A 43905-nucleotide genomic window follows, 5' to 3' on the forward strand; every position below is an offset into this window, starting at 1 on the left:
TTACCCTGCTCAAGCTAGAGGTTAGCTATCCTTACACCTTTAGGACTACCCAATTTAATTTGGTAGAAGATTTAGGCGTATATGAAGGGCAACTGGCGAAGCCACTGATCATCCCTGCTGCCTGTTTCCCAGCTTCAACCTTAACTCGACGCACTTGTGTAGAATCGCAGCGCAAACCGCCAAAACGCAGCAGACGCAAAGAGCAGCGCGATCGCCAACAAGCCTGCTGCTAGCGTCCAACCCCATTCTCCACGACCTAGAATCACTTCTGCGGGAACAGTCGTCAAAAACGCAACCGGAACGACAAACGTAAAGAAAAACCGATACGCCGTTGGGTATGCCACCATCGGGTAACGTCCCGCTTCCAGCAAGCCCCGCAGCACTTCCGTCACGTTGTAGATTTTGACGAACCAGATGCTCATCGCGCCCAGCATGAACCACAGGCTATAGAGAATGAGAAACCCAAAGCCGATCGGTACCAGGCTCAACACATAATCACGCGTGTGCAAGCCTAGCTTTGCCCCCGCATAGCCCACCACAAACAGTCCAAACACCATATCGGGCAGACCCCAGGGCGATAGTGTATGCGCCGAAAGCCAGAACTGTGAGCTAATCGGCTTTAGCAGCACAAAATCGAGTGTACCCTGCTGAATATGGCGCACAATGCGATTTAGATTAGGTGCCAGGAAGGTGCTAGAAAAGCCTTGCAGGATGGTAAACACGCCCAGCACAACCAGCGCTTGATCCCAACTCCAGTTTTGAAAGGAATACCCCGTTTGGTAAAACAGAAACAGGCCAAACAAACTGCCCGCCAGCCCACCCAGACTGCTGAGTGCCGCCAACAGAAAGTTCAGTCGATATTCCAGTTCTGCCGCGATCGCCGTTGCCCAAAATAATTGCAACACGTTCCAGTAGCGCTTCATTAGTCTTGCCTGCATACTTCTGATCAGGCTAGCAAGAAAGGGGCTGTCAATGGGCGATCGGATTGCGACTAACGAGAACCCATAACGAAGCTGTTTCTACCTCTAATTGACTCTGACCCGGAAGCGCACTAGCCCAAAGTTGCTGCCAGCCGTGTTGGGAATATCGCCCAGGTCAAAAATCAGTGTGCCATTTTGATTGTTGGCATCGGGGCAGGTATTGCCTGCGGGCAGCGGCGCGAGCGGAGCAAACACAGTGCCAGCAGTTAAGATTGCACCGTTGTTACGCCGTAGCTGAGCCGAATTTGCAATCAGCGATGTTCCTAGCGGGATGGGATCACAAATGCTGACCCCGATCGCAGTTCCCGTCCCATCCGACAGGTAGTAAACCGTATACTCTACATCATCGCCACTCTGAAGTTTCGTTATGTTGGGATCCAGGTTAATTTGACCGATCGGCGCACTGCCGGGTTGCAGTTGGGTAAAGCCGGCCGCATTGTCATCATTACCTGTGCCATCCACAAAGCTACTGAAATTCACGCCACTCAAGACTGACCCATTGCGCACAACGTTTGTAATCCGCTTGATCAACCGGAAGGCACCAGACCCAGTACTACCGGCTGGTGTCAGAGAAACAGACGTTGGAGTGTTGTTATTACCAGGATTGCCATCATTATCCGGGTCAGCATTCGCACCATCGTTCGACTGGTCACTCACAGGCGATCCGAGTTGATTGGTCGCCGTCGCCGTCGTTGTGTTATTAAATGGGCCGAGGCCATTTGCACCGGTTCCCGGCGTAATATTCACACTAAATGTGACAGTGGCGGTAGCTCCTGCCGCGAGTGTGTCAGTTCCCTGCAATAAATTCTGGTTACTGCTACCGTTGAAACCCGTATTTACCGATAGAGTTGCACTTTGAATGTTGGTGACAGAATTCAGCGTTGCCGCCGCAAACGTTTGCGCCAGATTATCCGTCAATTGCAGATTAAAGAGGTCAAGCTGGGGCGATTGACCTGCCTGCCCAAAGTTCCGCACAGTAATGGTGTAGGGAATCGTGTAAGTCCCGTCGGCGTTTTGGGTTGGGGTACCTGCTTGTTTTGAAACCCCCAATGGTGGGGTGTTAGGGACGCACTGCCGGATACTCAGCGCCGTGAAACCAAAGTCGTCCCCAAAGGTGTTGTTTGCCTCGTCCAAAATTTGCACAATGGCGCTTGTCTGAGCTGGCCCTGTCGTGAAGGCAAACTGGGTCGGAATCCAGGCTTGACGCGTATTCGCAATTGTAGGAAAGCCTGGAACAAGGGAGCCATCCCCAACCCCCAAGGTTGTTGTGGGTTGAATAAAAGTTGTGCCAGTTGCATCGGCGCTTACTTGGAGACGGATCTGGGGCGGCACCCCATTACTACCCGGTGCACCTGTATTGACCAGTAGGTTAAAGAAGAGACCCTTAAAGTTGTACGTTGTATTTGGCGTGAGATTGGTCACCGTTTGTCGCCACACGATCGGATTTGGGAATGCCGATTGAGGAACACCAGGTGTAGCTGCGCTGGCATTCGGGTTGGAATAAAGGTAGGTATTGATGGGGGCGTTGCCCACATTGGCCCGGAGAGCTTCGGCTGCTGTAACACCCCGACCATTTACCACGGCAGGCGTAGTGGGATCGGTAAGCGGGCCGTTTTGAATTGAAAGACCGCCGACATCATCGCTGGGGTATACTCCGTCTCCCCGGTAAGGCGTTGTACTGGTGAAACTAGCCGGATTGTTAGGAGCCAGTGGACCCACAGCGCCCGGGGAGATAGTGAAGGTGCTATTGGCCACGAGGTTCGTTGAAGGAGATTCAATCGTGCCAGCAGGGCAACCGCTTGCACCAAGCGATGTCTGAGCTTGGGCAGGCTGTGAGGGCATCAGGGTCTGGGAACCGAGGAGCAGGCTCACAGAGGAGAGGGAGAGAAAGCGTTTTAGAGGGCGGTTCATCAAACCTCACACAAAATCAGGGAAAACAATGCAAGCAAGATTGGCACGATCGCAGGTTGGCGCATGGTGGGTTGGGTCATGGTTCAATCTGTAGATCTTGTTCCTGGATGATGACCTCAATGTCTCTGGCATCCCGGTAGATAAACTCGGCACGGCGATCGCGGGCGTAATCCAGACGGGTATTGCCGCCCGCAATGGGTCGTCGTTCACCCAGTGATCGGATGGTCATTCGTTCTGGTGCAATGCCTCGACGTAGGAGGTAGTTACGTGCCGCGATCGCCCGTCGTTCGCCCAGGGCCAGGTTATACGCGTCCGTGGCGCGAGGATCGGTGTGGCCTTCAATGGTGACCAAAATGTAGGGATTCTCAACCAGCACTTGCGCAATGCGATCAAGCACTTTCGCTGTAGCAGGGATGATCGTAGACTTATCCAGCGCAAAGTGAATGTTTCTGGGCACCGTCAGACGAACGACTTTGGGGGGCGGTTCGGGTACAGGGGGCTGCTGTGCCACCGGAGTCGTGCAACGAGGTGGAGAGGTAAGAGGCTGGGGAGTAGGGGGAGCAGGGGAGACATAGGGAAGGAGCGATCGTACGACCGCAAGACGAGCGGGTTCGGAGGTGCCGTAGCGCGGATCAGTGGCGATCGCGCTGATTTGTTGCCCTGGAGCCACAGCGATCGACGTGCTGAAGTTGCCCTTTGCGTCCGTTTCAGTCGTAGCGATCGGCTCACTCAATGCCCCAATCCCATCCGCCTGACCCATCACCTGATACAGCTCAACTTTAGAGCCGGGATCTGCCTTGCCAGAGACTTGCACTGAGGGCTTCGCCGCTGCGGCATCTAGAATAAAAAACTCTTTGCTGGCAAACTGGGGCGCGTTAATGGCACCGTTTCCTGTTTCCTGACGACGATTGGGGGTATCTCGCGGCGGATTGACCCCATCACCCCGCTGATAGTCATACACACCTGTCCCCGCAGGAATCACCGGATCAGCATAGCCGTAAACACCCGTACCCTGCTGCGTCACCAGATCGATGCTCAGCCCTTCCAGGTTAGAAAACCGATTGGCCTCAATTTGGTTTTGGTGGCTAGGTGGGTAGGCTGCAACGACCACACCGGGTCCCGTTTGATAGCGAATCTGGTTGCCCGTCACTTGATGGTTGCTGCCCATCAGGTAAACCGCTGCTCGCCGCAATCGTCTGCCGTTGAAGATAATCTGGTTATCCTTAATCGCTACAGCCCCGCTGGGCTTAAAAAGATAGACCCCGCTGCCATCATTCGCGCAAATCAGATTGCCCGTCACCTGTGATTGATTGACAGCCCCTTCCAGCCGAATGGCATCCGGCATTCCAGCAACCCCGTTACCAATGATCACGTTCTCAGTAATTTGCAAGTTCTCAGCGTGAACTGAAGTAATAATGGCACTGCCATCATGATCCGCAATCCAGTTGCGACGAACGGTGGTGCCCATGCCACTAAACACAGATACGCCAAAGGCAGAACGAGGGGCGCTTTGCGCTCCAAGTTCTAAGTTTTGAGTTGAGAGTGTTGAGTTAGTGCCAACTCCCAGCTCCCGACTCCCGACTCCCGACTCCCGAATGGTCGGTGCGATTCCCAACCAATTGTTCTCAATCACCACATTCTGCGCGGGCACGTCGTCCTTGTAGTACGGCGCAAAGTTCGCAGGCGTGGGACGTTTGCTAATGTCGGGTGGGGGCAGCCGATGAGTGATGAAAATATCGGCAGGTGGCGTGGAGGCCGTTGCTTGATGGGTGGAGGTGAAACCGTAGAGGCTCAGGCCGCGAATGGTAATGCCATCTGCCGCAACGGTGAGTCCCCGAAAGACTTCTTTCCCATCAGCAGGCACGATCGCCACTACGGGCACAGGCATGGGCAGTTCGTTAATGGCAGATTTGTCCGCCTGATAGCCTGGTTGTGTCGTGCCGTCAATTACCAGTCCTGGACGCTGAAGGGCAGGGAGTACGTCTACTAACCGAATGGTGGTTTGACCCTGCGGCAGCTTAAAGGCAATCTGCGATCGCGCATCGCCTGTGAGTGTTTCAACCTGTGCCTGTTCGGTTGGCGAAAGCTTGTCTAGCGGTAGGGTGCCGTTGACGATCGCGATCGCCTCCCGCAGCGTCAAAAATTCATCCGCCTGCACCCCATCCTGATCGCTATTCACCGTCACCCGTACAGAGGAAGAAGCGGGTACAGTAGGCGTTTGTGCAAGTGACAGATGGGCACCAGACACCAGCAAAGCGGCAGCCATCACTGACACACCTGACACCCGACACCCGGCACCCAACACCCCATCCCCAACCTTTTGCTGCTTCATGCCATTCTGATGCTGCTTCATTTCCCTGCTCCTCCATCGGAAGTTGCTGCTGGAGCCACAGACGCGTCTGCTACGGGCTTCACAACTGACTCCTGCTGCTGCGGTGGGGCTGCATTGCGTTTGAAGCCAAAGATGTCAGAGAGTTGGTCAAGCTTCAGGCTCAGACCGACAAAGAAGCCACCGCGATCGCGATCGCCAAAGTCTCGATCCTGAGCATCACCAAAGCTGTAGCCCGCTGCGACTCGTAAATTTGGCGTGACGTAGTAGCCAATTTCAGCCACAAACCCCACCTCTTGATACCCGCTATCAGGTTGCCCAATCCAACGGACTTCACCCGCCACATCCCACCGATAGCCCAGGCGGTAGCTAGTACGCAACTGTGCCAGGGTAATGGAGTTAGTGCCCAACAGATCTTTGGCGAGATAGGATTTGGTGCTCCGTAGCGCAAACTTGCCATAAAACTCCCAGCGATAGTTGGGCGCATAGATAGCTTCCAGCGCAAACAGATTGACCGTAGAGCCTGTCCCGCTGTTGAACAGAAGCGTATCTGGGATGTAGGACGGGTTCTGACGGTATTCGTAGCGGAACAGAGCGTTAAACTTATCGCTGCTGGGGTCGCGGTAGGCCAGACCTACCTTGAGGTTAATTGTGTCGCCCAGACCCGATCCGGTCAGCAGTTGATTCGCAAAATTGCCCTGCTCATAGCGTCCCAAAGCGGTTAAGGCAGGCGACAGTTTTCCAGCCGCGCCCGCAGAGATAACCGTGTTGTTCCCAGCTTTGGAAGTGCGGTACTCATAGCGTCCCGTCGCTTTGAAGTTGGGGTTGTCTAAATATTCCAACCCAATGCTGTAGCTGTCGCCACCCGTGATGCCCAGCGACGCGGCACTTTGACCTACAGCGACGGGCTGAGCAAATTGCTGGCCTGCGGTGGTATAGGCAAAAATATCCCCAAAGATACGCTCATAGCCGATCGTGGCTCGTAGTCCGGGAGCCAGCTTCAGACGGTGGTTCAGCCCGATCGCGCCCTGATTGGTCAAGCCGTTTGCGCCTGTCAGGATCGAGTAGCGCCCGGTAAAGGACGTGTTTTCCGTGAGGCGCTGATCGACGATCGTATCCAGACTCGTAACTGAGTTGGTGCGGTAGATGCTCGTTTCATCCCGAAACTGCTGGGCCAGTCGTAGCGTCACACCCTGCATCACCGCCCAATCCAGCGCTACCGTTGTGCGATTGGGGTAGAGCGGGTCGGGGGTGCCCACATTGGTTTCGTTTTGGGCACGAAACAGCAGCGTTTGCGTGATTGGCACATTTAACCGGGAGACAAACTGACTGCTGCCCTGATCCAGCAAATTTGGATCGATGCGATCGGTGCGGGTGCGATTGACAAAATCAAACCCTACTTCCGCAATGCCCAACTTTTGCAGCACGCCAAAGCGCACCGTCGTCACGCTGTTATCCACCCGCGTGCCGGGAACCGGGTCTTTGCTGGGATTAAACAGGTCGGTCAACCCGTTCGTCGTCACCGAGGTCAACCCCGTAACGGCAGTCGCAATGCCAAAGTTCACTTCACGATCGAACTGAAGCAACAGGCTGGTTGAGCGAGACACCTTCGCCGCTACTTCGGCACCATAGTTGGTTTGCCCCGGTGTAAAGCTAAATGTGGCATCGTTCGCAAAGTTTTCTTCGACCGATCGGTAGTAGGCACGCGCCAGAATACCTGGTGCCAACTTGCCGTTCAGTTCCAGCCGATAGGCATTGCCGCGAATCGTGTTGCGAAAGATGGAATCGTTGGTTGATCGCGCGTATTCCGCAATGAGCTTGGCATCCTTACCCAACGGAATCAGAGCATCTAGGCCAAACAGCGCAAAGGTGCGATCGCCCTGGTTTTCGTTCAGGTAGCTAGCGGCAAACCAGCTTTCCGCACCCGGTGTACGGGCAAGGTTGTACTGCACCCGCCCTGAGTAGAGGCTGGTGTCTTTGCTCGTCCCTTCATATTGGTACGTGACCACAATCCGGCGGATGAGCGTACGCCCAAACAGGTCAAACTCAGTAGTTTGAACGGGGCGACGAAACAACAGGGAACCGCGATCGTAATCAAATTCGTAGTCTTGCCCTTGAAAGAGTTGCTTGCGCTCAACAAGAGTACCGGGGCGACCCAGTTCCTCGGTTTCCAAAAACACCAGTTCACTGCCCGACTTCACCAACCGCCGCGACAGGTAGTAGTAGCCGCTGGTGCCATTCGGCGTAAAGGAATCACGCTGGAAGCCCTCCAGATTGTTGGCGTAGAAGCCCGTAATCTGAAAATTGCCCAGGTTGTAGTTGGCCTTAAAGCCGTGCAGTTGGCGGTTCGTTGCTGTGTAGTATTGCGATGCCGTAGCCAACTCTGGGGTGCTGTAATCGCCCCACATGAAGAAGTCCGATCCGGCTCCAGGCACCTTTGACGTGCGCTCCAGTTTCAGGTAGACGCTATCGATCGAAGGGGTCAGGTAGTCCGTTGTGGAGCTATCGCCGTAGACCGGATAAACCTGATCGCACTCCTGGGTATTGCGAAATAGATTCGTGGTGCCATCGCAGGTCTGGTTTAGCGGACGCTGGCTATTGAAGGCACCCGTAAAAAGCCATTCGCCCAGCCGACCCGTTGCAAAGGCAGCAGCTCCAAAGTCAAAGCGGGGCGACCCATCGTTGATGCGATCGAGGCTCAGAAAATCTCGAAAGCTGCCGTAATAGTCCGTGCCAGGTGCGCCAAGTCGAAAGTTGACCGACCCCGACATAATGAACGGGCGCAGATTGGTGATGAACTCAACCTGGGTGTATGCCTCTAAGACTGGAAGTTGGGGCGAAATCCCTGCCAGTGGTGCCAGTGGTGCAGGAGTGAGCACAGGTTCAGAGCGCGATCGCCCATCGTTGGCTCGTTGAATCGGCGGCAGCGGACGGTTAGCGGACGAGTCATCAGCCTGAGATGGCTTAGCCTCCCGTAGATCAACAGCCGCCCGGATGCGCACTTTCTGCGGTGCCAGGTTGGCCTGAAGCTGGGCCTTGAATTTGCCACCCTGCGCGAGCACCTGAAAACCGGGACGTTCGGTATCTTGATCCACGCCAATAAACTTACCCGCGCTGGCGGTCAGAGTAACCACTGCATCCTGAGAAAGGATTTGACCCGCTTCATCGGTAATCTGCCCTTCCACCGTGACGGACGATCGCCCATCAGCGGGAACACGCGGATCACTGGTGGGCAAAAACTCCAGACGCGCGGTTGCTTCCTTCGCCGTTACCGTCACACTAACCGGGGAACCCCCTTCCGGCAGCACGGTCAGCGTATTCTCACCCGGCCGCAGAGGAATGTTGTACCAGACCTGCGTCACCAAATTGTCAGCGGTTGGCTGTGTCTGCGTTTGAATGGCGGGGTCGATCGGCTTCTGGTTTAGCGTGACCTGCACCTTCGTTGCGGCAGGGTATTGCACAATCAAGCTGGTTGATCGCTCACCCGTGGTTCCCGCTTGCGGTGCCAGAATACGGACTCCGGTTTCCGTGGGAGCAGCATCCGTTGGAGTAGGCACAGCCGGAACAGGGCTTGGCGCAAGAGATGGCGTTTGAGCCACCAAATGCTGCTTGGGAGCCTCACTTTTAGCGTGTTCATCTGCCTTGCGGTTTGCGACAGACTCAACCGACGAGCGCACTGGGGTGCGGCCTAATTCACGAGTGTGGGCAGGCGCAATCGCGGTCAGCGCACCCAGCAGCGATGTTAACAAGGTGAAGCTCAGGGTTACATGTCGCATCCTACCGTCCCCCTTCCTTAAAGCTAGGTGTCACGGCAAAGTTCATTCGTACAGTAGAGCCTGGAGCCAACCGCACCAGACGAGATGGACTATTTGCCTCAATCCGATACAGGTTAGGAGCGACGATATAACCCGGCAGGCTCGTCAAATCTAGCGTGCCAGTGCGGGTACCCGAAATCACGTAAGCCAGCGAAAACAGACCAGCCGCATCCGTCGTCACGCGGTTGCCGTCATCCATGAAAATGACCGCGTTTGGCACCCCTGGTTCTCCGGGCTGCTGTTCACCATCAAAGTTTTTATCCACAAACACGCGCCCAATAATGGTGCCGCAATCGGCCAGAATACCAGGGCGAATTTGCAGCCTGTAGCTAGCCGTGTTGCTCTGAACAGGCGTTGTAGCCGTCTGCCCCTGCGCTACTGCCAGGTTTCTACCCGTCCCTCGAATGGCGTCGGGAGTCAGGAGAGCCGCATACACGAGCGTTAGCGTCTGCTGTGGCGTGAGGGTGGGGTAGGTAAAGGTGATGGTGCGCCCGCTCACGGTCGGCGTTGCAAGCGCCACCTGGGTCGAATTTCCACCCGTTCCGATCGCCGCACGGGCTGAGTTCGCAACATACTGCAAACCCAGGGGCAACGTATCTGTAACCCGCAATGGGGCGACCGTTGTTGCGCCCGTATTCTTGATTTGCAAGCGGTAGACAACTGTATCGCCTGGCTCAGCCGCCGCGCGATCGGCTGTTTTAACAATCTCTAGGCTTGACTGACTTTGTGCAGCCGTAAACGTCGTCGCGTTAGAATTCGTAGACCGATCGGGGCCACCCGGCCTGTCTTTAAACCTGGCCGCAGCAGTGTTTGAAATTACTACGTCATCAGCAACAACAGGCAAAGTCGAAGAGATCACCCCTCCTAACAATGCCCAAGCTGCTAAGACGTGGAGATACCCCAGTCTTGGCAGTTTCTTCAAAAACCCACTCCTCACGCTCATCCGAAAGTGCAGTTCAGCATAACTACTGAACTGGAGAATACAAGCAAACTCGTAGATGCGAACCCCTGAATCAATCTACAGCAGGATGGCTCAAACGCGGTAGAAAAGCCGAAAATTGGCTACCAATCTGCATCCTGGAAATATCGGAGTGCATAAACCAACGTCTTGAGAAGCAACTAAGACTTTTCCCAAGTCAGTGATTTTACCGAATTCAGTTATAATTATCCAGGAAAACATAAATCCCGCAAAAAGTTTACAATTCTTTTCATTTCGCAAGCAATCTTAATCATTTCTTTCGCTAAGTTTATGCATAAACTTAGCGAACTTACGTTCAAAAGACATCCTCTGACCAAAAGCCTCTTTCAGCTTGCAAGCTAAAGCATGCCACGCCGACCCAGCACAGCTTTTCCAGCCATCAAGTCAGACCTGGTAATAACCGCGCTACGTCGGTGCAATGGCCGCTTTCAAGCTTTGGCAAAATGTTTCGATCGCCTGTAATCCTTGCGTCGGCGCACCATCTGCCAGACGTTTCACAAACGCACTTCCGACGATCGCCGCATCTGCGCCCCACTCCATGACCTGATGGGCATGTTCTGGTTGCGAAATGCCAAACCCAACGCCAATCGGTTTGTCCGTCACGTTGCGTAACTCCAGCAGCAAATCTTTTACCCGCGCCTGTACCTGTGCTCTAACCCCCGTTACGCCTGTCGTACTCACTAAATAAATAAAGCCCTGCGACTGCTCCGCGATCGCCATCAGCCGTTCTTTAGGGCTCGTTGGGGCAATCAGCAGCGTCACCTCAATGCCATGTGCCGTTGCAGGGCCGAGTAACGTTGCGGCTTCTTCCAGAGGCAGGTCGGGCACCACCAGCCCACGGACACCAGCGGCTGCGATTTGCTGCAAATAGGCATCAATGCCCCGATTTAAGATGGGGTTGTAGTACGTAAACAAAACAATCGGCGCTTGGATCGTTGGACTCACCGATCGCACCACCTCTAGCACCCGATCCAACCGTGTCCCTCGTTGCAAAGCTCGTGTCGCGGCGGCTTGAATGACAGGCCCATCGGCTAACGGATCTGAATAGGGCACTCCCAGTTCGATAATGTCAGCCCCACTGCGATCGAGTACCCGCAATGCCTCCGCCGTCGTCTCTAAATCTGGATCACCTGCCGTAATAAACGGAATCAACGCACAGCGAGCATGGTCACGCAGAGTTTCAAAGCATTGCGAAATCGAAGTCATTGAAAAGTGGTTGTTAGTTAGTGGTTGGTTGTTAGAAGGCAGGAATCGGGAGGCAGTAGGAGAGAGGGAGTCGGAATGCGGAAGGAGCTAGGGAAGCAGGGGAAGACAAATTTAACTCAAAACTTCTCCGCTGACCGCTGATAGCTGACCACTCTTCAACTTAAACCTCAGAACTAAAAACTTTTAACTTAAAACTCCCCACTCCCTTCTCCCTTCTCTTCCCTCTCCCCCTTCTCCGCCGCAATCTCAGCCTGGAGCTTCGCCAACTCTTCAGGAGTCAGCTCTTCTAGCCGTTTTTGCAATACCGCTTCTTCATAGTCCTTAAGCTGCTGGTTGTAGGTCATGGTTTGAGTAACCGCACGCAAAGCATACGTCGCAATCCAACCCAACAGGCCACCCACCAGAGCAACCTGCGTCCAGATGCCTGCCGTTACGCTGTCTAGACCTGTCTCCTGTAGCAGTAGATAGGCAATGCCACCTGAAGCAAACACGCCAAAACCAATTCCGAGGACATCAATCCGTCGCATCTAGAAGCTAAGGAAAAAAGGATAAAAATGTAGCAATGACTGATCGCTTAGCTTGCAATCTCACGTCGTTTGGGTCTGAAATTGAGGAAAGGAGCTAGCAGAAGCAGCCCTGGGAAAAACATAAAAACCAGGAAGTACATGAACGCTCGCTCAAACGAGCTTGCTACATACCAGCGAGTGTTCAAATAAAAGTATAGTGCAGCCGGAACGACTAATAAGAAAGCACCCGCCAAAACCAGGTATAGAAGCGCAACTGTAATATCCATAGACAGAAATCGCAGGGGATGGAGCAGTTGCCAACATTCTACCGCTTGCCTGCCGCCAACGTCATTTTTGAGCATCAGGATTTTTCTGTACCGTTTCAGCACGCGCGATCGACTATCTTGCCTTTTGCCTTCTGTCCTCTGCCTTCCTGCTCCAGCCTTCATAGCTCCAAGTTCGGCATGATATTAGGCGTGCGCTTTCAACCGAGTGAGCAAATTCTGTACGGCCTTACCAGCAATAATGTCGTTGGGATTAAACGGATTAAACGGCTTGCCCTCTGCGATCGCAGCATCCATACCACCTTGAGCCTCTGTAGGTGGAGCAGTGGGTAAAGCAGTGGGCGGCGAAGGCAAACTCTGTCCGGGGGGTGGAGACGGCAAACCCTGCTCAGGGGCAGGGGCCGATCGCGACGAGTCAAACCGTGCTCTGCGACCATCGGGCAATACCATTTCTTGCGGCGCTCCTGCCTGTCGTCGAGCATCGTCACGCTCTTGCCACGCCGTTTCTACCGCTTTAATTTGGTCAGATGTCAGCAGGTGACGCAGCGATGTCAGAATTTCTTTAGCAGCGGCAGGCGGCAAATCCTTGCGGGCAGACAGGTCTTTGAGCAAGGCTGTCAGCGCTTTTGATTGGGATGCAGAGAAGGTCAATTTGCCCGCTGCTGCCAGTTTGTCCATCAAGGTAGTGTGTGCAATGAGGCGAATCACCGGATCATACGCCGCGATCGCAGCCTCTCGCTGGCGATTCATCTGGGGCGTGGGTGGTGCGGGCAACACAATATCCTTGTCAGTTGCAGGCCGAAGAGACGACTGGCGTTGCGCGAGAACTGGCAGGGATATCATCACGGCAAACCCAGCGCAAACAACAAACTGGAGCTTCATCATTTCACTCATTTGCAGAGATCCGCCTTTTGTAGAATCAGGTAGCCATCACCACAAGCCGTTAGCGACCCTACTAAACCGTACCGAACGGTCTGGAGAAAGACTATCCTACCAATGTCCTCATTTCAGGCGGACAGTAAGGACATTGGTCGGACTTTCACATTCTCTTGAAATCGCCTGGATGCTTAACAGAAAGACTTAGAGCGATCGTGTTTTCGGTACATCGTTGATCGCTTAGTTGCATAAAAGCCCCCATTGATGTTGGAATAAACAAATGGAGGTGTGATGCCAACAAGGGGGCATGGCGGAATGGTAGACGCAACGGACTTAGATAACTGAGCCTTGATGGAGAAATCGATCAAGTGACCGCTCTCAAACTCAGGGAAACCTAAATTAGGGATGAGGGATGAGGGATGAGGGATGAGGGATAGCGTTTAGCATGAAGTCTAAACGAGTTTGCCCCACACCCCACACCCTAAACCCCACACCCTATCCCAACACGGCAATCCTGAGCCAAGCCGACGAAATGATAGCGCTGAGTCCAAGGTTCTGTGCTTTGAGCTGCTTCTTTCACTCAAAACTCAAAACTCAAAACTCAAAACTTCTTGTCTCGGAAGGTGCAGAGACTCGACGGGAGCTACCCTAACGTGTAGTCGAGGGTAAAGGGAGAGTCCAATTCTCAAAACCAGTAGATAAATCTTGCTGGCAGCAGCGAAAGTTGCAAGAGGATGAAAATCCGTTGACTGCAAGGTCGTGAGGGTTCAAGTCCCTCTGCCCCCATTTAGATCGATACCAGGTTTCGCTAAGGAACCTGGTTTTTTCATTTTTACAGCAACCAGCAGACGGAAGGCTGGCGATCGTTCCCACGATGAAGGCTTGATTAAGCATTGGGAAACTGAGATTCGCGCTTTTGAAAAGGGCACTCAACAAGCACTGAAACGATTGAGGCAGTAATTATGCAGATTCGCGATCGCGCACTTCCGATGGCTAGCGCTACGCTAAACACGTTAATGATGGAGCTAGTAGTCTGTCAACTTTAATTTGTGAGTTTCTGAGACCATAACAGTAATTCCTGACAGAACTCCGATTTCTCTTTGTCAGTCGTTTTTATCCACTGGTGAGGTTGAAGAACACTTACACCCCAGCCTCCCAATCCTCAACCTGCAATCCATCTACCCGTCCAAACTCTCACGTGTTGTGGGTGATTAGGGTGAGATTATTTGCCAGAGCGATCGCGGCAATGAGCAAATCATAAGCTCCAATCGGTGTTCCGTTAGTTTCTAACTGTGCCCGGATTACCCCAAACGTTGTAGCCACAAGATCGTCAAAAGGCAGCGAGACAAATTGCGCCAAGAATGTGTGCTGTAAAGTAAGGTTGTGTTCTGGATCAGCACTTTTCATGGCACCAAAGCAAAGTTCCGCTTTGACGATCGAACACACAGCGATCTCTTGATTCGGAATCGCCTCAAGCCTCTGCTTCAAACTCAAATTTCTGCCTTTTAGGTAGATGATGCAGGCATTGGTATCAAGCAAATAGTTCATTCCAGAGGTTCACGTTCAGGTTGAAAGTGTCTGAAGAATGAGTCATCCTGAATGCAGCCGTAAAACTGTGAAAGATCTACCGCTTTAACATCTTTGGGCAAGCTAGCTTGATAGACAATAATCACCTAAATCTCTGTATCCCTTATTTCAGGTAGATGAACCTGCAAAAGACCATCACTGCCGATATGAGATTTTAGTGTGATGCTGTGCATAGTTATCCCTCAGTTCCTACAGATTGATATCCTCACCCAATTCTTGCAAAATTCTCTGCAATACTGACGGTAGTGTAAAGTTGCCATCGGCATTCGGCTCAAAGTCGATCGCCTGCGTCACAGCATCCAGATTGAGCGCACCGTAAAGATGGGGAAATAATTCGCCATTTACTGCTTCATAGCGAATTTCAGACTGAACACGATCGCTCTCAATGCACAACAGAACCAGTCCCGCCTGACCACGAAAAAACCGATTTGCGGTCGCTACCACTTGTGCGGGAGTCGAACAATGGATAAAGCCTTCTATTTCTAGCGAACCAGCGAGATACACGCCGTACTGCTGTGCTTTCTGCCAGTGTGATCGGCTTGTAATGTGCAAGATCAAAGCCATTGCTTCATCCAGTGATAAACATTGATGCTGGCTCCTGAGTTCTGACGCTTGATCTCTCACTCCAACTCAGCCCTAGCACCCACCATTCTGCATCAGCGTCGTTCTAACGGTAGGGCCGCTTGAGGGAAGGACTGGTCATTTATGGGGCGGTGAGTGGTGAAAACACCTTCGTGCATCAAAACGCTAAGCAAAACAGTGATGGCAGCGGCTCGGAGTAGTTTGTTTAGCATCTTACCCTCCAGCGATGGCAGCGATCGCGTTGTTCTAGCAGAAGTTTAATCGGGTTGAGGCGACCTTACCTCCTCTAGCTGGTTCACCCAACTGGAGGAACCCACGCCAGCACCATCTGTCCTGCGGTTGAAGGCCGTTATTCTGGGTTTGGAGGCCGGGATTAAAATGCCGTTCGATCGACACACACCACTACCCGTTGTTCGGAGGGGTAAAGGTAGCGGGTCAGAGCTTGAGCATCCATGCTTTAGTCCAGTGGTTGCACGGAGTGATCAGTGACGTGGGCAACCAAAGCCTATTGGGGATCAAGGATTGAATCTGGCAGAACGAGGGTAAAGGCTGTTTGGTTAGCGGCACTCTCGACGTGAAGATCCATGCCCATTTGGGCAGCTAACTTCTGCACCAGGGTCAGCCCTAGCCCAGTGCCACCTTGTTTCCAGCGATCGCTGCCCACCACCCGATAAAACTTATCAAAAATATGGCTCAATTCGTCGGGTGTCAGTTCAATGCCCGTGTTCCCGACCTGCAATTGCACCCCGCCAGACGTCCGACTGCCAGTGACCGTAATGGTTTCACTAGGGGGAGTGTACTTACAGGCATTGTTCAATAGTTCGGTGAGAATGCGCTCCAGACTCACCGAGTCAACCCACAAAGCAGGCAGATCGGGCATGAGCGACATTTGCAATGTCTGTTGTCGATTCTGCGCACGTTCTTGAAAGCGGGCAACGATCGAGGGTAGCCAGTGCTGCAACCAAAGTATTTCACATTCGACAAGATGTGACCCTGCTTCCAGGCGCTGCAAATCCAGCAGATCATTAATGAGTTTAATTTCGCGATCGCACTCGTCTCGTAAGATCTGTAAATACTGGGCGGGTTTAGAGTCTGCGTGTCCGTTTGGATTGCGTTGCGCTAGCGTTAGCTCCAGCATGCGAATCGACATTTTCATGTTTGATACGGGCGTGCGCAGTTCATGGGAAACGGTACTCAAAAAGTCGTCTTTGAGCTGGTTGAGCTTCTCTAATTCGGCAACCTGCATCTGAGCCGCGCGATAGAGTCTGGCCTGACGGACGGTAATGGCACACTGGGTCGCTACTTGCTGCGCTAACCGCAGATCCACGTCTTTGAAGCCATAATCACGATCGATAATCAGCCACAGGTCGCCTAATACTTCCTGATGGTCTTCAATGGGGCATGCAAGAATGGCGACTCGTCCTCGCATCGGGCTGATGTGCAAGGGGCAAAACTGGCAATATTGCCCGGTCAACAGTTGGGCATAAAGTTCTGGGCAGTCCGACATCTGAATCACCTGACCTTGAAAGGACAGGATCGAGGGGTTGTATTCATAGGCGATCGTGGAGGTGCCTGCATTCAAATCGTAGAGTCCAGCGTTACAGCTATTGACCCCCATACTGGTACCCAGCTCCTGCACCACCGTTTGCAGAATCTGGGCTTCATCGAGGCTATCGCGCACCTTATCCGTGATCCGTTTGAGTGCTGCTTCAAAATCCGATGCCAACTGTAGTTGAGCCGTGCGCCGTTGAACTTCTCGCTCCAAGCTGGTGTTAAATTCCTGCGCTCGCTGATACAGTTTTGATTGCTGAATCGCGTTGCGTTCTCGTCCTTCAAGGTGCTGGGTTGTATCCTGAAGTTTGCCGCACAGTAAGCTGGTCAAGGTGCCGCTCACGCTGAATAGACCCAAAGCAACCGAATTGTCTGTCATACTCGCGAGCGACTCTACGGATTGCACCGCGCAGTAGCTGTAAAACAAAGCCGACAGGCCTGTCGCAGTCAATCCAGCCCCAATACCGCTGTACCAGGCACTAATCAGCACCGCAATCAGGCATACCAGTAGCGAAATGGGAGATGCGATCGCCCAACTGTTGAAGAGTTGTGTCACCAGTAAGGCGATGGAAACGGTCAACGCACTAACGGCATACCTCAACCACTGAGAGCGCAAAAGCCATGTCATGAGAGGTCTAAGCAACGAGTGATGACAACGCGATGTCTTACACTTGCGGCTCACTCACTAGAACAAATTTCCCTCAGCACGACATTCTGCTAGACGCTGTGTAAGCACATCTTGCGGAAAAGAACGATCAGCACCACTGAAAAATCATCTAGAAGCAAAGAGCAAGAGTTGCAGTCAGACAAACTTGCCCTACCCTAAATTCAGTAAATGTTCTTTGGCATTCGACCTAAGAGAGAGATAGGCACTTAAACCTAATATTTTCGTTCCTGGGGTTGAAATAGAGTGATCACCACCGGCTTATAGCTAATATCAATGCCAGCAGGAGAATAATACGTCAGCGTGTGCTTGAGAAAATTGGCATCATCGCGATCGGGGTAGTCTTCGCGCGAATGAGAGCCACGGCTTTCCTGACGGTTTAGAGCAGAGGTCAGAATCATCTCACCCACAATCATCAGGTTACGGAGTTCCAGCGCTTCGGTAATTTCGGTATTCCAAAGCTTGCCCTTGTCATCCAGACGCACCTGGCTATAGCGCTGTTGAATGTCTTTCAGCTTCGTCAGGCCCTCGCGCATTACGGCTTCGGTACGGAACACACCGCAATGGTCGGTCATGCAATCTTGATACGCCTGCCGAATTTCTGCCAGGCGATACTGCCCCGGTTGGTCGAGCAAGGCTTGAATTTGGCTCCGACTCTCATTGAGATAGCGGGCTTCATCCACCTCAGGCAGTTTGCGGTTCTGAACGTACTGGGCGATCGCGGCCCCCGTGCGTCGTCCATACACCACGCATTCCAGCAGCGAATTACTGCCCAGGCGATTCGCCCCATGCACAGACACACAGGCCGCTTCCCCTGCCGCAAAAAAGCCATCCACTAGTTCATCGGCACTACGCCGCACCTGTCCATCTGTATTGACTGGAATGCCGCCCATTGAATAATGCACGGTAGGGCGAATGGGCATTGGTTGGGTCACGGCATCTACATTCACCAGTCGATGTGCTTCTTCCCAACAAAAAGGGACACGGCTCATAATCTTTTCTCGCCCCATGTGGCGCAAATCCAGATACACACAGGGGCCACCAGCGGTGCCATCGGGATGCACCCCTCGTCCTGCACGAATCTCGCGGGTGATGGCTCTGGAGGTAATGTCACGCGGAGCCAGTTCCATGCGGCTGGGGGCGTAATCTTCCATAAACCGCCGCCCGTCACTGTTAATCAGATAAGCCCCTTCTCCCCGCACTGCTTCTGAAATCAGCACCCCGACTGGATAGAGGCCCGTTGGGTGAAACTGCACAAACTCAATGTCTTCCAACGGCAAGCCGACCAGTGCCGTCATGGAAAGTCCGTCCCCTGTAGAGGCGTAATCGTTGGAGGTGGTGTTGTAGACTCGCCCATAGCCGCCTGTAGCGAACATGACGGCTTTCGCACGGACGATCGCCAACTGACCATCCTCAATGCGATACATCACTACACCTTTCGCCTGACCCTCTTCCAAAAGCAGTCGCAGCACGTACCATTCGTCATAAATAGTGACACCGCGACTCAGCAAATTGCAGACCAGTTCATGCAAAATGGCATGGCCCGTTTTATCAGCCGCATAGCAGGTGCGATTGTGGGCATGTCCACCAAACGCACGTTGGGCAATGCGTCCATCGGGCAGGCGCGAAAACAGCACGCCCATGTGCTCCAGATCAATGACCACATCAGGTGCCTCACGGGTGAGAAGCTCTACCGCATCCTGATCGGCAAGGTAATCAGCCCCTTTGACCGTATCAAACGCATGCGCTTCCCAACTGTCGGTAGAGTCCACATTCTTGAGGGATGCTGCAATACCACCCTGAGCGGCGACTGAGTGCGATCGAATGGGGTGCGTCTTCGCCACTACTGCCACATTCAAGGTGGGATCGGTGCGAATAATTTCCAGGGCGGCTCGTGATCCCGCCAATCCACCACCCACAATGATTACGTCATGCTCAATCATGCTGTGCGATCGCCATCCGAAATAACTCCATCTATCCTGCCAAAATAAAAAGTTCCCTGCCAAAAGACAAGGAACTTCTTTAGAAAAGTGAGGAGGGAGGAGTAGAACGGCAGGCGGCATAAGGCTAGAGGCTAAAACTCAAAACTTCTTTCCCTCTGCTCCTTGCTCACCACTCATCCATCACTCCTTACACCTCATCCCGCCGCCTGTGCTGGGCGTTGGTTGGGCACACTCGCTGTTGATGTAGGCGTTACATTCCGACTGACAGTTGCTGGGTCAATTGACATCAACTCAATGTGATTCAACAAGGTTGTCACAAAGGCGAAGAGCAAGAAGGGTACGGTTAGTACTAAAATTAAGCCAACGACAGAGATCGCATAGATTGGCTTACTGGCTCCCATCAATGCCAATGCCGAAGCCAAGCTAAGAAAGATTACAATCAACCAAACAATAATCTGACCATAAATATCGCCAAACGAAAGGGTGCAGACTACCCGATATCTTGATAAGTTGCTCATAAACCACCTTTAGGACGCAATCTAAACCTATACCGTAAAGCTTCTGCGCTGTGCTCGGATCATTTCTCAATCTTTCAGCAACGAACGTTACGCAGCTTCATACTTCTAGTGCATCTACCTCTAAGTTCATCTTCTATTCAATGTTGGAATCAATCCTGATTTAGCCTTAATGGTGCTGTCATGGCTGCTTTACCGTCCTTTCTCATTTTGTTAGACCTCAGTGCGATTATGTCGAGCGGTGTAAGGCACTGGCAAGAGTTTTCACGGGTTGGAGAATGTTTTATCTCAAAAGCCGTGCTGGAGGAGATCCAGCTCTTGTGCAATCACGCGATCGAGCCTGCCCAGGAACGCACAGCGCGGGAGTTTGTGCGGTTCTTCCCAGAAAGCGGGTGGAAAGCGACCACGTCGATCGCACAGCACCCGGCTCTGAAACCCAGTGAAGGGCACACACAGAGCAAAAAAACCAGGCTCTCGCTCGCCACGGCTCAAGCCGCCTATGGGTTAGCGCGTAATCGTCCAGACGATTTAGTTGTGGTTGCTGCTAACGATCAGGGCTTAATTCAACGGTTGCGCATGCTGGGCACACCCAACCTCTGTGGCATGCCGCTGACTGTGTTGGTGCAGTGGAGCCGCACGGCACGGAAACCGCCTGTAGTAGCAAACCAACTGCATGCTATGCGCCTTATGGTTGGGGCAGTCGCGCCGACGGTTAGCAAAACGCCAGATACGCGGCCACCCATGCGATCAACCCCAAGCCAAAGCAGTCAAAGCAAGAAGCCGCTTTCACCACAGCGAACAATTCGCCCTGCGTACATTTTTTATAATCTGCTGACTCTGGTAATCGTGGCGATCGCGACTCTGGCCGCCTGGCGCATTGTTCATCCCCCCAGCTTTAATCGGTTTTGGCAGCAACTTCCCTTTGTGAGTCAAGCGCTCGACGAGACTGACGTAACAAAAATCTCCTAAAGCGCTAGAGGCTGTCATCAATTACTCGTACACATAACTGGCAGCAAGGGTTCCAGCCCCTAGCCTTATCTGTGAGGACGGGCGCGGTAAGACTGATGCACAAGGCTTTTGAGCTTAATTGATGACGCGCCCTAAGACGTAGCAATTTAGCTCTTGTCGTTCGCTTTACAGAAACTAAGGTGCAAGAAGTTAATCACATCGGTATTTCTCGTAGGGGTGAACGGCCGTTCGCCCTTACCTTCAAGTAATTTGTCGATCCTAAATTTAATTCACAATCCTTGGGCAGCCTTTGTGTTTCCTTGAATCAGGTCTGGAAAGCCGCGGGTTGCGGAGTTTTAAAGGCATCAGCCCTGTATCCAACAGCACGCTTCATTTGGGTCTTTGCCAAAAGTGGTACCCTTATTTGAACCAGGCATGGTTCGCTTATGTCTCAGAAAAATGAAACTCCAGCGCTGTTGCTGGCATTCTTGTTTACGGCTGGCTTGTTAGGTGCTGGTTTTTGGTGGTTCATGCCGAAAACCGGGATAAAGCTGGGTACACAGCAGACCAACCAGGAAACCGTCTCGCTCGACAATCGTATCAGCCAGGGTGAACGCAGTCTAGTTCAGACCGAAATCAAAGCCGATAATCCCGCTTTTGCCCAGGCAAAACAGGCTGGTCTGCGGGCAATGGCTGCTAAGCAGTACGGCGAAGCGACGGCACTGTTTGAATCAGCGTTGCAAAAGGCGCGAAATGCACCCGAAACGTTGATTTATTTGAATAATGCTCGTATTGGAGCCAACCCTTCGTACACGATCGCCGTAGCGGTGCCAATTGGCACTGATCCCAATGGCAGTTTAGAAATTTTGCGTGGTGTCGCTCAGGCACAGCAAGAAACTAATGGCGCGATCGGGAGCCAAACAAGCCCTCTCAAGGTCGTGATTACCAATGACGATAATAACCCTGATACTGCCAAACAAATTGCTAACGCACTGGTGCAGACGCCTGAAGTGTTAGGCGTCGTAGGTCATTATGCCAGTGATGCGACGCTAGCCGCGGGAAGTGTCTACAACGCGGGTGGTCTGGTCAGTATTTCTCCCATTAGCTCCACCGTAAAGCTGTCTGGCTTCGGCAAGTATACGTTCCGCACGGTGCCCAGTGATTATGTGGCGGCACGAGCGTTAGCAGACTACGCCGCTAAACAGTTGCAGGTCAAGAAAGCAGCCGTATTTTTCAACTCTCAAAGCGCCTACAGCCAATCGTTAAAAGCAGAGTTTGTCACGGCGATCGCCCTTTCGGGTGGGCAGGTGTCGGCTGAATTCGATCTGTCAGCGCCCAGCTTCAGCGCGGCACAAGCCGTCGATCAGGCGCTGAAACAAGGGGATAAGTTACTGATGCTAGCCGCTAATACCGGTACTCTCGACCAGGCACTACAGGTCGTGCAGGTTAATCAGCGTCGCCTGAGTTTGTTAGGAGGGGATGATGTCTATGCGCCGAAAACGCTGGAAGTCGGTGGACAACAGGCGTTGGGGATGGTGCTGGCAGTACCGTGGCATATCGATGGGAATCTACAGTCTTCGTTTCCCGGTCAGTCGCGTCGGCTTTGGGGTGGGGATGTCAACTGGCGCACGGCCACTGCCTATGATGCCACGAAAGCACTGGCGGCCGCGATCGTGCTCAATCCCACTCGCTCAGGGGTGCAGCAAGCGTTGGCATCGCCCGATTTTACAGCAACAGGAGCGTCAGAAGCCGTGCGGTTTTTGCCGTCCGGCGATCGCAACGTTGGGATTCAGCTTGTGAAAGTCTCTCCTGGCAATCGCTTTGGGACAGGCGTTGATTTTGTTCCTGTTACCCGGTAAACGCAGGGGCGCACAGCCGTCAGAGTAGGCGGTTACGCGTGTTGACCGTGGCGCTGTTTCAGGAGCTGTTTGAAGCGCTCCTTCCCCAACTGGCAGGGGCAACTGAGGTTCACTCCCAAATGTGGCAAGGGGGTCTGTTCGTCCCTACCTGCAAACAATTGTCAATTTTATTTAGCCCACGATTTTAATACCAATTTGAATTGAAAATGCGACACATCCTGTAGGGGCAAGGCAATGCCTTGCCCCTACCCACCGATTGATCTGTAGCCGTCATTCTTTAAATCGGTATTAATGCCAGTTTCACTGGCGATCGCGATAGATAAAGATCCCCCTGCCTTCGGCATCCCCCTTGATCAGGGGGCCTGAGAGGGATCAAGTGCAATGCATCTGCCACCTTTTCAATTCAAATTGGTATAAGGTGCAAGGAACAACCGCTCAGACTGCAAATGCGTAAAGTTCGTTTCAGTCTTGTGCTTAACTTTCGTTTAAACTAGCGTCAAAGCTCCAATGTCACTGTGCCTATGAAACACCGAAGCTTGCAGTGGATGCCTTCACGATCGTGGCTTGCCACACGACAAACGTTATGCCGCAGATGTTGCTGAGCAATCCTGCTCACAAGCCTATTTTTGGGCACAGGCGGGTTGCTTCCGCAAAGGGCGCAAGGCAGACCGATCGCGCCAGAGCACTCAGCAATGGTGCTAGCCGTCATCCCTCCACAAGCAACGGTTCAATTGCCCTCCACGGTGGCAACCCGGCTACGTCAGGCGTTAAGTAAACAGACCAAGATACCGCCTGCAAAACTGAAGGTAGTTGAAGCAACCCCCAAAACCTGGCCTGATGGCTGCCTAGGTTTAGCGAAAGCGGATGAAATGTGTACAGAAGCGCTTGTTACAGGGTGGCGTGTGGTGTTTTCAAACGGCAACCAGCGGTGGATTTACCTCTCAGACAAGCAGGCACGCGTTTATCGCCTAGAACCCCAGCCTTACAAGAACAGCCAGTCTTGTAAAAGCAGCACTTCACTAGAGGCTGTCATCAATGACTCATCCACATGACTTGCATCAAGGGTTCCAGCTCCTAGCCTTGTGCATTAGAACGGGCGCAGTAAGGCTGATACTCAAAGTTTTTGAGCTTAATGATGACGCGTCCTAAGGCTTTACCAAAAACTACAGTTCTCGCATCGGAATACGATACTTTAATATAGAAGTACCTCAAAGCTAGAAAGATTTCAGACGTTACTTATTATTTCTCAAACGTATGGCAGAACTTTTTGACAACAGCAATTGCCCCGCAAAGAATGTGACGTACCCATCCTTTGAAGGGCATCAACAAGTGGCTGAGCCAATGTTCTACTACTTTGCCTATGGTTCCTGCATGTGCCCTGTAGATCTAAAGCGCACGCTGGGTGAAAGTACGCATCTGTTTGTGGTTGGGGCAGCAACGCTTAGCGGCTATCGACTGGGCTTTTACCGCCGATCGGCTCGCCGAAATTGTGGCGTACTGGATGTAGTCAGCGATCCCACTTCTGCGGTGCAAGGTGTTTTATATGCTCTGCCGTGGCGATTGAGCGATCGCTTAGACGAGCGTGAAGAAGTGCCTACAGGTGGTTACCGTCGTGAAACTATTGAGGTTTCTTGCCAGCATCAGCGGTATGCCAACGTGCGCACCTATATAGTTGTAGACAAGCTGAATGAAGAACTTGCCCCAAACGATTGGTATTTCAACGTGGTGCTCCGAGGTGCGGTAACGTGCGGCTTACCAGAGCAATATTGCTGGCAACTCTTTGAGCATATGCACCAACTACAGCAGCGCCATTGTCAGACTCAAGCACTCCAGCATCAAACACTACGATCTGCTTAACTTAGCGTGATGATGCAACTCATCCTTTTGAATGCGCGTAGGACTAGACACACCAGTTGCAGTAGAGACACAACGGCTCTAAAACTGAACAACACTTAAGAGGCGATCGTATTCGCCCTTAGACACCAATTGCAATAGTCTCACGGGGTGCGGCACAGCATCAAGTCCAACCACGCTTGAACACCAGTGGATGTGTACAAGCCAACGTTAAGAGATTGAATCCATAAACGCTGACAATGCAGAAAAGGTTTCTGGGCTACCAATAATCAAGTCACCATTGGCATCCATAGAGAAGTCTTGTCCAAGAACGAAACCGCTCTGAACCAGAAACATCACGATCGATAGCTTGAAGTCATCCATAACCGTTTCTAAAAGCTGCACTAAATCATTTCTGAAAACTGTTCTTAATGTACAGACATCGCTCGGTTCAAGCCATCCGTCAGAAGGCTTAGCCTTTAAGCCACGATCGCCTTTGCAAGAGAAGACAGAAGGCAGAAGAAGTTGTTGGTTATTGGTTTTTAGAAGGAAGCTGAGCAGTTGACGGCTGATCGCTGATCGCTCTCTAACTCAACACTCTTTCCCCCTGCCTCTTCCGCTTCCTCCGCTCTCCCTGCTTCCTCTGCTCCTCATCCCCACTCCCCACTTCTACCCTCTGTCCTTTGCCCTAACTAGCAGATTGTGCTTACCATAGCTATCAGGTGTGGGATGTTTATGAGAAACTCTGTTCACACAGCTTAGAGATTGCATTGTGACCATCACAGTTGGTGATTTTGCCCCCGATCGCCAAGGAGAAGCATATGTTTGAGTATCTTCCGCCCCTTAATGACCACAACCTTCCTTATCCCGATACGATTCACCCGATCGTGGTTCACTTTGTCATTGCGATGGTGCTGTTTGCCGTCTTCTGTGACGTTATAGGCGCACTAACTCGCAATACGCGCTTGTTTGAAGTGGGCTGGTGGAATCTGTTTTTTGCCACACTTTCCATTTTTATTGCTGTGCTGTTTGGGCAGGTTGAGGCGGGTCTGGCAGAACCGTATGCTGCGGCGCGATCGACGCTTAACATTCATACTCTTTTGGGCTGGTCGCTGTCAGCAATTTTGGCTGCGATTACGGCATGGCGTTTTATCATTCGTTCGCGCGATCCACAAACGCTACCCAAATCATTCCTGGGGGTAGGGATGCTGTTGAGTGCCCTAGTTTTCTATCAGGTGTATCTGGGTGATAAGTTGGTCTGGGTCTACGGACTGCATACGGTGCCTGTAGTAGAAGCCATCAGAGACGGAGCGCTGCGATGAATCCACCAGAACTGATTCAACAGGTGAGCGATCAACTGGGTGCCAATGGGTTGCCTTACGCCATTCCCATTCATCCAAATTTAGTCCACATCACGCTAGGGCTGTTTATTATCGCGATCGCCTTTGATATTGCAGGAGTACTGTTTCCGCTAGAGCGATCGATTCTCAAGTTTTTGTCAATCGATGCGGTGCGATCGAACTTCTTCGATGTGGGCTGGTACAACATGCTTGCCGCCGCGATCGTCACTTTTTTCACCGTTGCAGCAGGCTTCTACGAAATCATGCTAGCAACACCGCCCGCCGATATGAAAAGCGCCTGGGGTCTAGGGGCAATGGAGACTATGCTCTGGCATGGGGTTGGCGGGGTGTTGCTGCTGGCGCTGATTGTTGGTATGACCGTCTGGCGAGGCTTTCAGCGGTTTCTCTGGCGTAAAGACAACGTCAGGCAGGTGCAGTGGAGCTATGTACTCGCAGGCATCTTCATTCTTGGGATTATGTTCGTACATGGCACGCTGGGCGCACATATGGCTGCCGATTTTGGTGTACACAATACAGCCGATCGCTTGCTGCGGGCTGGTCAGGATCCAAATGTTGTACTGAAATAGTCCTCGAAAAATAGCCCCAAAAGCAGGTGAACAGGAGCATGTTGCGATGAGACTATTGCGTTACTGGCCGTGGGTTGCTTATGCGGGCTTTGTTTTCATAGCCAGTTTGTGGATGGGTCAACAGTCCTATAGTTGGCTACCGCCACAGGCCACTGCCGAATCGCAGTTAGTGGATGACCTGTTCAGCTTTCTGGTGGTTCTGGGCACGATCGTCTTTCTCGGCGTTTTTGGCGTGTTGATGCTAGCGATTTTGACCAGTCAGGTGAGTCGTTTTGACATCAGCGACGGCCCCCCGATCGAAGGCAATGTCAAGCTAGAAGTTATTTGGACAGTCATTCCCGTATTGTTGGTGCTTTGGATTGTGACCACCAGTTTCAATGTGTATAACCAGATGAATATTCGCGGGCCAGTGGATGTGGTGCATCTGCATCACATGGGCATGGAGCCTGCCTATGCCGCAACGTTAGATGAAGAAGGACAACCGATCGAAGAAATTGAAGTGAACGCGAAGCAATGGGTATGGACATTCCACTACCCTAATCAGAACGTCACCAGTACAGAACTGCATGTCCCGGTCGATCGACGCATTCGCCTCGCCCTTTACTCTGAAGACGTGCTGCACGGCTTTTACGTCCCGGCCTTTCGCTTGAAACAAGACATTTTACCCAAACGCACGATCGACCTCGAATTCACCCCCATCCTGGAAGGCAAATACCGACTCGAAGATTCGCAGTTTAGCGGCACCTACTTTGCGGCGATGCAAGCAGATGTGCTCGTCGAATCGCCCACCACCTACCAAAACTGGCTCAAACAGGCGGCCGCTGCTAAACCAACCCCAGCCTTCAACCAAGCCTATTCCGAATACTATCGCGGCGAACCCAACAAGCCCGTCGAAGTCGGCTGGGCTTCTGTCCCCCCTGCAAAACCGCCCCTGGTCAACCAACCCACCCCCGAAGGCATTGATCAAGAAGTGCCAGATAAGAAGGGGATTGAGAAAGATATGGGTGGTGAAGGCTAAAGGCTAAAGGATGAAGGCTAAAGGATGAGAGTTTTGAGTTAAATCTCCGCGCCTCTGCGTCTCTGCGGTTTTCCACCTTCTGCCCTCTGCCTTCTGCATTCTTCTAAAAACCAACAACCAACAGCTTCCCCTCATGACCAACATTGCAGTCGAAAACCTGGGCAACGGGAATGAGGCAGAACCTCAGAGCCAGCCTCCTGAATGGCGACGCTACTTTTCCTTTAGCCGCGATCATAAAGTCATTGGGATTCAGTACCTCGTCACGTCGTTTGTGTTCTTCCTGATTGGCGGCTTCCTTGCCATGATCATTCGGGCTGAGTTGATTACGCCCAAATCGGATGTGGTCGATCGGGCGCTTTATAACGGCATTTTCACCATGCACGGCTCGATCATGATCTTTCTATGGATCTTTCCGACGCTGGTGGGGCTGGCAAATTACCTGGTACCGTTGATGATTGGCGCACGCGATATGGCATTTCCGACGTTGAATGCCGTCGCGTTTTGGATGGTGCCTGTGTTCGGCCTTTTGCTGCTGAGCAGCTTTTTGCTGCCGAATGGCACCGCGCAGGCTGGGTGGTGGTCATACCCGCCTGTGAGCATCCAAAATCCAGGTAGAGAGGTCATTAATGGGCAATTTTTGTGGATTCTAGCGGTCGCCGTCTCTGGCATCTCATCCATCATGGGTGCGGTCAACTTTGTGACGACGATCGTGCGCATGAGGGCACCAGGCATGACTTACTTTCGGATGCCAGTATTCGTTTGGACAGTGTTAAGCGCTCAGTTGTTACAACTGGCAGGTCTGCCTGTATTGACAGCCGGAGCCGTGATGCTACTGTTTGACCTGACCTTTGGCACGGCGTTCTTTAATTCTGACAAAGGCGGCAATCCGCTGCTATACCAGCACTTTTTTTGGTTCTATTCCCATCCTGCCGTTTACGTGATGGCGCTGCCAGTTTTTGGCGTGTTCTCCGAAATTCTGCCCGTTTATGCACGCAAACCGCTGTTTGGCTACCGGGTAGTCGCTATTTCATCGATCGCCATTTCGGGACTCAGCATTCTGGTTTGGGTGCACCACATGTATGCCAGCGGCACACCGGGCTGGATGCGTATGATCTTCATGTTCACGACAATGTGTGTAGCCGTACCGACTGGCGTGAAAATCTTTGCCTGGACAGCCACCGTCTGGCGCGGCAAATTGCGGCTCGATACCCCCATGCTGTTCGCTTTGGGCGGCGTGATTATGTTTCTGTTTGCAGGCATTACAGGCGTGATGCTAGGCTCAGTGCCGATCGACATTCATGTGAACAACACCTACTTTGTCGTCGGGCACTTCCATTACATCGTGTACGGCACGATCGCAATGGGCATGTTTGCCGCCATCTATCACTGGTTTCCCAAAATGACCGGACGGATGTATTACGAAGGCTTGGGCAAGCTGCACTTCTGGCTAGCCTTCATCGGTACAAACCTCTGCTTCCTGCCGATGCATCCCTTAGGCTTACAGGGAATGCTCCGCCGCGTCTCGTCCTACGATGACCAATACGCCTTCTGGAACGTGCTTTCCAGTCTTGGCGCGTTTCTGTTGGGCATGTCCACCCTACCGTTTATTTTGAACATTGTTGGCTCCTGGGTACAGGGCAAAAAAGCCCCCGATAATCCCTGGCGCGCGATCGGGCTGGAATGGCTCATCCCATCCCCCCCCCCCGAAGAAAACTTTGAAGCAATTCCGATCGTCATCTCAAAGCCCTATGGCTATGGCATGAACGAACCCCTCACCGCAACTGAATCACCCGAAGAAGTCGCAGCAACGCAGTGAGGAGTAGTTTTTAGTTGTTGGTTTTTGGTTGTTAGAAGCCAGGAGTCAAAATTAACTCAAACTCAAAACTCTCTCCCCTGCTCCCTCCACTCCCCCTGCCCCCTCTGCCCCCTCTGCCCATCATGGATACTTCAGTCACACCTGAACAGTTGCAATCGAGTGCCGAACACGACCACAAAGACAGCGAGCACGCTGACAATCGTATGTTCGGCTTTATCGTGTTTTTGCTCTCCGAAAGTATGGTGTTTCTGGGCTTTTTTGGTGGTTACATTGCCTTAAAGCTCACGACAGCAGATTGGCTCCCACCAGGAGTCAATGGACTCGACATTTTTAAGCCAGCCATTAACACAGCAGTTTTGGTTTCCAGTAGCTTTGTCATCTACTTTGGCGAACTGGCGCTAGAGCGCAACAAGCTGAATGTGTTCCGCTTCTTTTTGTTGGCAACAGCAGCAATGGGGACGTATTTTTTGGTTGGGCAAGCGATCGAATGGAACGGTCTTTCTTTTGGCCTCACCACTGGCCTATTCGGCGGCACGTTCTATCTCTTAACTGGCTTTCATGGTCTCCATGTCTTCGTCGGTATTCTGCTGCAACTGGGTGTGCTGATTCGATCGTTCACCCCCAAGCACGCCACGCCAGAAAACCACTACGGTTTCGCCGCGACATCGTTGTTCTGGCACTTCGTTGATGTCATTTGGATTGTTTTGTTCAGCTTAATTTACCTGTGGCAATGACAATTAAGGCAGGAGGCAGAAGGAGGGCAAAAGGCAGAAGAGATAAAACACTGAGTTCGACTTTAGCCCTTTTGAAAAGGCTCCATTGTTGGCGATGCTTGGATCGCAGACAGGGCCTTCAACACCCACACGGAAGGGGCGTTATACGCAGCCTTTGAACCGCAAAGGTCATGTCTGTTAGTGCGTCACATCACATTTTGTCAGACGCCCAAGCAGGGTAATTGGCTCGCCATTGCAAAGCATGAACTCAGGTCGCTCACCCGTCAATGTGTCAGTGGCAGACGCTTCGGTGCTATCAATTCCCTGCGTGAGGGAACGGTGGCCTGGACAACCGCTGTCAACCAGATTCAGAAGGGGGTGATTGGTAGATGAAAGTTGATGATGCCCGCTGTAAACTCACTGCCATCTACCCTAAAAGCAAGCTGTGACGCTGCACAAGAAACATGTGTGTATTTTAACGATCGTCTGCTAAGGAACGGGCAACCCGTTTGGCGATCGCGGTTCCCACTACCATTCCACCCACGACCCCAACCGCTTTGGCAACTCGATTCAAGCTATTGGGCTGATAACGTTCGATCACCTCATCCTTCAGCCAGTCCGTTGTGGCTTTAAAGTTATGAATGGGTGTAGGCAGTAGCTCTAAATACGTACCCTGTCGGATCAGATGGCCTGCTGCGCCTGTTACTTCGATCGTGTTAAAAATATTGGCAACACTGTTATTCAATCCCAGTTTGAGTAATGTTCCTCGCAAATTGACTCTGGCAGGCTTCAATGCATATCCCAGCGCTAAAGCTCTCAGGTTGTAGGCGATCGCCGCTCCCTGCTGATAGGCAACCTGTGCAGTCGGTGGCAACGGCTTGGGATTAGGATGATGGTTTTCGGCACTGGTGGATTGATCTGACTGGTGCTCGGCTGGCTCATATTCATCGCCGCTACCTGATTCTGGTTGCAAATCCATCGCGCAATCGCCACCGGCAAAAATCTCTGGAAAGTCGGGTAATTGCAGCGTTGGCGCGACACTCAACCGCCCGTGCTTATCTCGATGCGCCTCTGGAAGAGGCAGTGACTTAATCAAGGGATGGGTATTGGTTCCCGTTGTCCAAACGATCGTTCCAGCGTCCAGAGTTTCTGTTTGGTCGTTGCGCTGATACTCCAGGCGATCGGGATGAATAGCCGTTACTTTAACGCCAATCATGACTTCTACAGGTACAACACGCTCCTGCAACGCTTGCTCTGCCGTCGTCCGAAGTTGGCTGTTCACATCTCCTTCTAGTAGCTCTCCATGGTTCACCAGCACAACCCGCACTTCTTCTGAATTGCCGCCTAGTTCGGCATACCACTGAGGTATAAGGTCAGCCATTGTTGCTGCCATCTCCACTCCAGACGGCCCTCCACCAACAACGGCGGTTGTCAACAAACGGCGACGGGTCTCCGAATCTTGCAGTTGTAGCGCATGTTGCAAGCGATCGCGGAGATGATGATCAATGGCGATCGCATCCGCTTGGGTCCGAAAGGGCAACGCATTCTCCTTCACCCCTTCTACGCCAAAATATCCCGTTACACTTCCCAGAGCGAGGACCAGATTGCTGTAGCTATAGCAATCTCCACCTACAAGCTGGATCTGTCGTCGCTGCACATCGATCGACTCCACACGCCCCTGCACAAAAATCACACCACTATGGCGTAGCAGTTCCTCGTATCGGGGCACCACCTGTGTCGCATCCATTTCACCACTGAAATATTCATAGAGCAGCGGCTTAAAACAGAAGCGATCGTTTTGATCAATCAGAATAACGGAGCGCGGATAATGCTGATGGCTGAGATGCAGAGCCGTAAACAGACCTGTAAAACCACCACCCAAAATCACAGTTTGGTAGACAGGAGTCGTCATAGTGCACCTTAATTACGACAATCGACAGCAAAAGAGGAAGCAAAAAATTCTGCTTCCATCAAGGGTGAAGCAGTCTCTAGAAGTAATGAACTGTGATGGTTTAACTGATTGATTAAGTCAACCGCCCTTAAGTTAAGCCAAAACAATTTGCAATGCCTCTTTCTTCTGTATGAGAAACACGTCAGCACTAGAAATCGTTAATCACCCATCTGCTTCAGCGAGGGTGCCTTTACTCATCATGCAATTACGCCTTGCGCCGATAATTAGCGGTCATAAACTGATGCCACTGCCCATCATCACCCAAAGCATGGGAAGTCATCACACGATGGCTGTCGCTCTTAAACTCAATGACATCTTTGTACTTCGCCATCGTGTCCTCTCCAGACATTGATGGGCCTTCAGTGTGAAGGGTCAATACAGTTTCAGAGGTATCCAGTGCTCCGTCATACACCCAGAGGTCGGACATCATTGACCCCACCCAAGTACCGACAAATCTCTGCTTCTGAGGGTTATAGCCAAGCGTCATGATGGTGGTTACGGTACCGCAACCCGGCATCTCACCCGCTCCTTCTGCGAGAATCCAAAGCCCACCCAACGATCGCACACGTTCGGTTCCAGTCACTTTTTCGGACGGTTGATCGGCTCCCATCGATGCTTCTGTTTCGTAAGTCCACTCTCCAACAAGTTTCTGTAGCCACTGATGTTCAGTTTGCGGTTCAATCTTCATCATTGCCTCCTGTAGCGTAGGGAATATGATTAGCCAGAGTAAGAGACGGTTCTATCAGCTAGATAGCCAGTTAGATAGCCTGGTCGCAGTTCACCATCCAGGGGATACCAAATTGATCCACTAGCATCCCAAAACGATACGCCCAAAAGGTCTGCTGAAAAGGCATTCGCACCGTTCCGTTTTCTGCCAGTGTGTGAAAGATACGCTCTGCTTCTGCCGGATCATTCAGGCTGATGGACACCGAAAATCCTTTGGCTTCTTCGTAGTAATCGGGAGGGCTGTCAGACCCCATTAGCTCCTGGTCGCCAAACTTCAGGCTAGTGTGCATAATCTTGCTGCGCCATTCTGGAGGTGTCTGCTCGACCGTTTCTGGCTCCGGGGCTTCTCCGTAAGTCATCATCGCGGTGATTTTTCCACCCAAGCATTGCTCATAGAACTTAAATGCATGCTCGCATTGCCCGTTGAACATCAAGTAAGGATTCAGTTTCATGATGGACTCCTTGAGTAAACGTTAGATAATTGCAGTTGGCAGATATGCTTGCAGGCGATCGACACATTCAGATCACTCTGTTTGATGGAAATGCCGTGATTCAATAGACTTAAAGATGGCTTGATGGAACATCATCAAAGTCTGATTGTTCTTTTCTGCAAAGGTTACAGTGATCAGAGTTTCATGTTGAGGTCAGCTGTTCCATCGCAGGTTGAGAAAAATTAAGTCGGTTTGGGTGCCGCAATACACAGGAATGGAGGAATGCTTAAACGCCGCTCATAGTCTTCTTGGCTTGAGAAATTTTTGCGTTCAGGGCGCGATTCTCTGACACGTTCTAGTTCAAAGCCGGCAGTTGTAATGAGACCAAAAGGCCTCAATGGCTTCAGATCAGCAAAAATCTAAGCTTGACCGACTGCGCTCGGCTCCATGTATACGAGTTCCCAGATGTGTCCATCTAAATCCTGAAACCCATGCCCGTACATAAAACTGTGATCCTGTGGCTCGTTATAGGTGGTTCCACCCGCAGCGACAGCCTTACGCACAGTATCGTCGATCGCGTCTCGGCTCTCAGAGGATAAACACACTAGCACCTCCGTGCTTTTTGTCGCATCACAAATGAGTTTAGGAGTAAACGTTTTGAACTTGTCGTGAGTCAGCAGCATGACATAAATGGCTTCACTCACAATCATGCAAGTTGCCGTTTCATCGGTGAATTGGGGATTAAAACTGAAGCCAAGTTTTGTGAAAAACTCTACGGATTGAGTGAGATTTTTGACAGGTAGATTCACAAATATTTGTTTAGGCATGCTTTCTCCTATTGTGCGTGATGAGTTGAAGCGCAGTTTACGCTTTGAGCGTGCGATCGTTTCTTGTTTCCTCCGCTTGCAGTTCCTGTAGATAGTCATCCAGGCGATCGAAGCGCTGTTCCCAAAATTGGCGGTATGGTGCAAGCCAGTGATCCACATCTTTGAGTGGGTCTGCCGCCAAGCCGCAGGGTCGCCACTGAGCCTCTCGACTGCGGGTGATCAATCCTGCTCGTTCCAGCACTTTCAGGTGTTTGGAGATGGCAGGTAAACTCATCTCAAACGGTTGAGCTAGCTCGGTGACAGAAGCTTCACCCTGAGACAGACGAGCCAGAATAGCACGACGGGTCGGATCGGCCAGGGCAGCAAAGGTAATGCTTAACCGATCAGCAGGCAGTTGGTCAGTGGGCATTGAGGTGGGGAAACAGTATTTAACCGCGCAGTTAATTAACTATCAGAATAGATGTACTATTCAAGAATGTCAAGGAGGATTGGTCATGGCTCACTGGTCATCCACGTGCCGCGATTCTCAATGATTCTGGTAACAAAAAGTAAAAGCAACTCGTTGATTCAGTACAGATGAACTGATAAAATCCGATTGCCTGATAAGCTTCGAGTCAAAACAGATTACAGAACCGCTTTAAATTTTTAGCGTGCCCAATGCCAGCTCGACTCACGGAGGATTTAGACATGAGCCATAATCCCAGCATTCTCTCGCACATCTCGATCGGCACGAATGATTTTGCACGGGCGATCGCGTTTTACGACGCTGTGTTATCCACGCTAGGCTGCAAGCGGTTGATGGAATATCCAGGCGCGATCGCCTATGGCAAACAGTACCCTGAATTTTGGGTAGGAACCCCATTTGATGGACAACCTGCAACCGTTGGCAATGGTACTCATGTCGGCTTTATTGCACCCACAAAAGAAGCTGTTCACGCCTTTTATGAGGCAGCGTTGGCAGCAGGGGCCAGCGATGAAGGTGCTCCCGGTGGCAGACCTGAGTATAGTGAACCATACTACGGTTGCTTTGTTCGTGACCCAGACGGACACAAGGTAGAAGCAGCCTTTTGGGATGAACAACTTGAGCAAGCGCTCAACTCCAACCGTGCTACATAACAGCAGTGCCCTATCAATTGAACAGCACCTGGGTGACTGTCTCCGATGTAACCTGGTGGGTCAATGAGTCCTAAAACTCAATCAATAAGGCATCGATCACGCCTCTAGCTCGACAATGTTTGCACTAATCGCCGTGCCATCAAGCTGTAGATGAGCTAGCGTAATCGGCAGCTTAAATCTTCGCGGCCCCGCACTACCAGGATTGAGAAAGAGAACACCGTCACGCTCTTCCACCAATGGTTTGTGCGAATGCCCACTGATGACAACCTGAATGCCTGCGGTTTTTGGATCGATCGTCAGATCTCTAAGTATGTGCAGCAGATACAGCGAAACCCCTTCGATCGGGACGGTTTTACATTCAGGTATTAAGTCTGCCCACGGGCCTTGGTCGTTATTACCGCGCACAGCAATGACAGGCGCGATCGCCTCTAGCTCCTCAAGCACAGCCGATCGGCCAATATCACCTGCATGAAGAATGAGGTCAGAACCGACCAGGGCATCAACGGCTTGGGGGCGTAGCAATCCGTGCGTATCAGAAATAACGCCAATCTTCATTGTGGGCTGTGGCTGAGATGGATGTTTACGGCAATGGCTTCACTCTAGCTCAAACAGTTCAGTGCTGGATACATAGAGGTTGACCACTGCCGAGGGTATGGTAATGCCGATTTAAAGAATGACGGCTACAGATCAATCGGTGGGTAGGGGCAAGGCATTGCCTTGCCCCTACAGGATGTGTCGCATTTTCAATTCAAATTGGTATAAAAAAGCTGGCAACCAGTCTCTCAACACCAGAGGTCTAACGACGACTGAGGCTGGTCAGACGGTTCCAGGCTTGAATGATCCGTTGGAGTTTAGGAGGCGTTTGGGCTTGAATCATATCAGCGTACTGAGTGCCTTCTCCTGCAGGAGACATCAGCGCGATCGTGAAAAAATCTGCTCCTTGAGTGGTTGGGTAGTTGAAACCTGAGAAGTCGGAGAACTCATTCTGCTGCAATAGTTGGACAAATGCCTGCACTTGCTGGGGTGAAAGTTGACGAATCAAGGTTGGTTTAGCCGAAGACTGGTTTCGCAAATCAATGCGCATCACTTTGCCATCGTTCATCAGCAATGTTTTGTAAGACAATCCTGCAAAGCCACCACTCGTCTTCGATTGAAAGATGATGTCGCCTGGGTCTGACCCAACGGTGCTGGAGTCAGGTTGCCAAAAGGACGGCACTATGGTTCCTTTGCTGCTCGTCGTGGGATTGCGTTTGATCGTCGTGGCGGTTTGATCGAGGTGATATACCCCGTACTGCTGTGGTGCCGTGATGATCGCTTGCCATCCAGAAATCGCAATCATCGTACATATAGTCTGTGGGCCTGCGACACCCAGACAGCCATTCCAGGTGCGCGATCGCGCGGCGGTAAGCTTGAGTTGATTCACAGACACGCCCATATCTTTAGCGGCAGTTGCCAAAACTTTGCGCTCGACGGCGGGGGGAAGAGCATCAGCGGTAGCGCTGTTTTCCATACGAAGGCTGCTTCCGGTGCGATCGGTACGATAGAACCAGCGTTCAGCATTATTACCAACTTCGACGCGCCAACCGTTCACCAGAGCCGTGAGGCACGATTCTTCAGGTTTACCTAAGCCGAGACAGCCGTCTGACCAGGTTTCTTGGCTAAACGAAACCACTCGCAGCGTGTTGATAGGAAGGTTAAATTCACGCGCATGTGCCCGCAGAACAGCCGTCCTGACTGAGCCCGGTAAGCGAGTTGTAGTCGATGGACGTTGTGACGATGGTTGCCCTTTTAATGTTGGCGCTGATGGACTGGCTTCAGGCTGAATTGGCATGGCACTGAGGCTTTGCATACCGACCGTAAGAAGGCTCAAAAGAGCGATCGTGGCGGCACCCGCTTTGAGCCGTTGAGCAGGTTTGGGTGAGGAAAGATCTTTCATACAGACTCCAAACGTAAATAAATAACATCGCTTTATGCGTCTTTTAACGTAACCAGGGCATTGGGTTGACCTGGGCATCGTTACAGAAATAAGAACCAGTCTTTCAGACCCTGATTCCTCAAAATGGTTTCAAATTTTGGAACACATCATTTGTGAATGAGACAGCGACGTTAATATCGGCTCACGGTGGCTAAGCAAAACGTGCTTGGAGCGCTGATGGAGATTAGGCGTTGCTGAATCAAAGTATGAATCTCTCTGAGTTGCAAGACTCCTCGCCCCCTAAATCCCCCAATTTTGGGGGACTTTAGAAAGCGGCTCCCCCAAAGTTGAGGGCTGAGGGGCAAATTCATACCACTATTCAGCAACGCCGGAAATTATTTGTAGGAGATCGATCGATGTTACTGCGTAGTCTAGGTTTTACAATCGCTTCTCTGTTGTTGGCAACCAGTGTGTCTGCTCAAACGTTATCGTTACCGTCACGCACTACGGGGTTAACCCCGCTTAAGGGGCAAGTCACTGCTGTACAAGCGGTGCGGATTCCGCTTGGGGATGCTATTACAGGTTCAGAGACACGCGTGACGCTCAAATTTGCGCTACAAGGATGCCTCGACAAGCTCATGCCTCTCATGTCTCATGCAGACGTGCAAGGCGATCGCGTCACCTTTTATGTGACAGCACTCAATGCCCATACAGAAGGCTCAATGGTGGCGAGATGTCGAGCCATGCCCCAGACTACGGCTCAAGTGAAAGTTCCAGGTATCTTTCAGCGGCGGCAAATTCGGGTTGTGTTTTTGGGTCAACCAACCCAACCACAGCAGGCTTTGAGGAATCGCCCGATCGCCCGTTGAATTTAAGCCTGTCTGTTGAAAGCTTGTTTGTTGAAAGCTTGTCTATTCAGGTTTTTTTGCAATCGTCACCTGTTGAAGTCAGCCCTATGAAACGTACTCTTTTGCTTGGCGTTCTGGCCTGTTTGGTTGCTGGTAGCGCCACGCCCTTCATGTTCTTGCCAAGATTCTTATCAGAACAAACTCGCTCAGATAGGGCGGTTGCTGCCAGTCCGCCAGCCAATGCTGTTGTTTCACGCCGAGATGTCTTTTACCTGAGCGATCGCTTTGGTTTTCGCACGCTTTTCCCTAGCGGCTATATCATCACGCCCTCTGAAACCAAACCATCAACAAAACCAGCACTACCGCTACAAGTGCTAGAACTATGGCAACAAGCCGATTTTATGAAGCGGGACTCGCTGCCAGAAACGCCACCGATCATCCACATTACCGTTTACAACAATTTCAAACCGTTGCCGCTGACCTATTGGAAGGGCGAACTCAGCCGAAAGGACGATCAACCCCTCACAGTCGCGGGACAGACCGCGATCGCCTACACCTCGACCGGGCTTTATGACTCTGATCATGTGCTTTTTCGTAGCCGAGATGCGCGGTATGTGTTTCGCATCACGGTGGGGTATACCGATGCAAAAGCACCGATTCGACACACATTTCAGGAGCTTCTTGCCAGTTTCACCTTTGATGTCAGTCCTGATCCCAAGTCTGCCTCCAAGTGGCGGATTAACTACAGCCATTTGCAGCGTCTTTTAGCCACCCAAGACTGGCAGGCAGCCGATGTTGAAACACGGGCCATTTTTCAGCGGCTGGCTGCTCCCCAGGGAGATCTGCTGTTCAGCAGCAAAGGCGTTTTGTCTCGCTTGCCACTGGCAGACCTACAAACGATTGATACGCTCTGGTCAAATGCCAGTAGTGGTCGTTTTGGCTTTACGGCTCAGCAACGAGTCTGGCAGCAAGCAGCAAAAGGCTCCAGGAGCACCAAAGAACAAACCGAACGCTTTACTCAAACGGTGGGATGGCGCAGGACGAAGCCATTGCCCGACACTAATGCGATCGGCATTGAGTTTAGCGCCGCATTATGGCTTTTGGATACAGAACTGCATTACACAGCCGCCGCACCACCCGGACATTTCCCTTGGGCAGGTGTTTCATCCAGCCGCTTGAGCGATTATGTTGCTAATGGCTCGTTGGGCTGTGGCAGTTGCACTATTGATGCCATGTATTTGAGCAGCGATCGCTATTTTGATTACCTACCCGCTCTTTTTACCCGCTTCAAAGCGGTTGGCAAATAAGAGGGCAGAGGGCTAAAGTCTGAAGGTTAAAAGCTGGAATGCTCACAAAGCTTTTCTGAAGATTGGATGCTGCATTTAACTGCTTTAATTCAGAGGGACGGTCTGTAAGCGAGAACTGCTTTAGCCGTCAAAGACTATTTTGTGAGGGACGTGAGAATGGTTGTGAAATGGCTGGAGTGGGCACAAAAGCTACAGGCGATCGCGCAGACTGGGCTAGCCTACAGCCAAAATCCCTTTGACATCGATCGTTTCCAGCAGGTGCAGCACCTTGCGGCTGAAATGATGGCAACCGAGTCGAATTTGGAACTAGCGGCTGTTCTCAACCTATTTCAACAAGAAACCGGGTACGCAACTCCCAAAGTGGATGTTCGCGGTGCCGTTTTTCAGGATGACAAAATTTTGCTGGTGAAGGAACGGTTTGATGGTTTGTGGACGTTACCAGGCGGCTATGTAGATGTGGGAGAACCACCCAGTCAAGCGGTTGAGCGGGAGGTGTATGAAGAATCCGGCTATCAAACACGGGCAGTGAAGTTACTGGCGCTATACGATCGTAACCATCCGCGTCATCAACATCCACCCTTTGAATACCATATCTACAAGCTATTTTTTCTCTGCGAGTTAATGAGTGGTGCCCCCGCTAACAGCATTGAAACGGAAGACGCTACTTTTTTTGCCGAAAGTGAAATACCAGCGTTATCTCGATCGCGGGTGATGCCGAGCCAGATTACCCGGCTGTTTGAACATTCTCGCCATCCAAACTGGCAGACCGATTTTGATTAAACGAAAAGGCAGCAACCATAATGGAAGCAACGCTTGGAGCCGGATGTTTTTGGAGCATTGAAGCAGCGTTTCGCAATGTGAAAGGTATCCATTCAACATCGGTAGGCTACATGGGTGGGCACTTTGAGAACCCCAGCTACCTGGATGTACTGTCCCGCATCACAGGGCATGCTGAAGTGTGCCAGGTGAAATATGATTCGTCTCTTGTTCAGTATGAGGACTTGCTCAACACGTTCTGGAACATTCATGACCCAACGAGTTTGAACCGCCAGGGTGCCGATCGAGGAGAACAATATCGCTCGGTGATCTTCTACCACACACCAGAACAATCGCACATTGCCATGCGTTCCAAAGAACATCTAGAACGCTCTGGCAGGTATGACAGACCGATCGTGACTCTCATTCAACCAGCATCAAGTTATTGGCTGGCAACCGAGGATCACCAGCAGTACTTCGAGAAGAAACAGCGCCATTAGGGGCTGTCATCAATGACTCATACATATGGCCTTCAGCAGAAGTTCCAGCCCCTAGCCTTTTTTGTTAGGGCGGGCGCGGTAAGGCTGATACTCAAGGTTCCTGAGCTTAATTGATGACGCGCCCTAAGTGCTACTGAGCGGTTTGCTCTGCTTTTTGCTCGTAATAGTTAGAAATGTGATCGTACACATGACTGGGAAATTGCAAATCCCGATAAACATTGCACGTATCGGGATCATCTGAATTTGGGCAGATGGGAAACTCTTGCTGCTGCTGCCAATCCAGAATGCGATCGCGTTTGGGTGGGTTGTAGTCTTTCCCCTGCACCTGCAACACCAGAGCTTTTGCCTCAGCCTCACTGAAGTCTCGGTCTTTTTGCAGCCATTCAATTAATTCGGCTTCTTCCATGAAATGATGCGCCACCATTGCAAACGTGAGGCGTCCATAGTGACCAATATCCTGCCCTTTCTCCAGCGCATCCAGTAGATGTGCCATCATCTCGCTTTTGCGTAATTCTTTCAGCGCCATTGCCTGCTCCTGACTTTTCAACATCGTTCTTTCTATCGCTCTTTCTGTTGTAAGGTTCGTCGCACGAAATGCCCTCCATCGAAAGGCTTGTCTAGTTCAAGCGTACTTTAGCCAGCTTCGGTTTAATGGGCATAACGCAACCAACGCCAGCCTAAAGCAATCGTCCGCACTGCCATAAAGGACGATAGTGCCAGCCAAAGCCAATGATTGCTGTGAAGATACCAGGCTGCGATCGCGATCGGCACAAACCCAAGCAGTACGGCTTGCAGCATCGTCTGTCGTAGCACTCGTCCTTCTGTTAATCCTAAAAAATAACCATCTAGCATGTAAGCAACGGAGCCAAATCCCAGCACTGGGAGCAGCCAAAGTACGTACTGCTTCAGGTAAACAAGCACTGGAGTATGAGAAGTGAGCCGTCCAAACAAGGGATCTGGGTAGCCGATGAAAGCGATCGCAAACAAGACGCCGATGCAAACGCTAAGCCCACCCGCAATCTGCACCAGTTGGTTCAGTTGAGCCTGTTTCCCTTGCCCTCGAAAGAGTCCCGCTAAACTTTCAGTCGCAAAGGCAATGCCATCAATAAAGTAGGCGGCTAATGTCACAACCTGTAGCAAAATGGCGTTGGCTGTCAAGGGAATGGTGCCAAAGGCAGAGCCAAGATTGGTAAACACGGCAAAGGTCGAGATGAGCGCAAAAGTACGAATCAGGATATCCCGATTGAGCACTAAAACCGTCTTTAAAGCGGTGGCATCCCACAATTTGCGGCGGTTCAACATCTGTTTGAGATGCGCCTCTCGGCTGAGCATGACCAACCCAACGAGCAGCATGAGGTATTGACTCATCGCTGTTGCCAGTCCGGCTCCTGCACTGGCCCAATTGAGACGCACAATAAACCAGTAATCAAGCGCCACATTTGCAACACTATTTACCGCTGTGAGCATGAGGACACGATCGCTCTGAGACCGTCCCAACAGCCAGCCAACAATCACAAAGTTAATGAGTGTAGCAGGCGCACCCCAAATCAGAGCGTTATAAAACGTCTGTCCGGCAGCAGACACCTCAGTTGTGGCACTGAGCATCGCAAAGCCGATCTGTCGCAGGGGCACTTGCAGGATGACGATCGCCACTCCCAGCAGCAAGGCCAAAATGCCATGCCGCAATCCAATCAAGAGCGCGTCTTCTTCATCGCCGCGTCCGATCGCCTGTGCCGTCATGCCCGTTGTGCTCATCCGCAGAAAGCCAAACGTCCAATACAGGTAGTTGAACACGACGGTTGCCAGAGAAACCCCTGCCAGATGCCGAATATCCGCAAGGTGCCCCAAAAAGGCGACATCCAGCAGACCCGCGATCGGCACCATCACATTCGAGAGGATGTTGATAGCGGTTAGTTTGAGAAACTGAGGTAGAAAGGCAGGGCGTTGGAGGGTGATCAACGAATCATGCACGATAATGGTTTACGTAAGGGCGCACGGCCGTGCGCCCTTACCATTCTGTTTGATTTTTAACGTATGGTTCGTGTTCGAGCACCCGCCCTGGATCAAACCCTGCCGTGGTTGAACTGCGATTGTCCGCTGTCGCTGCACGCCTTGCGCGGTCAAATTGTGCTGCTAGATTTCTGGACGTATGGCTGCATCAACTGCCTGCATGTGATTTCCGATCTGCAATACCTGGAACACAAGTATGCAAACCATCTCACCATTATCAGCATCCACACCGCCAAATTTGACCACGAACAGAATCCAAAAAGCATTCAGCAAGCCATTTTGCGCTATGGCATCACTCATCCTGTGGTGATCGATCGCGATCGTGCCCTGTGGGATCAGTATGCTGTTCGGGCCTATCCCACTTTCGTTTTGATTGATCCACAAGGATATATTGTGGCAACGCTGGCGGGTGAAGGACGGCGGCAAATGTTGGATCAAGTCATCCAACGCTTAATTGAAGAACATAAAGGCAAGGAGACGCTCAGCGAGAACGGTTTACAGGGCATCATACAATCCCAATCCCTGTTGCTGACGCCGTTAGCCTTCCCTGGCAAAGTATTGGCAGATGAACTCAGCGACACGCTTTTTATTGCGGATACTGGTCATCATCGGCTGGTGCTCACCACGCTCGATGGAACGCTCAAAGCCACGATCGGGTCTGGAGCTGCAGGATGGCAGGATGGTCATTGGGAAACCGCTCAATTTTCTGTGCCACAAGGCATGGCGTTGGATTCCTCTGGGCAAACGCTCTACGTTGCGGATGCAGGCAATCATTTGCTGCGTCGAGTTGATTTATTGCACAAAGCGGTTGAGACATTGGCGGGAACGGGAGTTCAGAGCCGATCGCTCTTTCCACATGGCGGTAAAGCCTTGGCTGTTGACCTCAATTCACCCTGGGATCTCGCACTCCTCGGACATGATCTCTATATTGCAATGGCAGGTTCCCATCAAGTTTGGGTGATGGATTTAGAGCAGCACACCCTACAAACCTTCATGGGTACAGGCGCAGAAGGGTGCGTTGATGGAGCGTCAGATATTGCTGCCTTTGCTCAACCCTACGACATCACCACCGATGGCACCCGACTATTCGTAGCCGACAGCGAAACCAGTTCGATTCGTGCCATCACCTTGGGCACTCACTCGATCGTTCAAACCATCTGTGGACAGGGACAACTCTTTGCCTTTGGCGATCGCGATGGCATTGGTCTGGAAGTTCAACTCCAGTACTGTTCTGGGCTGGCGTATGCCAGAGAATCCCTCTGGATTGCAGATACTTATAACCACAAAATTAAGCAACTTGATCCGGCAACCCACACCTGTCGAAGTGTTGCAGGTGGCGAGGCAGGCTTTGAGGATCGAGTGGGAATGGCAGCCCGTTTCTCAGAACCGTCTGGAGTTGCTTTTGCCCGCGATCGACTCTACATTGCAGATACCAATAACCACACCATTCGCTGCATGAAACTGGATTTTTTGGAAGTCACAACGCTGCTGTTACCTCAGCTTTGCTCTCCCTACGCCTGCACTCCTGGTAATGCATAAACCAAGCCTAACATCACATCAGGGTGACCTGAAGCCATGAACCCGTCGTTCAGTGGGCTAGGATTGAATGCAAGACGTTTTGATACCAAATTAAAAAAAAGGAGTGACAGATAAGATACTGGGTTTTGGCGTGATGA

41 protein-coding genes are annotated in these 43905 nt (G+C 51.7%); 17 read left to right on the forward strand and 24 right to left on the reverse strand.

What is annotated here, in order from left to right; all coding sequences use genetic code 11:
- Positions 1-140: 140 nt before the first annotated feature.
- The 9 genes from AC5JLP_RS21290 to AC5JLP_RS21330 all read right to left on the reverse strand — a co-directional run bounded on the left by AC5JLP_RS21290 (position 141) and on the right by AC5JLP_RS21330 (position 12904).
- Positions 141-923 carry an ABC transporter permease gene (locus AC5JLP_RS21290; RefSeq protein ID WP_496069957.1) on the reverse strand — a complete coding sequence of 261 codons (783 nt, stop codon included), beginning with the start codon at positions 921-923 and terminating at the stop codon, positions 141-143.
- 102 nt (positions 924-1025) lie between these two features.
- Positions 1026-2699 carry a hypothetical protein gene (locus AC5JLP_RS21295; RefSeq protein ID WP_496069958.1) on the reverse strand — a complete coding sequence of 558 codons (1674 nt, stop codon included), beginning with the start codon at positions 2697-2699 and terminating at the stop codon, positions 1026-1028.
- Between the two features lie 268 nt (positions 2700-2967).
- Positions 2968-5244, reverse strand: a complete 2277-nt coding sequence (locus AC5JLP_RS21300; protein WP_496069959.1) for an OmpA family protein — start codon at positions 5242-5244, stop codon at positions 2968-2970.
- Entirely contained in the window at positions 5241-8996 is a 3756-nt protein-coding gene (locus AC5JLP_RS21305) for a hypothetical protein (protein ID WP_496069960.1), read from the reverse strand. Before AC5JLP_RS21305 ends, AC5JLP_RS21300 begins: the two co-directional genes overlap by 4 nt.
- A 1-nt stretch (position 8997) precedes the next feature.
- Complete coding sequence (locus tag AC5JLP_RS21310) at positions 8998-9957, reverse strand: isopeptide-forming domain-containing fimbrial protein (protein ID WP_496069961.1); 960 nt, start codon at positions 9955-9957, stop codon at positions 8998-9000.
- A gap of 462 nt (positions 9958-10419) precedes the next feature.
- The gene (gene trpA / locus AC5JLP_RS21315; protein WP_496069962.1) at positions 10420-11220 is read right to left on the reverse strand and encodes a tryptophan synthase subunit alpha; all 801 of its coding nucleotides are present in this window, start codon (positions 11218-11220) and stop codon (positions 10420-10422) included.
- Positions 11221-11408: 188 nt separating this feature from the next.
- On the reverse strand, positions 11409-11747 hold the full coding sequence (locus tag AC5JLP_RS21320; RefSeq protein WP_496069963.1) for a DUF3007 family protein: 339 nt from the start codon (positions 11745-11747) through the stop codon (positions 11409-11411).
- Between the two features lie 47 nt (positions 11748-11794).
- Entirely contained in the window at positions 11795-12013 is a 219-nt protein-coding gene (gene ndhL / locus AC5JLP_RS21325) for an NAD(P)H-quinone oxidoreductase subunit L (protein ID WP_496069997.1), read from the reverse strand.
- Positions 12014-12196: 183 nt separating this feature from the next.
- The gene (locus AC5JLP_RS21330; RefSeq protein WP_496069964.1) at positions 12197-12904 is read right to left on the reverse strand and encodes a hypothetical protein; all 708 of its coding nucleotides are present in this window, start codon (positions 12902-12904) and stop codon (positions 12197-12199) included.
- 427 nt (positions 12905-13331) lie between these two features.
- Here AC5JLP_RS21330 and AC5JLP_RS21335 point away from each other — a divergent pair, with 427 nt between their 5' ends.
- Complete coding sequence (locus AC5JLP_RS21335; protein WP_496069965.1) at positions 13332-13538, forward strand: hypothetical protein; 207 nt, start codon at positions 13332-13334, stop codon at positions 13536-13538.
- Between the two features lie 542 nt (positions 13539-14080).
- Here AC5JLP_RS21335 and AC5JLP_RS21340 read toward each other — a convergent pair.
- Positions 14081-14434, reverse strand: a complete 354-nt coding sequence (locus tag AC5JLP_RS21340) for a PIN domain-containing protein (RefSeq protein ID WP_496069966.1) — start codon at positions 14432-14434, stop codon at positions 14081-14083.
- A gap of 228 nt (positions 14435-14662) precedes the next feature.
- Positions 14663-15037 carry a DUF952 domain-containing protein gene (locus AC5JLP_RS21345; protein ID WP_496069967.1) on the reverse strand — a complete coding sequence of 125 codons (375 nt, stop codon included), beginning with the start codon at positions 15035-15037 and terminating at the stop codon, positions 14663-14665.
- Positions 15038-15193: 156 nt separating this feature from the next.
- On the opposite strand from AC5JLP_RS21345, the gene AC5JLP_RS21350 reads away from it, so the two are divergent.
- Positions 15194-15316: a hypothetical protein gene (locus AC5JLP_RS21350; protein WP_496069968.1), complete on the forward strand. Its 123-nt coding sequence runs from the start codon at positions 15194-15196 to the stop codon at positions 15314-15316.
- Positions 15317-15560: 244 nt separating this feature from the next.
- On the opposite strand, the gene AC5JLP_RS21355 is transcribed toward AC5JLP_RS21350, so the two are convergent.
- From AC5JLP_RS21355 to AC5JLP_RS21365, 3 genes are all read right to left on the reverse strand, one after another.
- Positions 15561-17234, reverse strand: coding sequence for a sensor histidine kinase (locus AC5JLP_RS21355; protein WP_496069969.1), 1674 nt, complete (start codon positions 17232-17234; stop codon positions 15561-15563).
- A gap of 251 nt (positions 17235-17485) precedes the next feature.
- Positions 17486-19333, reverse strand: coding sequence for a succinate dehydrogenase/fumarate reductase flavoprotein subunit (locus AC5JLP_RS21360; protein ID WP_496069970.1), 1848 nt, complete (start codon positions 19331-19333; stop codon positions 17486-17488).
- Between the two features lie 74 nt (positions 19334-19407).
- Positions 19408-19731: a hypothetical protein gene (locus AC5JLP_RS21365; RefSeq protein WP_496069971.1), complete on the reverse strand. Its 324-nt coding sequence runs from the start codon at positions 19729-19731 to the stop codon at positions 19408-19410.
- A 180-nt stretch (positions 19732-19911) separates the two neighbouring features.
- On the opposite strand from AC5JLP_RS21365, the gene AC5JLP_RS21370 reads away from it, so the two are divergent.
- The 4 genes from AC5JLP_RS21370 to AC5JLP_RS21385 all read left to right on the forward strand — a co-directional run bounded on the left by AC5JLP_RS21370 (position 19912) and on the right by AC5JLP_RS21385 (position 24392).
- On the forward strand, positions 19912-20697 hold the full coding sequence (locus AC5JLP_RS21370; protein ID WP_496069972.1) for a PIN domain-containing protein: 786 nt from the start codon (positions 19912-19914) through the stop codon (positions 20695-20697).
- A gap of 425 nt (positions 20698-21122) precedes the next feature.
- Positions 21123-22535, forward strand: a complete 1413-nt coding sequence (locus AC5JLP_RS21375) for an ABC transporter substrate-binding protein (RefSeq protein ID WP_496069973.1) — start codon at positions 21123-21125, stop codon at positions 22533-22535.
- A gap of 641 nt (positions 22536-23176) precedes the next feature.
- Positions 23177-23587, forward strand: coding sequence for a DUF8738 domain-containing protein (locus AC5JLP_RS21380; protein ID WP_496069974.1), 411 nt, complete (start codon positions 23177-23179; stop codon positions 23585-23587).
- 202 nt (positions 23588-23789) lie between these two features.
- On the forward strand, positions 23790-24392 hold the full coding sequence (locus AC5JLP_RS21385) for a gamma-glutamylcyclotransferase family protein (protein WP_496069975.1): 603 nt from the start codon (positions 23790-23792) through the stop codon (positions 24390-24392).
- A 207-nt stretch (positions 24393-24599) separates the two neighbouring features.
- On the opposite strand, the gene AC5JLP_RS21390 is transcribed toward AC5JLP_RS21385, so the two are convergent.
- A complete protein-coding gene (locus tag AC5JLP_RS21390; RefSeq protein ID WP_496069976.1) occupies positions 24600-24752 on the reverse strand; it encodes a hypothetical protein in 153 nt (50 codons plus the stop codon).
- Positions 24753-25189: 437 nt separating this feature from the next.
- Between AC5JLP_RS21390 and AC5JLP_RS21395 the strand changes: the two genes are divergently transcribed.
- The 5 genes from AC5JLP_RS21395 to AC5JLP_RS21415 all read left to right on the forward strand — a co-directional run bounded on the left by AC5JLP_RS21395 (position 25190) and on the right by AC5JLP_RS21415 (position 29863).
- On the forward strand, positions 25190-25690 hold the full coding sequence (locus AC5JLP_RS21395) for a DUF2231 domain-containing protein (protein WP_496069977.1): 501 nt from the start codon (positions 25190-25192) through the stop codon (positions 25688-25690).
- Positions 25687-26295 (forward strand): DUF2231 domain-containing protein, encoded by a 609-nt coding sequence (locus tag AC5JLP_RS21400; protein WP_496069978.1) that lies wholly within the window; start codon positions 25687-25689, stop codon positions 26293-26295. The genes AC5JLP_RS21395 and AC5JLP_RS21400 overlap by 4 nt, the downstream gene beginning before the upstream one ends.
- A 46-nt stretch (positions 26296-26341) precedes the next feature.
- On the forward strand, positions 26342-27313 hold the full coding sequence (locus AC5JLP_RS21405; protein ID WP_496069979.1) for a cytochrome c oxidase subunit II: 972 nt from the start codon (positions 26342-26344) through the stop codon (positions 27311-27313).
- A 133-nt stretch (positions 27314-27446) separates the two neighbouring features.
- Positions 27447-29129: a cytochrome c oxidase subunit I gene (gene ctaD / locus AC5JLP_RS21410; RefSeq protein WP_496069980.1), complete on the forward strand. Its 1683-nt coding sequence runs from the start codon at positions 27447-27449 to the stop codon at positions 29127-29129.
- A gap of 122 nt (positions 29130-29251) precedes the next feature.
- Entirely contained in the window at positions 29252-29863 is a 612-nt protein-coding gene (locus tag AC5JLP_RS21415) for a cytochrome c oxidase subunit 3 (protein ID WP_496069981.1), read from the forward strand.
- 454 nt (positions 29864-30317) lie between these two features.
- Here AC5JLP_RS21415 and AC5JLP_RS21420 read toward each other — a convergent pair whose 3' ends face one another.
- From AC5JLP_RS21420 to AC5JLP_RS21440, 5 genes are all read right to left on the reverse strand, one after another.
- A complete protein-coding gene (locus AC5JLP_RS21420) occupies positions 30318-31754 on the reverse strand; it encodes an NAD(P)/FAD-dependent oxidoreductase (RefSeq protein ID WP_496069982.1) in 1437 nt (478 codons plus the stop codon).
- Positions 31755-31998: 244 nt separating this feature from the next.
- Positions 31999-32484 carry a DUF1579 domain-containing protein gene (locus AC5JLP_RS21425; protein WP_496069983.1) on the reverse strand — a complete coding sequence of 162 codons (486 nt, stop codon included), beginning with the start codon at positions 32482-32484 and terminating at the stop codon, positions 31999-32001.
- A 67-nt stretch (positions 32485-32551) separates the two neighbouring features.
- A complete protein-coding gene (locus AC5JLP_RS21430) occupies positions 32552-32971 on the reverse strand; it encodes a VOC family protein (RefSeq protein WP_496069984.1) in 420 nt (139 codons plus the stop codon).
- A 398-nt stretch (positions 32972-33369) separates the two neighbouring features.
- Entirely contained in the window at positions 33370-33777 is a 408-nt protein-coding gene (locus AC5JLP_RS21435) for a VOC family protein (protein WP_496069985.1), read from the reverse strand.
- Positions 33778-33814: 37 nt separating this feature from the next.
- Positions 33815-34186, reverse strand: a complete 372-nt coding sequence (locus tag AC5JLP_RS21440; protein WP_496069986.1) for an ArsR/SmtB family transcription factor — start codon at positions 34184-34186, stop codon at positions 33815-33817.
- A gap of 248 nt (positions 34187-34434) precedes the next feature.
- On the opposite strand from AC5JLP_RS21440, the gene AC5JLP_RS21445 reads away from it, so the two are divergent.
- Positions 34435-34893 (forward strand): VOC family protein, encoded by a 459-nt coding sequence (locus AC5JLP_RS21445; protein ID WP_496069987.1) that lies wholly within the window; start codon positions 34435-34437, stop codon positions 34891-34893.
- A 96-nt stretch (positions 34894-34989) separates the two neighbouring features.
- Here the strand turns inward: AC5JLP_RS21445 and AC5JLP_RS21450 are convergent, their stop codons facing one another.
- Positions 34990-35448, reverse strand: coding sequence for a metallophosphoesterase family protein (locus AC5JLP_RS21450; RefSeq protein ID WP_496069988.1), 459 nt, complete (start codon positions 35446-35448; stop codon positions 34990-34992).
- 241 nt (positions 35449-35689) lie between these two features.
- Entirely contained in the window at positions 35690-36829 is a 1140-nt protein-coding gene (locus tag AC5JLP_RS21455) for a DUF8738 domain-containing protein (RefSeq protein ID WP_496069989.1), read from the reverse strand.
- A 395-nt stretch (positions 36830-37224) separates the two neighbouring features.
- Here AC5JLP_RS21455 and AC5JLP_RS21460 point away from each other — a divergent pair, with 395 nt between their 5' ends.
- The 4 genes from AC5JLP_RS21460 to msrA all read left to right on the forward strand — a co-directional run bounded on the left by AC5JLP_RS21460 (position 37225) and on the right by msrA (position 40219).
- Positions 37225-37677: a hypothetical protein gene (locus AC5JLP_RS21460; protein ID WP_496069990.1), complete on the forward strand. Its 453-nt coding sequence runs from the start codon at positions 37225-37227 to the stop codon at positions 37675-37677.
- An 86-nt stretch (positions 37678-37763) separates the two neighbouring features.
- Positions 37764-38963, forward strand: a complete 1200-nt coding sequence (locus AC5JLP_RS21465; RefSeq protein ID WP_496069991.1) for a GUN4 domain-containing protein — start codon at positions 37764-37766, stop codon at positions 38961-38963.
- Positions 38964-39119: 156 nt separating this feature from the next.
- A complete protein-coding gene (locus AC5JLP_RS21470; protein WP_496069992.1) occupies positions 39120-39743 on the forward strand; it encodes an NUDIX hydrolase in 624 nt (207 codons plus the stop codon).
- Between the two features lie 20 nt (positions 39744-39763).
- Positions 39764-40219 (forward strand): peptide-methionine (S)-S-oxide reductase MsrA, encoded by a 456-nt coding sequence (msrA, locus tag AC5JLP_RS21475; protein ID WP_496069993.1) that lies wholly within the window; start codon positions 39764-39766, stop codon positions 40217-40219.
- Positions 40220-40349: 130 nt separating this feature from the next.
- Here the strand turns inward: msrA and AC5JLP_RS21480 are convergent, their stop codons facing one another.
- Entirely contained in the window at positions 40350-40769 is a 420-nt protein-coding gene (locus tag AC5JLP_RS21480; RefSeq protein ID WP_496069994.1) for a hypothetical protein, read from the reverse strand.
- 98 nt (positions 40770-40867) lie between these two features.
- Positions 40868-42190: a guanitoxin biosynthesis MATE family efflux transporter GntT gene (gene gntT, locus AC5JLP_RS21485; protein WP_496069995.1), complete on the reverse strand. Its 1323-nt coding sequence runs from the start codon at positions 42188-42190 to the stop codon at positions 40868-40870.
- Between the two features lie 63 nt (positions 42191-42253).
- On the opposite strand from gntT, the gene AC5JLP_RS21490 reads away from it, so the two are divergent.
- Positions 42254-43768, forward strand: coding sequence for a thioredoxin-like domain-containing protein (locus tag AC5JLP_RS21490; RefSeq protein ID WP_496069996.1), 1515 nt, complete (start codon positions 42254-42256; stop codon positions 43766-43768).
- Positions 43769-43905: the final 137 nt, after the last annotated feature.

The sequence above is a fragment of the Stenomitos rutilans genome (assembly GCF_059505485.1).

Excerpts from the sequence above, each read along its gene's own strand:
- AC5JLP_RS21455 (WP_496069989.1), bottom strand. The coding sequence starts at position 36,829 with ATGAAAGATCTTTCCTCACCCAAACCTGCTCAACGGCTCAAAGCGGGT.
- AC5JLP_RS21340 (WP_496069966.1), bottom strand. The coding sequence starts at position 14,434 with ATGAACTATTTGCTTGATACCAATGCCTGCATCATCTACCTAAAAGGC.
- AC5JLP_RS21435 (WP_496069985.1), bottom strand. The coding sequence starts at position 33,777 with ATGCCTAAACAAATATTTGTGAATCTACCTGTCAAAAATCTCACTCAA.
- AC5JLP_RS21385 (WP_496069975.1), top strand. The coding sequence starts at position 23,790 with ATGGCAGAACTTTTTGACAACAGCAATTGCCCCGCAAAGAATGTGACG.
- AC5JLP_RS21450 (WP_496069988.1), bottom strand. The coding sequence starts at position 35,448 with ATGAAGATTGGCGTTATTTCTGATACGCACGGATTGCTACGCCCCCAA.
- AC5JLP_RS21470 (WP_496069992.1), top strand. The coding sequence starts at position 39,120 with ATGGTTGTGAAATGGCTGGAGTGGGCACAAAAGCTACAGGCGATCGCG.
- AC5JLP_RS21405 (WP_496069979.1), top strand. The coding sequence starts at position 26,342 with ATGAGACTATTGCGTTACTGGCCGTGGGTTGCTTATGCGGGCTTTGTT.
- ctaD (WP_496069980.1), top strand. The coding sequence starts at position 27,447 with ATGACCAACATTGCAGTCGAAAACCTGGGCAACGGGAATGAGGCAGAA.
- AC5JLP_RS21415 (WP_496069981.1), top strand. The coding sequence starts at position 29,252 with ATGGATACTTCAGTCACACCTGAACAGTTGCAATCGAGTGCCGAACAC.
- msrA (WP_496069993.1), top strand. The coding sequence starts at position 39,764 with ATGGAAGCAACGCTTGGAGCCGGATGTTTTTGGAGCATTGAAGCAGCG.
- AC5JLP_RS21335 (WP_496069965.1), top strand. The coding sequence starts at position 13,332 with ATGAAGTCTAAACGAGTTTGCCCCACACCCCACACCCTAAACCCCACA.
- trpA (WP_496069962.1), bottom strand. The coding sequence starts at position 11,220 with ATGACTTCGATTTCGCAATGCTTTGAAACTCTGCGTGACCATGCTCGC.
- AC5JLP_RS21445 (WP_496069987.1), top strand. The coding sequence starts at position 34,435 with ATGCCAGCTCGACTCACGGAGGATTTAGACATGAGCCATAATCCCAGC.
- AC5JLP_RS21390 (WP_496069976.1), bottom strand. The coding sequence starts at position 24,752 with ATGGATGACTTCAAGCTATCGATCGTGATGTTTCTGGTTCAGAGCGGT.
- AC5JLP_RS21330 (WP_496069964.1), bottom strand. The coding sequence starts at position 12,904 with ATGAGTGAAATGATGAAGCTCCAGTTTGTTGTTTGCGCTGGGTTTGCC.
- AC5JLP_RS21360 (WP_496069970.1), bottom strand. The coding sequence starts at position 19,333 with ATGCCGCCTGCCGTTCTACTCCTCCCTCCTCACTTTTCTAAAGAAGTT.
- AC5JLP_RS21395 (WP_496069977.1), top strand. The coding sequence starts at position 25,190 with ATGTTTGAGTATCTTCCGCCCCTTAATGACCACAACCTTCCTTATCCC.
- AC5JLP_RS21425 (WP_496069983.1), bottom strand. The coding sequence starts at position 32,484 with ATGATGAAGATTGAACCGCAAACTGAACATCAGTGGCTACAGAAACTT.
- AC5JLP_RS21345 (WP_496069967.1), bottom strand. The coding sequence starts at position 15,037 with ATGGCTTTGATCTTGCACATTACAAGCCGATCACACTGGCAGAAAGCA.
- AC5JLP_RS21355 (WP_496069969.1), bottom strand. The coding sequence starts at position 17,234 with ATGACATGGCTTTTGCGCTCTCAGTGGTTGAGGTATGCCGTTAGTGCG.
- AC5JLP_RS21460 (WP_496069990.1), top strand. The coding sequence starts at position 37,225 with ATGTTACTGCGTAGTCTAGGTTTTACAATCGCTTCTCTGTTGTTGGCA.
- AC5JLP_RS21290 (WP_496069957.1), bottom strand. The coding sequence starts at position 923 with ATGAAGCGCTACTGGAACGTGTTGCAATTATTTTGGGCAACGGCGATC.
- AC5JLP_RS21430 (WP_496069984.1), bottom strand. The coding sequence starts at position 32,971 with ATGAAACTGAATCCTTACTTGATGTTCAACGGGCAATGCGAGCATGCA.
- AC5JLP_RS21300 (WP_496069959.1), bottom strand. The coding sequence starts at position 5,244 with ATGAAGCAGCATCAGAATGGCATGAAGCAGCAAAAGGTTGGGGATGGG.
- AC5JLP_RS21480 (WP_496069994.1), bottom strand. The coding sequence starts at position 40,769 with ATGTTGAAAAGTCAGGAGCAGGCAATGGCGCTGAAAGAATTACGCAAA.
- AC5JLP_RS21320 (WP_496069963.1), bottom strand. The coding sequence starts at position 11,747 with ATGCGACGGATTGATGTCCTCGGAATTGGTTTTGGCGTGTTTGCTTCA.
- AC5JLP_RS21465 (WP_496069991.1), top strand. The coding sequence starts at position 37,764 with ATGAAACGTACTCTTTTGCTTGGCGTTCTGGCCTGTTTGGTTGCTGGT.
- AC5JLP_RS21420 (WP_496069982.1), bottom strand. The coding sequence starts at position 31,754 with ATGACGACTCCTGTCTACCAAACTGTGATTTTGGGTGGTGGTTTTACA.
- ndhL (WP_496069997.1), bottom strand. The coding sequence starts at position 12,013 with ATGGATATTACAGTTGCGCTTCTATACCTGGTTTTGGCGGGTGCTTTC.
- AC5JLP_RS21440 (WP_496069986.1), bottom strand. The coding sequence starts at position 34,186 with ATGCCCACTGACCAACTGCCTGCTGATCGGTTAAGCATTACCTTTGCT.
- AC5JLP_RS21375 (WP_496069973.1), top strand. The coding sequence starts at position 21,123 with ATGTCTCAGAAAAATGAAACTCCAGCGCTGTTGCTGGCATTCTTGTTT.
- AC5JLP_RS21370 (WP_496069972.1), top strand. The coding sequence starts at position 19,912 with ATGGCTGCTTTACCGTCCTTTCTCATTTTGTTAGACCTCAGTGCGATT.
- AC5JLP_RS21365 (WP_496069971.1), bottom strand. The coding sequence starts at position 19,731 with ATGAGCAACTTATCAAGATATCGGGTAGTCTGCACCCTTTCGTTTGGC.
- AC5JLP_RS21400 (WP_496069978.1), top strand. The coding sequence starts at position 25,687 with ATGAATCCACCAGAACTGATTCAACAGGTGAGCGATCAACTGGGTGCC.
- AC5JLP_RS21490 (WP_496069996.1), top strand. The coding sequence starts at position 42,254 with ATGGTTCGTGTTCGAGCACCCGCCCTGGATCAAACCCTGCCGTGGTTG.
- AC5JLP_RS21305 (WP_496069960.1), bottom strand. The coding sequence starts at position 8,996 with ATGCGACATGTAACCCTGAGCTTCACCTTGTTAACATCGCTGCTGGGT.